The organism is Roseibium sp. AWQ4_290 (assembly GCF_056160985.1).
The window spans coordinates 1-54,534 of sequence record NZ_JBSWYG010000031.1 but is presented as its reverse complement, the minus strand read 5'-3'; the positions used below and the strand labels follow the sequence as shown (position 1 = coordinate 54,534).

48 protein-coding genes are annotated in these 54,534 nt (G+C 60.0%); 25 read left to right on the top strand and 23 right to left on the bottom strand.

What is annotated here, in order from left to right:
• The first annotated feature begins 949 nt into the window (after window positions 1-949).
• A complete protein-coding gene (locus tag ACXAH0_RS23615; RefSeq protein WP_475195526.1) occupies window positions 950-2,926 on the top strand; it encodes a M23 family metallopeptidase in 1,977 nt (658 codons plus the stop codon).
• Between the two features lie 241 nt (window positions 2,927-3,167).
• Here ACXAH0_RS23615 and clpB read toward each other — a convergent pair whose 3' ends face one another.
• The 6 genes from clpB to ACXAH0_RS23585 form a co-directional block, all read right to left on the bottom strand.
• Window positions 3,168-5,765 (bottom strand): ATP-dependent chaperone ClpB, encoded by a 2,598-nt coding sequence (clpB, locus tag ACXAH0_RS23610; RefSeq protein WP_475186046.1) that lies wholly within the window; start codon window positions 5,763-5,765, stop codon window positions 3,168-3,170.
• Between the two features lie 214 nt (window positions 5,766-5,979).
• Window positions 5,980-6,660 (bottom strand): DUF4167 domain-containing protein, encoded by a 681-nt coding sequence (locus tag ACXAH0_RS23605; protein ID WP_475195524.1) that lies wholly within the window; start codon window positions 6,658-6,660, stop codon window positions 5,980-5,982.
• Between the two features lie 391 nt (window positions 6,661-7,051).
• Entirely contained in the window at window positions 7,052-7,906 is an 855-nt protein-coding gene (gene prmC, locus ACXAH0_RS23600) for a peptide chain release factor N(5)-glutamine methyltransferase (protein ID WP_475195521.1), read from the bottom strand.
• 2 nt (window positions 7,907-7,908) lie between these two features.
• Window positions 7,909-8,982: a peptide chain release factor 1 gene (gene prfA / locus ACXAH0_RS23595; RefSeq protein WP_475186036.1), complete on the bottom strand. Its 1,074-nt coding sequence runs from the start codon at window positions 8,980-8,982 to the stop codon at window positions 7,909-7,911.
• Between the two features lie 112 nt (window positions 8,983-9,094).
• On the bottom strand, window positions 9,095-11,368 hold the full coding sequence (gene ptsP / locus ACXAH0_RS23590; protein WP_475186032.1) for a phosphoenolpyruvate--protein phosphotransferase: 2,274 nt from the start codon (window positions 11,366-11,368) through the stop codon (window positions 9,095-9,097).
• A 70-nt stretch (window positions 11,369-11,438) separates the two neighbouring features.
• Window positions 11,439-12,689, bottom strand: coding sequence for an aspartate kinase (locus ACXAH0_RS23585; RefSeq protein WP_475186031.1), 1,251 nt, complete (start codon window positions 12,687-12,689; stop codon window positions 11,439-11,441).
• A gap of 200 nt (window positions 12,690-12,889) precedes the next feature.
• On the opposite strand from ACXAH0_RS23585, the gene ubiG reads away from it, so the two are divergent.
• The 3 genes from ubiG to ACXAH0_RS23570 all read left to right on the top strand — a co-directional run bounded on the left by ubiG (window position 12,890) and on the right by ACXAH0_RS23570 (window position 15,074).
• Window positions 12,890-13,651, top strand: a complete 762-nt coding sequence (ubiG, locus tag ACXAH0_RS23580; RefSeq protein ID WP_475186028.1) for a bifunctional 2-polyprenyl-6-hydroxyphenol methylase/3-demethylubiquinol 3-O-methyltransferase UbiG — start codon at window positions 12,890-12,892, stop codon at window positions 13,649-13,651.
• Window positions 13,651-14,346: an alpha/beta fold hydrolase gene (locus tag ACXAH0_RS23575; protein WP_475195520.1), complete on the top strand. Its 696-nt coding sequence runs from the start codon at window positions 13,651-13,653 to the stop codon at window positions 14,344-14,346. The genes ubiG and ACXAH0_RS23575 overlap by 1 nt, the downstream gene beginning before the upstream one ends.
• A 218-nt stretch (window positions 14,347-14,564) precedes the next feature.
• Window positions 14,565-15,074, top strand: a complete 510-nt coding sequence (locus ACXAH0_RS23570; protein ID WP_475195517.1) for a hypothetical protein — start codon at window positions 14,565-14,567, stop codon at window positions 15,072-15,074.
• Window positions 15,075-15,149: 75 nt separating this feature from the next.
• Here ACXAH0_RS23570 and ACXAH0_RS23565 read toward each other — a convergent pair whose 3' ends face one another.
• The 4 genes from ACXAH0_RS23565 to ACXAH0_RS23550 all read right to left on the bottom strand — a co-directional run bounded on the left by ACXAH0_RS23565 (window position 15,150) and on the right by ACXAH0_RS23550 (window position 17,819).
• A complete protein-coding gene (locus ACXAH0_RS23565; protein ID WP_475195516.1) occupies window positions 15,150-15,680 on the bottom strand; it encodes a DUF1178 family protein in 531 nt (176 codons plus the stop codon).
• Window positions 15,677-16,537, bottom strand: a complete 861-nt coding sequence (locus ACXAH0_RS23560) for a carbon-nitrogen hydrolase family protein (RefSeq protein ID WP_475195514.1) — start codon at window positions 16,535-16,537, stop codon at window positions 15,677-15,679. The genes ACXAH0_RS23565 and ACXAH0_RS23560 overlap by 4 nt, the downstream gene beginning before the upstream one ends.
• Before the next feature lie 127 nt (window positions 16,538-16,664).
• A complete protein-coding gene (grxC, locus tag ACXAH0_RS23555; RefSeq protein ID WP_475186017.1) occupies window positions 16,665-16,922 on the bottom strand; it encodes a glutaredoxin 3 in 258 nt (85 codons plus the stop codon).
• 120 nt (window positions 16,923-17,042) lie between these two features.
• Window positions 17,043-17,819 carry a double zinc ribbon domain-containing protein gene (locus ACXAH0_RS23550; protein ID WP_475195512.1) on the bottom strand — a complete coding sequence of 259 codons (777 nt, stop codon included), beginning with the start codon at window positions 17,817-17,819 and terminating at the stop codon, window positions 17,043-17,045.
• Between the two features lie 212 nt (window positions 17,820-18,031).
• On the opposite strand from ACXAH0_RS23550, the gene ACXAH0_RS23545 reads away from it, so the two are divergent.
• The gene (locus ACXAH0_RS23545; protein WP_475186012.1) at window positions 18,032-18,919 is read left to right on the top strand and encodes a class I SAM-dependent methyltransferase; all 888 of its coding nucleotides are present in this window, start codon (window positions 18,032-18,034) and stop codon (window positions 18,917-18,919) included.
• 47 nt (window positions 18,920-18,966) lie between these two features.
• Here ACXAH0_RS23545 and ACXAH0_RS23540 read toward each other — a convergent pair whose 3' ends face one another.
• From ACXAH0_RS23540 to ACXAH0_RS23525, 4 genes are all read right to left on the bottom strand, one after another.
• The gene (locus tag ACXAH0_RS23540) at window positions 18,967-19,182 is read right to left on the bottom strand and encodes a Flp family type IVb pilin (RefSeq protein WP_475186011.1); all 216 of its coding nucleotides are present in this window, start codon (window positions 19,180-19,182) and stop codon (window positions 18,967-18,969) included.
• A 41-nt stretch (window positions 19,183-19,223) separates the two neighbouring features.
• Window positions 19,224-19,625 carry an 8-oxo-dGTP diphosphatase MutT gene (gene mutT, locus ACXAH0_RS23535; protein WP_475186008.1) on the bottom strand — a complete coding sequence of 134 codons (402 nt, stop codon included), beginning with the start codon at window positions 19,623-19,625 and terminating at the stop codon, window positions 19,224-19,226.
• Between the two features lie 84 nt (window positions 19,626-19,709).
• Window positions 19,710-20,951: a bifunctional glutamate N-acetyltransferase/amino-acid acetyltransferase ArgJ gene (gene argJ / locus ACXAH0_RS23530; protein ID WP_475186006.1), complete on the bottom strand. Its 1,242-nt coding sequence runs from the start codon at window positions 20,949-20,951 to the stop codon at window positions 19,710-19,712.
• Window positions 20,952-21,111: 160 nt separating this feature from the next.
• Window positions 21,112-21,987 (bottom strand): peptidylprolyl isomerase, encoded by an 876-nt coding sequence (locus tag ACXAH0_RS23525; protein WP_475186003.1) that lies wholly within the window; start codon window positions 21,985-21,987, stop codon window positions 21,112-21,114.
• Window positions 21,988-22,252: 265 nt separating this feature from the next.
• On the opposite strand from ACXAH0_RS23525, the gene secA reads away from it, so the two are divergent.
• From secA to ACXAH0_RS23485, 8 genes are all read left to right on the top strand, one after another.
• Window positions 22,253-25,027: a preprotein translocase subunit SecA gene (secA, locus tag ACXAH0_RS23520; protein ID WP_475186056.1), complete on the top strand. Its 2,775-nt coding sequence runs from the start codon at window positions 22,253-22,255 to the stop codon at window positions 25,025-25,027.
• A gap of 174 nt (window positions 25,028-25,201) precedes the next feature.
• The gene (locus ACXAH0_RS23515) at window positions 25,202-26,278 is read left to right on the top strand and encodes a glycosyltransferase family 2 protein (RefSeq protein WP_475185999.1); all 1,077 of its coding nucleotides are present in this window, start codon (window positions 25,202-25,204) and stop codon (window positions 26,276-26,278) included.
• 16 nt (window positions 26,279-26,294) lie between these two features.
• A complete protein-coding gene (locus tag ACXAH0_RS23510; protein WP_475186054.1) occupies window positions 26,295-26,729 on the top strand; it encodes a GtrA family protein in 435 nt (144 codons plus the stop codon).
• A gap of 2 nt (window positions 26,730-26,731) precedes the next feature.
• Window positions 26,732-28,246 carry a glycosyltransferase family 39 protein gene (locus ACXAH0_RS23505; protein WP_475195511.1) on the top strand — a complete coding sequence of 505 codons (1,515 nt, stop codon included), beginning with the start codon at window positions 26,732-26,734 and terminating at the stop codon, window positions 28,244-28,246.
• A gap of 223 nt (window positions 28,247-28,469) precedes the next feature.
• Complete coding sequence (gene ppk2, locus ACXAH0_RS23500; protein ID WP_475185992.1) at window positions 28,470-29,378, top strand: polyphosphate kinase 2; 909 nt, start codon at window positions 28,470-28,472, stop codon at window positions 29,376-29,378.
• Between the two features lie 127 nt (window positions 29,379-29,505).
• On the top strand, window positions 29,506-30,513 hold the full coding sequence (locus ACXAH0_RS23495; RefSeq protein ID WP_475195510.1) for a Gfo/Idh/MocA family protein: 1,008 nt from the start codon (window positions 29,506-29,508) through the stop codon (window positions 30,511-30,513).
• A 255-nt stretch (window positions 30,514-30,768) separates the two neighbouring features.
• Window positions 30,769-31,752 (top strand): DUF808 domain-containing protein, encoded by a 984-nt coding sequence (locus ACXAH0_RS23490; protein WP_475185986.1) that lies wholly within the window; start codon window positions 30,769-30,771, stop codon window positions 31,750-31,752.
• A gap of 243 nt (window positions 31,753-31,995) precedes the next feature.
• A complete protein-coding gene (locus tag ACXAH0_RS23485; protein ID WP_475185982.1) occupies window positions 31,996-32,517 on the top strand; it encodes a VPLPA-CTERM sorting domain-containing protein in 522 nt (173 codons plus the stop codon).
• Between the two features lie 200 nt (window positions 32,518-32,717).
• Here the strand turns inward: ACXAH0_RS23485 and infC are convergent, their stop codons facing one another.
• Window positions 32,718-33,257, bottom strand: coding sequence for a translation initiation factor IF-3 (gene infC / locus ACXAH0_RS23480; protein ID WP_475186051.1), 540 nt, complete (start codon window positions 33,255-33,257; stop codon window positions 32,718-32,720).
• A gap of 300 nt (window positions 33,258-33,557) precedes the next feature.
• Between infC and ACXAH0_RS23475 the strand changes: the two genes are divergently transcribed.
• Window positions 33,558-34,025: a translation initiation factor IF-3 gene (locus ACXAH0_RS23475; protein WP_475185977.1), complete on the top strand. Its 468-nt coding sequence runs from the start codon at window positions 33,558-33,560 to the stop codon at window positions 34,023-34,025.
• A 38-nt stretch (window positions 34,026-34,063) separates the two neighbouring features.
• Here the strand turns inward: ACXAH0_RS23475 and ACXAH0_RS23470 are convergent, their stop codons facing one another.
• Window positions 34,064-34,444, bottom strand: a complete 381-nt coding sequence (locus ACXAH0_RS23470; protein ID WP_475195508.1) for a YkvA family protein — start codon at window positions 34,442-34,444, stop codon at window positions 34,064-34,066.
• Window positions 34,445-34,674: 230 nt separating this feature from the next.
• A complete protein-coding gene (locus ACXAH0_RS23465) occupies window positions 34,675-36,363 on the bottom strand; it encodes an acyl-CoA dehydrogenase family protein (RefSeq protein ID WP_475195507.1) in 1,689 nt (562 codons plus the stop codon).
• Between the two features lie 165 nt (window positions 36,364-36,528).
• Between ACXAH0_RS23465 and ACXAH0_RS23460 the strand changes: the two genes are divergently transcribed.
• Window positions 36,529-37,428: a YihY/virulence factor BrkB family protein gene (locus ACXAH0_RS23460; protein WP_475185967.1), complete on the top strand. Its 900-nt coding sequence runs from the start codon at window positions 36,529-36,531 to the stop codon at window positions 37,426-37,428.
• On the opposite strand, the gene ACXAH0_RS23455 is transcribed toward ACXAH0_RS23460, so the two are convergent.
• Window positions 37,425-38,312 (bottom strand): DMT family transporter, encoded by an 888-nt coding sequence (locus tag ACXAH0_RS23455; protein WP_475185963.1) that lies wholly within the window; start codon window positions 38,310-38,312, stop codon window positions 37,425-37,427. The genes ACXAH0_RS23460 and ACXAH0_RS23455 overlap by 4 nt on opposite strands.
• A gap of 358 nt (window positions 38,313-38,670) precedes the next feature.
• Between ACXAH0_RS23455 and ACXAH0_RS23450 the strand changes: the two genes are divergently transcribed.
• A complete protein-coding gene (locus ACXAH0_RS23450; protein ID WP_475195505.1) occupies window positions 38,671-39,855 on the top strand; it encodes an NAD(P)/FAD-dependent oxidoreductase in 1,185 nt (394 codons plus the stop codon).
• A 65-nt stretch (window positions 39,856-39,920) separates the two neighbouring features.
• On the opposite strand, the gene ACXAH0_RS23445 is transcribed toward ACXAH0_RS23450, so the two are convergent.
• Together ACXAH0_RS23445 and ACXAH0_RS23440 are read right to left on the bottom strand one after the other, a co-directional pair.
• A complete protein-coding gene (locus ACXAH0_RS23445; RefSeq protein ID WP_475195504.1) occupies window positions 39,921-40,718 on the bottom strand; it encodes an alpha/beta fold hydrolase in 798 nt (265 codons plus the stop codon).
• An 83-nt stretch (window positions 40,719-40,801) separates the two neighbouring features.
• A complete protein-coding gene (locus tag ACXAH0_RS23440) occupies window positions 40,802-41,983 on the bottom strand; it encodes an adenylate/guanylate cyclase domain-containing protein (RefSeq protein WP_475195501.1) in 1,182 nt (393 codons plus the stop codon).
• A 165-nt stretch (window positions 41,984-42,148) separates the two neighbouring features.
• Here ACXAH0_RS23440 and ACXAH0_RS23435 point away from each other — a divergent pair, with 165 nt between their 5' ends.
• The 7 genes from ACXAH0_RS23435 (at window position 42,149) to ACXAH0_RS23405 (ending at window position 50,294) form a co-directional block, all read left to right on the top strand.
• Window positions 42,149-42,805, top strand: coding sequence for a TetR/AcrR family transcriptional regulator (locus ACXAH0_RS23435; protein ID WP_475195500.1), 657 nt, complete (start codon window positions 42,149-42,151; stop codon window positions 42,803-42,805).
• Window positions 42,802-44,409: a carboxyl transferase domain-containing protein gene (locus ACXAH0_RS23430; RefSeq protein ID WP_475195498.1), complete on the top strand. Its 1,608-nt coding sequence runs from the start codon at window positions 42,802-42,804 to the stop codon at window positions 44,407-44,409. The genes ACXAH0_RS23435 and ACXAH0_RS23430 overlap by 4 nt, the downstream gene beginning before the upstream one ends.
• 4 nt (window positions 44,410-44,413) lie before the next feature.
• A complete protein-coding gene (locus tag ACXAH0_RS23425; protein WP_475195495.1) occupies window positions 44,414-44,929 on the top strand; it encodes an O-acetyl-ADP-ribose deacetylase in 516 nt (171 codons plus the stop codon).
• On the top strand, window positions 44,929-46,923 hold the full coding sequence (locus ACXAH0_RS23420; protein ID WP_475195494.1) for an acetyl/propionyl/methylcrotonyl-CoA carboxylase subunit alpha: 1,995 nt from the start codon (window positions 44,929-44,931) through the stop codon (window positions 46,921-46,923). The genes ACXAH0_RS23425 and ACXAH0_RS23420 overlap by 1 nt, the downstream gene beginning before the upstream one ends.
• Window positions 46,910-48,541: an acyl-CoA synthetase gene (locus ACXAH0_RS23415; RefSeq protein WP_475195491.1), complete on the top strand. Its 1,632-nt coding sequence runs from the start codon at window positions 46,910-46,912 to the stop codon at window positions 48,539-48,541. The genes ACXAH0_RS23420 and ACXAH0_RS23415 overlap by 14 nt, the downstream gene beginning before the upstream one ends.
• 107 nt (window positions 48,542-48,648) lie before the next feature.
• Complete coding sequence (locus tag ACXAH0_RS23410) at window positions 48,649-49,509, top strand: hydroxymethylglutaryl-CoA lyase (protein ID WP_475195490.1); 861 nt, start codon at window positions 48,649-48,651, stop codon at window positions 49,507-49,509.
• Window positions 49,506-50,294 (top strand): crotonase/enoyl-CoA hydratase family protein, encoded by a 789-nt coding sequence (locus ACXAH0_RS23405; RefSeq protein ID WP_475195489.1) that lies wholly within the window; start codon window positions 49,506-49,508, stop codon window positions 50,292-50,294. The genes ACXAH0_RS23410 and ACXAH0_RS23405 overlap by 4 nt, the downstream gene beginning before the upstream one ends.
• 31 nt (window positions 50,295-50,325) lie before the next feature.
• Here ACXAH0_RS23405 and ACXAH0_RS23400 read toward each other — a convergent pair whose 3' ends face one another.
• Both ACXAH0_RS23400 and ACXAH0_RS23395 read right to left on the bottom strand, forming a co-directional pair.
• The gene (locus ACXAH0_RS23400) at window positions 50,326-51,060 is read right to left on the bottom strand and encodes a hypothetical protein (protein ID WP_475186776.1); all 735 of its coding nucleotides are present in this window, start codon (window positions 51,058-51,060) and stop codon (window positions 50,326-50,328) included.
• 346 nt (window positions 51,061-51,406) lie between these two features.
• Window positions 51,407-52,330: a hypothetical protein gene (locus ACXAH0_RS23395; RefSeq protein WP_475195488.1), complete on the bottom strand. Its 924-nt coding sequence runs from the start codon at window positions 52,328-52,330 to the stop codon at window positions 51,407-51,409.
• 283 nt (window positions 52,331-52,613) lie between these two features.
• On the opposite strand from ACXAH0_RS23395, the gene ACXAH0_RS23390 reads away from it, so the two are divergent.
• Complete coding sequence (locus tag ACXAH0_RS23390; protein WP_475195486.1) at window positions 52,614-52,922, top strand: class II aldolase/adducin family protein; 309 nt, start codon at window positions 52,614-52,616, stop codon at window positions 52,920-52,922.
• Window positions 52,915-53,178 (top strand): class II aldolase/adducin family protein, encoded by a 264-nt coding sequence (locus ACXAH0_RS23385; protein ID WP_475195485.1) that lies wholly within the window; start codon window positions 52,915-52,917, stop codon window positions 53,176-53,178. Before ACXAH0_RS23390 ends, ACXAH0_RS23385 begins: the two co-directional genes overlap by 8 nt.
• Before the next feature lie 151 nt (window positions 53,179-53,329).
• Here ACXAH0_RS23385 and ACXAH0_RS23380 read toward each other — a convergent pair whose 3' ends face one another.
• The gene (locus tag ACXAH0_RS23380; RefSeq protein ID WP_475195484.1) at window positions 53,330-54,010 is read right to left on the bottom strand and encodes a substrate-binding periplasmic protein; all 681 of its coding nucleotides are present in this window, start codon (window positions 54,008-54,010) and stop codon (window positions 53,330-53,332) included.
• Window positions 54,011-54,534 lie beyond the last annotated feature (524 nt).

Here is a 54,534-nt window from a genome sequence, read left to right as displayed (position 1 = left end):
TCGATCCTTGCTGAAAGATCAGCGTACCTGCGTAACTCCTTAAAACACCCAGCATCTCTACCAGATATCGCAAGACCAACGCCGCCTACGCTTCCCTTCCTTCATATCATACTGTCAAAGAACCATTCGCTTGCGCAAATGTCGCCATAAAAGGCTCACCCAAAGACGCCTCGCCTCATCCCTGTCGCCAGGTCTTTTCGGCTGTGTTGTCTGGTAGGACCGACAGTGAGTAGCACCGCGTGGCGGCGCCGCCGTCGATGGAGGGCGTTATACGCATGCCCCCAACATGAGTCAACAGACTTTGTCAAAAAAGATTCATAGAATGAAGTTACTTGTTTTTTCATTTGAAAATTCAATGGCTTGAATATGCTAAATTCCCCGTAAAGATCCGCCAACCATGGATTTGGCTGCTCTCGATTTTCCCTTTCAACAGGTCTTTGCCCGCCCCGGATTTCAAGGGCTTTCCACCTTCCGGCAATGCCGCAACGCAGCATTGCCGCCATTGTCCCACGGCCCATTATTCTTGAAGACATCTGGCCCCTGAAGCCTGGGTCCGACCGGCTGGTCCAAATGGCCCGGCCAGGACAGCCTCTTCAGATCCAGCCTTTGTCTGACAGCCGGTCCGGCCCTGTCGCTGCTCTTTCGCCTTGCTCGAGGGCCGCAGCTTTCTTCTTCTGCAAAAAGGCCGTCTTGCCGGATCGTCGGCAAACAGCCCTGCACAACCCTGCTTTGGAGACAGTGACCATCAAACCGTCAAATTCCAACTTTACGCACATTTTCTTGCACAAGCGGGGCAGAACTCTCTGGTGTGGAACCAATTGACGATTTAAATCAAACACTGCATGTAGCAGGATCGGGTATTAAAGGGTATCAGCCCTTCTGCCCTCTGTTTCAGCTCAGGCGGGTTCAAATCCGTTGAACGCTTATTAAAGGACCTGGACAGGTATCAATGCATTTTGGCCCGTTCCACAGCGCTCAGTCCCTGCGCATCGAGCTTGGCGATGAACCGCCCTTGCGGGGATACGAAGGCCGAAGCGGATTGTCGGACAAGCGGCAGGTCTCCTTGCGCTGGCTTGCCGGGAGCGTCCTGACAGGTGTCACGTCCCTGGTGCTGATGGGCGGCGCTCTTCTGGCAGCCCTTGACGGCCAATACAGTGTGGAAGCCGCCGCTCCGGTGAATGCGGATTTTGCCGGACTGTCCGACAGCAATGGCACCGGCACCAAAGGCGACCGGGTTCTGAAGACGGCAACCGAGTTTTCCAGCAAACACGAAATCGACGTGAATGTGGTCGCCCGTGTCGGCGACAAGGACCACATCCGGGTTCAGCCGCATATCTATGTTAGCGCGAGCCTTGCCACCCGCAAGGATCCGCAATATGCGGGCCGCATCCCGCCCTTCAATCCGATGAACATGTTCAAGGATCAGCCGGAGGATGGCGAGGACACGCTGATTGCCGACGCAGGGTCGGCCCAGATCGCGGACTCCCTTTACGGGGCAAAGCTGGAAAACGAAGTCAGCATTTCCCTTGCCCCCTTCCCGGTCTCAAGCCCCTATATCGACAAGGACGAGGGCCCCTCGGAAAGCGAGGTCGAGCTGAGCGTGCGTGCCTCCGCCCGCGACCTGACGCTCAATTCCGCGGAAACGGCCACCCGCAGCCTGGTCGATCCCGGCCGCTTTGATTTCAGCCTGGCCCTGAAACCGGATCTGGAACGCTATGCGGTCCGCATCACGCCGGAGAACGTCTCTTTCGTCTCCAAACAGGAAGAAGAGATCCCTTATACCGGCATGGAAGAAAGCATCGTTCCGATCACGGAAACGCAACCCCTCCAGCCGCTTCTGCGCGATCATGATGCCACAGAAGAAGAAGCGCGCAAGATTGCCAGCTCCTTCAAGATGCTGTTCGGCATTTCCGAACTGGAGGAAGGCCAGCGCCTGCGCATAGCCTATGCCCGCTCCCCAGACGATCCGGACCGGATGCGCCCGGAACGGATTTCACTCTATACCGCCACTGAGCATCAGGCGACGGTCGCCATTTCCGACAGCGGTGCCTATGTGCGCGCGAAGGAACCGAACACATTCCTCGCCGACGCCTTTGCCGAAGCGGACAGGGTCTCCTATGGCGGTCCGACACCAGCCATCTATGACAGTCTCTACCAGACCGCCCTGGAGCAGGACATCCCGCCGGATATCGTCGATGATCTGGTGCGCATGTTCTCCTTTGACGTGGATTTCAATGCCCGCGTTCAGCCGGGCGACGCGCTGGAACTGTTCTTTACACCGGGCGATGGCGACAGCGCGCCCAAGGTGCTCTACGCCTCTCTCAATACGGGCAACACAACCCGGGAATTCTACCGCTACCGGACGTCGGATGACGGGGTAACCGATTATTATGACGCCTCGGGCCAGAGCGCCAAGAAGTTCCTGGTCCGGAAGCCTTTGACCGGCGGCCGGTTCACCTCCGGCTTCGGCATGCGGCGCCACCCGATTTATAAATACGCCAAGATGCACCGGGGCGTGGACTGGGCAGCACCCCGTGGCACGCCGATTTTTGCGGCCGGCAACGGCCTTGTCATCAAGGCCGGCTGGACATCAGGCTATGGCCGCCGGGTCGAATTGCAGCACACCAACGGCTATGTCACCACCTACAACCACATGAGCGGGTTCGGCAAAGGCATCAAGAAGGGTGTGCGGGTCAAACAGGGCCAGATCGTCGGCTATCTGGGCTCGACCGGCCTGTCGACCGGGCCGCATCTCCATTACGAAGTGCTCGTCAACGGCCGCTATGTAGATCCGATGCGCATCAAACTGCCGAAAGGGCGCACCCTGGAAGGCCAGATGCGGGCAAACTTCGAAGCCGAACGCTTCCGGATCGACACCTTGCTGGACCGGGTGCGCAAGCCCTCCCGCATTGCTGCCTTGAACTAAAGCATCGTGCGATAAGTTTACCGGCGGTGCGACACCGGCCAGATCCCCAAAACTCATAGAAAATCCCGCGGTGCAGAATGCACCGCGGGATTGGTGTTTGAGCTGCTCTGTTGACCGCATGCCGTGGTTCTTCGGTTTCAAACCATCAATCTTTTCGGCTCTGAACCCCCTGGCTTCAGCCAGCGAAAGGCCAACCCGGTGAAACACGGCTTGCTCGAGCCGGTTGCCGCAAGCCTCAAAGTCAGGCTGCGGCGCTTTCCGGGCCTTCCACCTGGAAGATCAGACGGTCCGCTCCGGCCGAGACCTCCACGCCCTGACCGTCAAGAATGTCTCCAGCCAGCAATTTTTCCGCCAGCGGGTCTTGAACATCCTTCTGGATCACCCGCTTGAGCGGCCGGGCGCCATAGGCCGGATCATAGCCCTTCTGGGCCAGCCAGCCGATCGCCCCCTCGTCCAGGGTGAGCGTGATCTTGCGGTCCGCCAAGAGGGCGCGCAGGCGGGTCAGCTGGATCTTGACGATGTCCGACATCTGCGAGCGTTGCAGACGGTGGAAGAGCACGATTTCGTCGAGCCGGTTCAGGAACTCCGGACGGAAATGCCCGCGCACCGCGCCCATGACATCCCCGCGGACCGCATCGCTGTCCTCGCCCTCAGGCTGATTGACCAGATATTCCGCGCCCAGATTGGAGGTCATGATGATGAGCGTGTTGCGGAAGTCGACCGTCCGGCCCTGGCCGTCAGTCAAACGGCCATCGTCCAGCACCTGAAGCAGCACATTGAACACATCGGCATGGGCCTTTTCGATCTCGTCGAACAGGACCACCTGATAGGGCCGCCGGCGCACGGCTTCCGTCAACGCACCGCCTTCCTCGTAGCCCACATAGCCCGGAGGCGCCCCGATCAGCCGGGCAACGGAATGCTTCTCCATGAATTCGGACATATCGATCCGCACCATAGCGCTGTCATCGTCAAACAGAAAACTTGCCAGTGCCTTGGTCAGCTCGGTCTTGCCGACCCCGGTCGGGCCAAGGAACATGAAAGAGCCGATGGGCCGGTTGGGATCTTGAAGCCCGGCCCGGGCCCGCCGCACCGCCGTGGACACCGCATGGATGGCCTCGGCCTGACCGATCACCCGGTCTGCCAGAACATCTTCCATACGCAAGAGCTTTTCCCGCTCGCCTTCCAGCATCTTGTCGACGGGAATGCCGGTCCACTTGGAAACCACCTGGGCAATATGGGACGGGGTCACCGCCTCATCGACCATGGCATCAGCATCTTCTGACGCTTCGGCCTCAGCCAGCTTCCGCTCCAGATCCGGCACCACCCCATAGGCCAATTCCCCGGCCCTGGCCAGATTGCCCTGGCGCTGCGCGATTTCCAGATCGATCCGGGCCTGCTCAAGCTGCTCCTTGATCTTCTGTTCCAGATTGAGCTTTTCCTTTTCGCCAAGCCAGCGGCTGGTCAGCGCCTTGGACTGCTCTTCCAGATTGGTCAGCTCCTGCTCCAGTTTCTCCAGCCGGTCTCGGGCGGCGTCATCGCTTTCCGCCTTGAGCGCTTCCCGCTCGATCTTGAGCTGAATGATCCGCCGGTCCAGCTCATCGAGTTCTTCCGGCTTTGAATCCACCTGCATGCGCAACCGGCTCGCGGCCTCGTCCACCAGGTCGATGGCCTTGTCCGGCAGGAACCGGTCGGTGATGTAGCGGTTGGAAAGGTTCGCAGCCGACACAATCGCGGAATCGGTCACCCGCACCCCGTGATGCAGCTCGTATTTTTCCTTGATCCCACGCAGGATCGACACCGTGTCCTCAACGGTCGGCTCGCTCACAAAGACCGGCTGGAACCGGCGGGCAAGCGCAGCATCCTTTTCCACATGCTTGCGGTATTCATCCAGAGTGGTGGCGCCGACGCAATGCAGTTCCCCACGGGCAAGTGCCGGTTTCAAAAGATTGGACGCATCCATGGCGCCATCCGCCTTGCCCGCACCGACAAGCGTGTGCATTTCATCGATAAAGAGGATGATCCCGCCTGCAGCCGCCTCGACTTCGGATAGAACCGCCTTCAACCGTTCCTCGAATTCGCCCCGGTATTTCGCCCCCGCAATCAAAGCCCCCATATCCAGGGCAAGCAGCTGCTTGTCCTTCAGGGATTCGGGAACGTCCCCGTTGACGATACGCAGGGCCAAGCCCTCGGCAATCGCCGTCTTGCCGACACCCGGCTCCCCGATCAGCACCGGATTGTTCTTGGTCCGCCGGGAGAGAACCTGAATGGTGCGCCGGATTTCCTCATCCCGCCCGATCACAGGGTCAAGCTTGCCATCCCTGGCCACCTCAGTCAGATCCCGGGCGTATTTCTTCAAAGCTTCATACTGATTTTCCGCCGTGGCACTGTCGGCCGTCCGCCCCTGGCGCAACTGGTTGATCGCCTCGTTGAGGCCATTGGCCGTCACTCCGTGGCGCTTCATCAGCTTACCGGCCTCACTGCCCGCATCCATGGCAAGAGCCAGCAGCAGCCGTTCAACGGTGACGTAACTGTCGCCCGCCTTGTCGGCGATCTTCTCCGCCTGATCGAACAGGCGCGCGGTCGCCTGCGCCATATAGAGCTGACCGGACCCTCCGGAGACTTTCGGCATCTTTTCCAGAACGCCTTCCAGATCTCCTTTGAGAGCCTTGGCAGTGCCGCCGGACCGGTCGATCAGTCCACTGGCCATGCCTTCCGGATCATCGAGCAGAACTTTCAGCACATGTTCCGGGGTAAATTGCTGGTGGCCCTGCCCCAGCGCAAAAGTCTGCGCCGATTGAATGAACCCTCTGGCGCGCTCGGTGTATTTTTCAAAATTCATCATCTACCTCCTACCCGTTCACACCACCCGAAGCGTGGGGAACGTTGTTGGATACGGACCCCGTTTGCGGGCATCCGCGCAGCCTCCAGAAGCGCTGCCCTCTCTATATAGTGTTGCATTTTCATCACAAAAGACCTTGACCCAGCGCAAGGCACAATAAAAAACGGCGCCCTTCGGGACGCCGTTCCTCATCATCAGATCTGCGTGACATACCCTATTCGGATGCAGCTGCTTCCGCCGGAGCATCCTCGACCGGTTTGGCCCTGCGGGTACGCGGCGCCCGGCGCCGCGGCTTGGCGGCATCGTCTTCAGAGGGGTCGCCGGAGGCTTCAGCGGTCTCGCCAGCGCCTTCGGAGGGAGCTTCTGCGCCCTCATTGGCAGCGGTCCGGCGCGGGGTGCGGGCACGGGGCGTGCGCGCACGCCGTCTGGGCTTGTCCTCGCCTTCGCCCTCTTCGGCCTCTGCCTTCTGGGCTGCGCCGTTCACCTGGCCTTCCTGATTGATCACCGGCATGTCTTCGATGAAGGGCTGCGGGCTGTCTGCATCCACAAGGTCCCCGTCAGCGCTGCGCTCAGCTGCCGGGCGCTCAGCCCCGATGGCAGGCGCAGATCCGTTCACGGGTGCAGCCTCTGCACTGTCCTCGGCCTCACCGCGTGCAGACGGCTGCGCGGATGGCTGCTGCTGCGGCTGTGCGGCTGCGACAATGCGCAGATAGTGCTCTGCATGCTGGTTGTAGTTCTCGCTCATCACCCGATCACCGGATGCTTGAGCATCCCTGGCAAGCTGCTGATACTTTTCCGCAATATGCATCGCTGTGCCGCGGATTTTCACATCAGGACCGTTTGATTCGTAGGTCCGGGTTAACGGATTAGGGCCCTTGCGGCCCCGACCGCGCATACGCTTATTGCTTTGATTTCCTGGTCTCATCCTGCCGTTTTCTCTTGCGGAACGGCGGTCAGCAAAACGCTGACCCATCATCGGAATTGCCTAAAACCGACACGAAGTAATTGCCGACACCAACCATGCTGGTTCGCGGCTGTCATTGAAAACACACTCAGCGCGAAGCAGGCCACTGGCCAACGCTTTCGTTTTTGTCTTCGACAGTCCGAAACACCGGAAGCCCGTCTTGCAGATGAGGTCATCGCGCTGTAACTGCGCCTGCCCCCGTCCTGCCGGTTGCGTGTGCCCCGCTCAATGTTGATAACATTTCCGGTCTCGGCGAGATGAACCTAACCGTTTCCGGCGCGTTTTCCAAGTGCTTTTTCGCCTTTGGATCAAAACAGTAAAATTATATCTTCCCAGCCAGCACAACCCGGTCGTTACGAGCAAGATCCTTAATGATTTCAATCGCTCCAAAGCCATGAAGACGCAGCTGTTTTTTCACATCTTCGCCCTGATCCCAGCCGATTTCCAAGGCGATTCTGGTGCCCTGAGCGATCAGCCCCGCCGCCTCGGCCACAATCCGCAGATAGGCCTCCAGTCCCGAGTCGCCACCATCCAGGGCGAGAAACGGATCATGTTCGAGGACCTCCCGGTCGAGGTCCTGAAGCACAACGGACCGGATGTAAGGCGGATTGCTGACGATCCAGTCCGGCCCGGCCGTCCGGCAGGCTCCAAAAGCCGACAGATAATCCCCGCAAACAGGAATGAACCGGTCCGCGACCTCGTGCAGCTGGGCATTTTCCAGCGCACAGCCGAGAGCCTCTTCGGACAAATCAATGGCGACCACGCGGCTCTTTGGCCTCTCCGCCAGAAGCGTAACGGCGATTGCGCCCGTTCCCGTGCCAATATCGTAGATGAGCAGAGGCGCATCCGCAACACTGCGCGCAAGCACCGCATCCACCAGGGTCTCCGTGTCGGGGCGGGGCTCCAGCGTGGCGCGGTTCAGCTTGAAACTGCGGCCATAAAACTCCCGCGCGCCCAGAATACGGCCAACCGGCATACCACCAAGACGCAGTCTGACGGCCTCAAGAACCCGCGCTTCGTCACCGGTGCTGAGCTGCCTTGCCTCGTCCAGCACAAGGTCGGACACACTGACATTCAGCAGCGCAGTGATCAGCAGCTTTGCCTCCAGATCAGCTGCCGTGACCGCCGCGCCGCGAAACTGATCCCGCACCTGCCGGTAGAGCTGGCCGAGCTGCATGGTCACGCGTCTTCGGATGCAAGCAGATTGGCCTGATGGTCCACGATCAGGGCCTCGATCACTTCGCCCAGTCCCTCCCCGGCAACAATCTGGTCCAGCTTGTAAAGCGTCAGACCGATCCGGTGATCGGTCACCCGCCCTTGCGGGAAATTGTAGGTGCGGATGCGCTCCGAGCGGTCGCCGGAGCCGACCTGCAGGCGGCGGGCCTCCGTGCGTTCGCTGGCGGCCCGCTCCCGTTCTTCATCATATATGCGTGCGCGCAACAGCTGCATGGCCCGCGCCTTGTTCTTGTGCTGGGAGCGTTCATCCTGAACCGCCACAACAATGCCGGTTGGAAGATGGGTGATGCGCACGGCCGAGTCCGTCGTGTTCACATGCTGGCCACCCGCGCCGGACGCCCGGAAGGTGTCGATGCGCAGATCGCTGTCCTGCACATCCACATCAACATCTTCTGCCTGGGGAAGCACTGCAACCGTTGCCGCTGAAGTGTGGATACGGCCGCCGGACTCCGTCGCAGGAACCCGCTGCACCCGGTGTACGCCGGATTCGAACTTGAGCCGGGCAAAAACATTTTCTCCGGACACGGAAGCGATGATTTCCTTGAAACCGCCGACTTCGCCCTCGCTGGCTGACAGAACTTCCACCTTCCAGCCCTGCAGTTCCGCAAAGCGCTGATACATGCGAAACAGATCCCCGGCGAACAGCGCCGCTTCATCCCCCCCCGTCCCGGCGCGCACTTCCAGAATGGCGTCATTGGCGTCCGCCTCGTCCTTGGGCAAAAGGCCGATCCGCACATCCTGCGTCAAAGCCTCGACCTGACCGGAAAGCGCGTCACGCTCCAATTCGGCAAGCTCGCGCATCTCCGCATCGGAATCAGGATCCAGGATCAATGCCTCGGCACCGGCGAGGTCCTCTTCCGCCTTGATCAGGGCCCGGATCTTGGTGACCAGCGGCTCCAGCCCGGCATACTCGCGCGACAGTTTCACATAGGCCTGCGGATCCGGGCCCGACGACATCAGATGTTCGATCTCGGCAAACCGGTCCAGAAGGTTATCAAGTTTGTGACGCGCTAGCATACGCGCAGATACTCCAAAGTCAGATCAGGCCCTCTGGTCCCCTTGAAGGGTCAATGATGGCCGGTCAATCATGTGAACAGGAACAAAACAGGCTCAAGACGAACAGGCGCCGCTAAGGCTCAAGAGCCACATCCGTTTCGGCGGCAAAGCGTTTCAGCACGTCTCTGATATCAACGTTGTCGTGCCCCGGGTCAAGGCGTGGCAGCAGCCGGGCCGACAACCGGCCCGCATCCAGCGTGCGCAGCATGGCCTTGACCGGCCCGAGCGCGGCCGGAGACATGGACAGATCACGGAAGCCGAGCCCCATCAGGGCCATGGCTTCCAGCGGCCGTCCGGCCAGTTCCCCGCACAAGGTCACGGGCACATGAAACTTGTTGGCCGCATCTACAATCAGCTTCAAGGCCCGCAGGAAGGCGACATTGAGCGGATCGAACCGTTCAGCCACCCGTGTGTTGCCTCTGTCGACCGCACAAAAGAACTGAAACAGGTCGTTCGATCCGACAGACACAAAATCCACATGGGTCATCAGCTCATCCAGCTGGAAGAGCAGTGACGGCACTTCGATCATGACACCAAGGCGGATATTTTCCGGAGTGGTATGGCCATGGCGGCGCAGATGGCGGATTTCCTTGTCGACCAGCGCCTTGGCCCGCAAAAATTCATCCACTTCCGCGACCATCGGGAACATGAGCTTGAGATCCCGGCCCGCCGCCGCATGCAGCAGCGCCCGGATCTGGGTCCGCAGCAGGCCCGGCCGGTCGAGACCAAGACGCAGGGCCCTCCAGCCCATGGCCGGGTTTTCTTCCTGGATCGAGCGCAAATAGGGCAGCACCTTGTCGCCGCCGATATCCAGGGACCGGAACGTCACGGGCTTGCCGTCCACCGCATCCAGAACCTGGCTGTACTGGGCCTGCTGCTCGCGCATGCGCGGAAAGGAAGAGGCCACCATGAACTGCAGTTCGGTGCGGAACAGGCCAATACCGGCCGCCCCGGATTCTTCCAGATGAGGCAGGTCAATCAGCAGTCCCGCATTCATCTGCAGGGAAAATTCCACGCCATCCTTGGTCACCGACGGCTTGGTCCGCAACCGGCGGAACTGCGCTTGGCGCCGGGCCCTGAAGCGGACCTTTTCCGCATAGGCATTTTCCAGGTCGGCCGCCGGGCGCAAATGCACCTCGCCCGTGTCCCCGTCCACGATAATCGCATCATCCGCATCTGCGAGGCTGACGATATCGTCCACCAGACCGACTGTGGGAATGCCAAGGGCGCGGGCGACGATTGTCACATGGCTTGTGGGCCCGCCTTCTTCCAGAACAAGGCCCCGGATCCGGTCCCGCCCGTAATCCAGCAATTCGGCAGCGCCCATGTTGCGGCCGACAATGATGGCGTCCTGCGGCAGTTCGCCCAGCCCCGGCACCTGCGCGCGCCCCATCAGTTCGCGGATCAGGCGGTGGGCAAGATCGTCCAGATCATGCAGCCGCTCGCGCAGATAAGGATCGGTCTGGCGCAGCATCCGGGCCCTTGTGTCGCTCTGCACCTTTTCCACGGCCGCTTCCGCCGTGAGCCCGTTTTTGATCGCCTCTTCGATCTTGCGGATCCAGCCCCGGTCATAGGCAAACATCCGGTACGCTTCCAGCACCTCGCGGTGTTCGCCCGTGGCGGCGATTTCACCACTCGCCAAAAGATCATCAAGAGACAGACGCAACCGGTTGATCGCCCCTTCGAGCCGGGCTTTTTCCTGATCGGTGTCTTCCGCAATCAGATTGGTGACGACCACCCGTGGCTCGTGCAAGACAACATGGCCAAGGCCGACACCTTCCGCCAGCCCGGCGCCGGTTGCCGTGACAGGCCGGGACATGTCGAGACCGGTCGCCTTCTGGGAAATGGCTTCCAGCTCCCCGGCCGCAACCATCTCGGCAATCACCATGGCCGTGGTCTGAAGCGCCTCAACCTCATCTTCCATATAGGTTCGGTGAGACTGGTTCTGCACCACCAGAACCCCCAGGGTGCGCCCGGCCCGCAGGATCGGCACACCGAGGAAGGAATTATAGGCTTCTTCGCCGGTTTCCGGCAGGTAGGCAAAGCCCGGGTGGGCGCTGGCATTGGGAAGATTGAGGGGCCGCGCTTCGGCAGCGATCAGACCGACCAGACCCTGACCAACCCGCAGGGAGGCGTTGTGGACCGCTTCACGATTGAGGCCCTCGGTCGCATAAAGTTCAAGAACCCCATCGGCACGCAGGATATATACCGAACACACTTCCGCGACGACATTCGAGGCGATCAGCACAACGATCTTGTCGAGTCGCTCTTGCGCCGTAATCGGCTCCGCCATGACTTCGCGGAGCCTGCGGAGCAATAGGCGCGGTCCGGCTAGGTTGCTGCGCATGGCGCCCCCATCTCATTCCGCTTCAGGCAGCCCGGACCCCAATCGTGCCGGGGCCGCCCGCCGGTTAAACTTATCCGTCCAACCCGTATAGCGAATGGAGAGTCCGCACTGCAAGTTCCGCGTAAGCAGAATCGATCAGCACGGAGATTTTGATTTCGGACGTGGTGATGGCCCGGATATTGATGCCTTTGGAGGCAAGCCCCCGGAAACACTGGGCCGCAACCCCCGCATGAGAGCGCATGCCGATGCCGATGACGGACACCTTCACCACATCGCGGGCCCCTTCCAGATTCTGGAAGCCGATGTCTTCGCGGTTGTCATCGAGCACCTGTTTCGCCCGGTCGAAATCCCCTTCCGGAACGGTAAAGGTGATGTCTGTGGTTTTACCGTCCGGCGAAATGTTCTGAACGATCATATCCACATTGATGTGGGCATCGGCCAGCGGCCCGAACACGGATTCGGCAACGCCGGGCTTGTCAGCCACGTCCCGCAGCGAGATCTGGGCTTCATCCTTGGCATATGCAATGCCGGTGACTACCTGCTGTTCCACGAGTTCATCCTCGTCGCAAATTAAAGTACCAATCGGGAGGCCGTCTTCACCGACCTGGGGCGCGTCCGGATCATCGAAACTGGAGCGCACAAACGTCCGCACATTGTGCACCATGGCCATTTCGACCGAGCGGACCTGCAGAACCTTGGCCCCGAGGGACGCCATTTCAAGCATTTCCTCAAAGGACACCCGTTCCAGACGCTGCGCCCTGGGCACGATGCGCGGGTCTGTGGTATAGACCCCGTCCACATCCGTATAGATGTCGCAACGGTCGGCCTTGACGGCCGCGGCAATGGCAACTGCGCTCGTGTCCGAACCGCCGCGGCCGAGAGTCGCAATCCGGTTGTCCGGCGAAATGCCCTGGAAGCCTGCTAGAACCGCCACCTGCCCCTGCTCCAGCCGTTCGCTCAGGAACCCGGCATCAATCTCGCGGATCCGGGCCGCTCCGTGATTTTCATCTGTCTTGATCGGCACCTGCCAGCCCTGCCAGGAGCGGGCATTGACGCCCATGTCCTGCAGCACAATGGCCAGAAGGCCGGAGGTGACCTGTTCCCCGGAGGCAACCACCGCATCATATTCACGCGCATCGTGAAGCGGGGCCGCGTCGCGGCAGAACTCCACCAGCTTGTTGGTCTGGCCGGCCATGGCCGAAACCACCACCGCAACCTGATGCCCTGCGTCCACTTCCCGTTTCACATGGCGGGCCACATTGCGGATGCGATCAAGATCGGCAACCGATGTTCCCCCAAATTTTAAAACCAGTCGGGCCATACCACTCGTATTCTGTTCGTTGTGACAAAAGCGCCAAGCACTCCTGATGGATCGGCGGCCATGCATACAGCCTGCGCTGCCTTGCTGCAACTCTGCTTGGCCTGCGCTGACTTGACAAATGGTCAAAGACACTAAACGACAGCTAAACAATGCATCCCGCTTGACGGCATGAACGCATGACCTATGGAAAGGATCGTCCGATGACAGGCAAGGCTCAACAGGCAACGGGCACGATCGACAGCGATGAAATCGCTCGCTTCTCGGCAATGGCAGAAGACTGGTGGGACCCGACCGGAAAATTCAAGCCGCTGCACAAGTTCAATCCGGTGCGTCTCGCCTATATCAAGCAGGAAGTGTGCAAACGCTTTGACCGCGATCCGCGTGCGTCGGATGCGTTCAAGGGGCTTCGATTTCTGGACATTGGCTGCGGCGGAGGCCTGTTGAGCGAACCGATGGCCCGCCTGGGTGCTGAGGTTGTCGGTGCCGATGCATCGGAAACCAACATCCGGATTGCCAAATTGCATATGGAAAGCTCCGGGCTTGAGATCGACTACCGGGCCGAAACCGCCGAAGCGCTTGCCGCCGCCGGAGAAACCTTCGACGTGGTGTTGAATATGGAAGTGGTGGAACATGTGGCCGATGTGCCCTTGTTCCTGAAAGCCACCGGCAGCATGGTCCGGCCGGGGGGCCTGATGTTCGTTGCCACCATCAACCGCACGCTCAAGGCCTATGCGCTGGCAATTGTCGGTGCGGAATACGTGCTGCGCTGGCTGCCCAAAGGCACGCATTCCTATGAGAAGCTGGTCCGGCCGGACGAGATCGAAACCCCGCTGGCAGCGGAAGGGCTGTCGATCCTTGACCGGTCCGGTGTGACCTTCAATCCCCTGACCGACACCTGGTCCCGCTCCCGGGACATGGATGTCAACTACATGCTGCTGGCGGAGCGGCCGGACGCTTCCTGATGGGAGAACCGATCGTCTTCGTTCCGGGGCATTTGTGCACCCATGCGCTCTATGCGCCCCAAATCGCCGCCTTTGCCGACCGCCCCATTCTGGTGGCCAACAACCGTGACGATGACAGCATCGAGGCGATCGCCCTGAAGCTCCTGGCGGAAGGCCCGGAGCGCTTTTCCCTGATCGGCCTGTCAATGGGCGGTTATATCGCCCTAGAGGTGATGCGCCGCGCCCCGGAACGGGTGACGCGCCTTGCCCTTTTGAACACCTCTGCCCGGGCAGACACCGAAGAGCAGAAAAACAAGCGGCGCGCCCTGATCAAGGTGGCAAAGACGAAATCCTTCGCCAAGATTCCGGACCTGTTCTTTCCCGGCTTCGTACATGAAAAAAACGAGACCAATGCGGAGCTGAAAGCCGTTGTCCGTGAAATGGCCTTCGAGACCGGCGCGGAGGCTTTCATCCGGCAGGCCACCGCCAATGGCAACCGGATCGATTCCCGCCCCGCTCTACCGGACATTTCCTGTCCCGTGCTGGTCCTGTCCGGCGACGGCGACCGCCAGATCGCCCCGGAACTGTCGGTTGAAATCCACCAGCTCATCCCGCAAAGCGATCTGGTCCTGCTTGAAGCTTGCGGCCACCTGTCGACCCTTGAGGCACCGGATCAAGTGACCGGCGCATTAAAGCTTTTCCTCAACCGCCCCTAGGCTGCATTCCCGGAAAATCGACCGGATTCAAACACTCGGGAAAATTGATCCTTGTCAAAGATCCTGATTGCGGCGCGCGTAAAATTACGCAACGGTAAAAAAATTAAATCCGGCCGCGGCCGGACACCCCCGGAGTTTTGCATCTTTGGGGTTCCACCGGTGCCGGGAGGACCAGGCACCGGCCAACGCATGAAAGACAAACAAGCGGAGGATCTCTCATGCCAACAAAACGCAGTTCAGCAGGTGCATTCGACTTCAACCCCATGACCTTTGACTGGCCTATGCCGGCCTTTACAAACTGGGCCTTTGCAGAGCGTGAAGACCGGATCGAAGCCAAGACCGTCGCCAGCTTTCAGAAAATGGGCGAAGTGATGTGGTCCCAGGCCGAAAAGGCATTTGACGGCCAGATGGAATTTGTCAGCCACCGGCTTCATGAGGATTTTGAGTGCGCAAAATCGCTGAGCCAATGCAACGGGCCCGACGAAACCATGGCAACATTGCAGGCGTTCTATTCCAGAATGGCCAGCGAATATCAGAACCATTTCGAAAAACAGGCGGCGTTGTTCCGGGATAGTTTTTCAGAAAATGCAGCCGTGGTTGAAGAGCTGAACGAGACGGCGCTGGAAAGCGTCGGCGAATTGAGCAAGGCCGCAGAAGAAAGCCTGAAAGAGACCAAACCCGCCGCACGCAAACCGCGCGCCCGGTCCAGCACCCCCGCGAAGGCCTGACCTCCTCAGGATCTCAGCCTCGTCAAACGCGAGCACCGCTGCCCGTACCGGCGCAGCGATGCCGCCGTGCACAGATCAGTTCTTCTCTTCGGGAAGATCCGGCAAGGGCAAAACAGCAATCCCTTCCTCCACGAGGTCTGCCGCATCCTGAGGTGTCGTTTCCCCATAAATATTGCGGACGTCCGCTTCCCCATAATGGATCTTGCGGGCTTCAGAGGCGAAGTCTGCTCCGACATTTTCTGACGTTTCAACAATGTGGGCCCGCACTTGGCGCAATGCCTCAACAAGTTCCTTTTGGCGCAGGTCGCTGGGCAACAGAGCCGATGGCTGCAGCGCCCCGCCAGACGGGGCTTGCTCCGCAGCCCCTTGCTTTGCGCCGGATCCCGGCTCTGCACCCGGCTGACCGGGGGCAAGCACCGGGGGCCGTGCCGCCTTTTTCCGGGACGTTGCCACGGCCGGGGCCATCAGACGTTTTGACACGTTACATGATCCGCAAACGGGACAGGTCACCAGACTGCGGCTCTGCTGCGCTTCAAAATCGCCGGAATTCCGGAACCAGCCTTCAAACCCGTGTTCGGCTTCGCAAATGAGCGAATATTTGATCAAGCAGGCTCCTCCAATGTTGCCGCTGACGTAACGACGGCACAGGCAAAATCCCGTTCATTGGCAAGTGCCGGTATCCGGGCCCGTGCGGCGGCGGCGGCCTCCGTGTCGAGCTCCGCCAAAAGCACCCCGGGCTCATTGTGATCGAGCTCGGCAACCACCTTGCCCCAGGGATCAACAACGAGACTGTGGCCGTAGGTTTCCCGCCCGTCTTCGTGGCGCCCCCCCTGGGCAGCGGATAAGATATAGGCGCCATTTTCAATCGCCCGGGCGCGCTGGAGCACATGCCAGTGGGATTCACCGGTCTGGCGTGTGAAGGCGGCCGGTGCCGTTAGCAGCTCCGCCCCGGTCCGGACCTGGGCACGGAAAAGAGCCGGGAAACGGATGTCATAGCAGATCGCCAGTCCAAGCCGCGCAAAGGGCAGCTCGGCCACAACGGCCTGACCGCCGGGCTCATAGGTGGCCGACTCCCGCCAGCTCTCCCCATTGGGCAGATCCACATCGAACATATGGATCTTGTCATAGGCCGCAAGGATGCGGCCATCCGGTGCAATCAGGACCGCCCGGTTGGCGGCTTTGCCAGCATCGCTGACAACCGCAAGGGAGCCAATATGCAGGTAGATCTTGAGCTCCTGGGCAAGCCTGCGGGCCATTTTCAAGAAGGCATCGTCTTCAGGCGCTCCGATACGCTCCTGCAACTCCTCCCGCGTCCGCACCAGGATGTTCGACATTTCCGGTGTTTGCACATAGGTGGCCCCGTCCCGGGCCGCTGAGCGGATGAGGGCCTCGGCCGCATCGGCATTGTGCAACGGATCCTTGCCGCTTCGCAGCTGAATGCAGGCTGCAGTGACTTTGGTCATGGGCGTCCTTTCATACCAATCTCAGTTGATAGAAACCGAACGGATGGCTTGTTCCTGTTTGCAGTCAAGGCGCGTTGTTGAAGACGGCCTGGCCGGCCGTTCAAGCAGCGCAACGCCCGACAGAGGATCACGACCCGAGCAAGGCGTCCAGTTTGCCAGACCGGTCCAGATCATGCAGATCATCGCATCCGCCAATATGGGTTTCACCGGCAAAGATCTGCGGAAATGTGTTGCGCCCGTTGGCCCGCTGGACCATGATCTTGCGCAACTCTCCATCAAAGGTTGCATCATATTCCGTGTAGGTTACGCCTTTCTTGTCAAGCAGCCGTTTTGCCGCTGTACAAAAACCGCAGAGCTGCCGCGTGTAGATTTCCACTTCGGCCATTTCAACCGCCCTCTTTCACCTTAAGGAGTTGCCGGTCTTGTTTGCCGGCAAGTATTCAAACCCGGGCGATATATGCGCGCCGGGCGTACAAACACAAGGCCTGACACAACGCAAAGCCGCTCAAAAATGCTCCTGATGTCCTTGCCGGGACGGGTCGGCAAGAGCAAAAGTGAGCACATCGACAGACGCGGCGCCCGCCCCGAGCAGGGTCCGGGTGCAGGCTCTCAAGGTGGAACCCGTCGTAACCACATCATCGACAAGAACAACGTGGCGGCTGGTCAAAAGGGATGCCCTGTTCCGTCCAACCGCAAAGGCGGAGCGCACATTCTTGTGCCGCTCTCCTGCGGACAGGCCCACCTGCTGCCGGGTTCGTTTGATGCGCACCAGAGTGTCCGGTGCAAAGGGGGCGTCACAGGCCTCCGCAATCACCTTTGCGAGGGCGGCCGCCTGATTGAAGCGCCGGGACAAAAGACGCGACCAATGGAGCGGCACAGGCACAAGAAGACTGTCGGGCTGCAGGAAATCGCGGCCCGCCGCCCGCATCCAGAGGCCCATCGGCCGGGCCAGTTCCCGCCGTCCGCCAAATTTCAGCGCAAGCACCAGAGCCTGAGCGGTTCCCTGATAAAAGGCAACCGAGCGCGAGCGCTCAAATGGCGGCGGATCGGCAATCGCGCGCGGGCTCCAGGCCTCCTCTCCGATATCATAGGAAAAGGGCGTGCCGAGCCGGTAGCAGACCGGCTTTTCGATAAAGGACATGGCAGACCAGCAGGCGGGGCAAAGCCCTTCCCCGGTCCCGACCCGCTCATCGCAGCTCAGACACCTTAAGGGCAGCAGAAGATCCAAGGCTCCGCGCGCCAGAGTGCGGGGCAGCGCGGACAGGCAATTTGACATGACCATCGGCGATATACCGCCTTGCGAAAACACCGTTGCCGCCAGCTCCTGGACGGCAGACCAAGCTTTATGGATAGAACCCCATATGATGGCGCATTATCAAGTGAGTTTGGCACAAAGCCGCCCTGAAAGGGCATCTTGAGGGACACTCTCTTTGACGTGTTTGTGCCCATGCCCTATGTCAGCGGCGGATCTCATGCCAAGCGTCAGGATGTCTTGTGAGCGCACAACCGGATCTCTTCGACCGCCGCCTTTTCCGTCAAAGACGCTTGCGGGCTCTGCGGCAGGCAACTGCGGGCGCCGACTTCCTGCTGGCCGAGGTTGCCCGTGATCTGGAAGACCGGCTCCTGGCCGTCACCCGGCGCTTTCCAACCGCTCTGGATCTTGGCGGACACCGCGGCCTGATTTCAAAAGCGCTTGAGGCCTGCGGCAAGGTTGACCGGCTTGTCCGCGCAGATCTCTTTTTCAAAGACCCTGACCTGCCGCCCCCCGGTCTCGTGTGCGATGATGCCCTGCTGCCGTTCAAGGACAAGTCCCTTGACCTGATTGTATCGGCGCTCTCGCTTCACGCCGTCAACGACTTGCCGGGAAGCCTGATCCAGATCCGGCGCGCGCTGGCCCCGGACGGCCTGTTCCTGGCGACGCTGCCGGGTGCAGGAACCTTGAGCGAATTGCGGGACAGTCTGACACGCGCCGAACTGGAGATGACCGGCGGCGCGGCTGCCCGTGTGCTGCCGTTTGCCGATACGCGGGATCTGGGGGGACTGCTGCAACGCGCGGGATTTGCCCTGCCTGTCACCGATCTCGACAGCCTGACCGTGCGCTATGATACGATGTTCGCCTTGCTGCAGGATCTGAGAGCCATGGGCGCCACATCCATCCTGACGGAAAGGCCGGAGCAGCCCCTGTCCCGGGCAACCCTGCTGCGCGCCGCCGACCTTTATGCTCAAAACCATTGCGATGAAGACGGCCGCATCCGGGCGACCTTTGCTCTTGTCACCCTGTCGGGCTGGGCGCCCCATGACAGCCAGCAAAAGCCGCTGCGCCCCGGCTCGGCCCAGTCTCGGCTTGCCGATGTTCTGGGAACCCGGGAAGAAAAACTGTAAGCGAGGGTGTTGTCCGCTACCCGCCCCACCAATTTTGAAAGCGCGGGTTAGCTGCTCGACGTCGCGGCCGTCAACGCGCTCGACAGCACCCCAAAGACATTGTCCCTGAGGGACGTGCCCATGACAGCAAGCCCGGTAATAATTGCCAGACTGATCAAACCGGCGAGCAAGCCATATTCCACGGCCGTCGCTCCGGTCTCGTCTTTCCAGAAACGGGCTGCAACCTGTTTGGCTGCCCTGCAAGTCAATCGCGTCTTCATCATTGTCATCCCCCACCGGTCGGGACGTAAAATGGTTTTCGTCTTTAAACCGCATCAATCAGGTGAGGAATGAGCGGCTCGTCAGCCGCCGGCATGGGATACTCCCTCAATCTGACCGCGCGGACCCACTTCAGGGCCTGGTTCTCCCGTCCCTGGGGAACACCGGACCATTTGCGGCAGATGAACAATGGCATCAGCAAATGAAAATCTTGATAAGCGTGACTCGCAAAGGTCAGGGGGGCGAGACAGGCTTCGTTAACTTCAATGCCGAGTTCTTCCTGAAGCTCCCGGATCAATGTTTCCTCCGGCCTCTCCCCGGGCTCAACCTTTCCTCCGGGGAATTCCCACAGTCCCGCCATGGACTTACCTTCCGGCCGCTGCGCCAGGAGAATCCGGCCATCCGCATCCACAAGCGCACAAGCCGAAACAAGTACAATTTTGGTCATTTCACTCTGTGTCCAATTGTGAGACAGGAAGGAAGACTTTGGAAAGCCTGACGCGCCCATAACCGTCAAGACTGCCTAGCAGGGTCAGCTTCGGTAATCGCCATTAATCGCGACATATTCTTTTGTCAGATCACAGGTCCAGACCACCGACTGACCGCTGCCCAGCCCCAGATCGGCCCGGATGACAATGCCCTCTTCCCGCATCACGGCCGAGGCTGCCTCTTCGCTGTAGTCCGGGTCCCGTTCGCCATCGAGCGCCACCCGCACATCCCCGAACCAGATTGCCAGCCGGTCCCGGTCGGCAGGCTCCCCGGCCTTGCCAACGGCCATGACCACCCGGCCCCAGTTCGCATCCTCTCCGGCCACGGCGGTTTTCACGAGCGGGGAATTGGCAATGGCGAGCGCAATCGTTTTTGCCGACGCATCACTTGTGGCGCCGGTCACACGGACCTCGACAAATTTGCGCGCGCCCTCCCCGTCCCGCACAATCTGCTGGGCAAGGTCCTGCATGACATCCCGCAAGGCCGCCCGCAGGGTCTCAAGACGCGGATCGTCCAGAGAGGTGACCGGTGCGATACCACGCGCCTCTGCCTTGCCCGTGGCAAACAAGAGCACCGTGTCCGAGGTCGACGTATCACTGTCAACGGTCACCGCATTGAAACTGTCCCCGGTCTCGCCGCTCAGGAGAGCCTGCAGCACCGTCTGGGAGATCGGCGCGTCGGTGAAGAGGAAGGACAGCATGGTCGCCATGTCCGGCGCGATCATGCCCGCGCCCTTGGCAATCCCGTTGATCGTGACCACTTCACCATCCAGATCAATCCGGGCAGTGGCCACTTTCGGATAGGTATCGGTTGTCATAATGGCCTTGGCCGCGTCCATCCAGAGCGTGCCATCCTGCCCGCCGACAAGGTCCGTGACCACGCCGCCGAATTTCCCGGCAGGCAGTGGCTCTCCGATCACGCCCGTGGAGGCCAGGAAGATTTCGTCCTGGGAACAGTCCAGCGCTTCAGCCACGATCCGCGCAGACAGGTCAACTGCATCCGCGCCTTTCTTGCCGGTAAACGCATTGGCGTTGCCGGAATTCACCAGCAGAGCCCGCGCCGTTCCGCCCGGCAGTTTCGCCTTGCACCAATCGACGGGAGCAGACGGGCATTTCGACCTGGTGAACACTCCGGCCACCGCAGTACCTTTTGAAAGCATCGCCAGCAGCACATCCGTCCGCCCCTCATATTTCAGGCCGGCGGCAGCCGTTGCGAAGGTCACCCCTTCCAGCGGCGGCAGGTCCGGATAGGATTTGGGAGCAAGTGGAGAAACGGTCGTGGACATGGCTGAGGTCCCGGTAAACTGAAGAGTTCAGCAGTCCATAGAGAGCGCCTTGGGCAAGCGCAAGTCTTTTCAAGCGCAGCTCAGACAGCTCAGAGCCCGCAGCGGCCGCTAAGACCTGGCCCGGCGGTTCCCCGCCGGGCTGGCACCGGTTTGTTGACGCTTATTCGCTCTTTTCGCCGTCACTGTCGGCTTCGGCGGCCGGCTGGGCAAGCGCGGAATCGAGCACCTCAACCTTGATGGCATCTTTCAGCTCGGCCATCTTGGCTTCGTAGCGCTCGCGCACCAGCTGCTGCCGCAGCTCTTTGGACACGGCTTCAAGGGCCGGCTTTTCCTGACGGCGCTTGTCTTCCACCTTGATCACATGCCAGCCGAACTGGGTCTCAACCGGCTCCTTGGTGTAGTCGCCCGGCGCCAGTGCGAAAGCCGCCTCTTCAAACGGCTGGACCATCTGGCCTTTTGTGAAATAGCCAAGGTCACCACCATTGGGGCCGGACGGGCCCGTTGATTTTTCCTTGGCCAGCTCCGCAAAATCCGCGCCCCCGTCCAGCTCCTTGATCACGGCTTCGGCTTCCGCCTTGTCCTTGACCAGAATGTGCCGGGCCTGGATTTCTTCCGGACCTTCAAAATCGGCGAACTGCTTGTCATAGGCCGCCTTCAGATCGTCTTCGGAGATCCCGCCATCGACCTTCTGGGCCAGATAGGCGTTGCGCAGTGCCTGCATCTCCAGAAATTCCAGCTGCTTCTGGAAGTCCGGGTCCTTGTCGATGCCGTCCTTGCGGGCGGCTTGGGCAAGGAGCTCCATATCAACCACCACATCCAGCAGGATCTGACGCCATTGCGCCGGCGGGAAGCGCTGCAACTGCTGCCCCAGGTCCTTGGCAGCAAAAGCGATGTCGGCTTCGGTGATTTCCTGATCACCGACCTTGGCCACCACATCGTCCGGTTCGGCTGCCTTCAGCGAAACGGATCCGAGCGTCACGGCCAGAAGGGAAACGGCAACAGCCTGAACGGGCCTGCGCATCGAAATTCGGAACATAAGAAGTCCTTTACCTATGGGAACGGTCTCTTTATTGCCCTCAATCTTCAGGGCGGGGGTACTTTGCCTATTCCAGCAGCGTTGACAAGCTTAGAGCCCCCTCTTATCTGTCGGGCGGTCCTGCTCTTGAGCCGGATGGCATCTTTAAGGCCGCGTTTTCCGGCCGGGCGATCTGCCCGGCGGGACCGTGGACAGCAATTGAGACGATTTCATGGGCGCGCGCCAGATTGCCATTGAGCGCCGCCCGGTAAGGAAGGACCGCCACATGGCTGGCCTTGGCGCTTTAGCACGTAAGCTTTTCGGTTCGTCAAACGACCGCAGAATCAAGACATTCCGGGCAAAGGTCGAGGAGATCAACGCCCTGGAGGCAGAAACTCAGGCCCTTTCGGATGACGCCCTGAAAGCGCGCACCGCCGAATTCCGCAGCCAGCTCGAGAGCGGCGTAAGCCTTGACGACATTCTCGCCCCCGCATTTGCAACAGTCCGCGAAGCCGCCCGGCGCGCCCTGGGACAGCGCCACTATGATGTGCAGCTGATCGGTGGCATGGTGCTCAATTCGGGTCAGATCGCCGAAATGCGCACGGGGGAAGGCAAGACGCTTGTGGCCACCGCGCCGGTCTACCTGAACGCGCTGACAGGCAACGGTGTTCATGTGGTCACCGTGAACGACTATCTGGCCCAGCGTGACAGTGACTGGATGGGCCAGGTCTATCGCTTCCTCGGCCTGACCGTCGGCTGCATCACCCACGGCCTGTCCGACGAGGAGCGCCGCGCGGCCTATGCAGCCGATGTCACCTATGGCACCAACAATGAGTTCGGCTTCGACTACCTCCGGGACAATATGAAGCATGACCGGGCCTCGATGGTGCAGCGCAGCCATTCCTATGCGATCGTCGATGAGGTCGATTCGATCCTGGTGGACGAGGCCCGCACCCCGCTGATCATTTCCGGTCCTTTGGAAGACCGGTCCGAATTCTACAACACCGTTGATGCCTTCATCCCCCAACTGGCGGAAGAGGATTTCGAGCTCGACGAAAAACAGCGCTCGGCCACCTTCACCGAAGCAGGCAACGAGAAACTGGAAGCCCTGCTCAGCGACGCCGATCTTCTGAAGGGCGGCTCCCTTTATGATGTCGAGAACGTGTCGGTCGTTCACCACCTGCAGCAGGCCCTGAAGGCCCACAAGCTGTTCCAGCGTGACAAGGATTATATTGTCCGAAACGGCGAAGTCGTTATCATTGACGAATTCACAGGCCGCATGATGCCGGGCCGCCGGTTCTCCGAAGGCCTGCACCAGGCCCTGGAAGCGCGCGAGAAAGTGCGCATCCAGCCCGAGAACCAGACCCTGGCCTCCATCACCTTCCAGAACTATTTCCGCATGTATGACAAGCTCGCGGGCATGACTGGAACGGCGGCGACGGAAGCGGACGAATTCGCGGATATTTACAAGCTGGAAGTGGTCGAAATTCCGACCAATGTCACCGTCAAACGGATTGACGACGACGATGAGGTCTACCGCACGGTCCAGGAAAAATTCAACGCCATCGTCAAGCTGATCGATGATTGCAAGGAGCGGGGCCAGCCAATCCTGGTGGGCACGACCTCGATCGAGAAGTCCGAGCTTCTGGCCGAAATGCTGAAGAAACACGGCTACAAACAGATCGATCTCAGCGACCCGGCCGCCTTTGCCGCCGCTCAAAAGAAGGACGATGGCAAGTCCAAGATCTTTGCGGTCCTGAACGCCCGTTATCACGAACAGGAAGCCTTCATCGTTTCCCAGGCAGGCCTGCCCGGCGCCGTGACCATTGCCACCAACATGGCCGGCCGCGGCACCGACATCCAGCTCGGCGGCAATGCGGACATGCAGATCGCAATGGAGCTGGGGGACATGCCCGAAGGCGAAGAGCGCAGCACGAAAGAAGCCGCGATCCGCTCGGAAGTTGAGGCTCTGAAGGAAAAGGCGCTTCAGGCCGGCGGCCTCTATGTGATCGGCACCGAGCGCCATGAAAGCCGCCGCATCGACAACCAGCTGCGCGGCCGGTCCGGCCGCCAGGGGGACCCGGGCCATTCCAAGTTCTTCCTGTCGCTTCAGGACGATCTGATGCGCATTTTTGGCTCCGAGCGCATGGATTCCATGCTTCAGAAACTCGGGCTGGAAGAAGGCGAAGCCATTATCCATCCCTGGATCAACAAGGCGCTGGAAAAGGCCCAGCAGAAGGTTGAAGCCCGCAACTTCGACATCCGCAAGAACCTCCTGAAATTCGATGACGTGATGAACGACCAGCGCAAGGTGGTCTTTGAGCAGCGTATCGAGCTGATGGACAGCGAGGCCATCCAGGACGCGGTCACGGACATGCGCCACGATGTGATTGACGATCTGGTCGCCAACCACATTCCCGAACGCGCCTATCCCGAACAGTGGAACACTGAAGGTTTGCAAGAAGAGGTGGGCAAATACCTGAACCTGGATCTTCCGGTCAAAGACTGGGCAGCGGAAGAAGGCATTGCCGAAGAAGAGGTGAAAGAGCGCCTGCGCCGGACTGCCGACGAGGCCATGGCCCAGAAGGTGGCCAAATACAGCCCGGACATCATGCGCCAGGTCGAAAAGACGATCCTGCTGCAGACCCTCGACAATCTGTGGCGCGAGCATCTGGCCAATCTGGATCACCTGCGCTCGGTCATCGGGTTCCGGGGCTACGCCCAGCGTGACCCGCTTCAGGAATACAAGACCGAAGCTTTCACCCTGTTTGAATCCATGCTTGCGCAATTGCGCCAGATGACCACGGCCCAGCTGCTGCGGGTCGAGCTGGTGACAGAACAGCCGCCGCAAATGCCGGACGAACCGGAAATGCATGCCCACCACATCAACCCGCTGACCGGGGAAGACGAAATGGCTGCAGCTGACGCCCAGCTCCGGAATGTGCCGCCGGGCGAACGCGATCCGCAAGATCCGTCCACCTGGGGCAAAGTCGGCCGCAACGAGCCCTGCCCCTGTGGATCCGGCAAGAAATACAAGCACTGTCACGGGGCGCTCGTCTGAGCCTGCCCTTTGTCTGACACGCAAGAAGCGCCGGCGTATCCTTCAAAATGCGCCGGCTTTTTTGCGCCTTGCAAAGAACGTGTGCGCAAACCGTTCTCCGCAGGGCTGGTGTTTTGCCCGAATCTGCTGCAGTTTGCGCGAAATCCAATCGCTGACTGCACATCCGGCATCTTCATGAACCAGACGGCCGCTTCAAAACTTTATATCTCCCGCCGCGAAGGCATCCGCCCGGCGGCCCCGATGCTCAGCGTCATCGTCCCCGTTTTCAACGAAGAAGACGTGATCGGCCATTTTCTGGACGCCACCCTGCCGGTTCTAAAAACGTCCGGGCTGCCTTACGAATATGTCTTCATAGATGACGGCAGCCGGGACAAGACTGCAGATATCATCTCCGCCAAACTGTCCGGGGGCCTGCCCGGACGTCTTCTGGGCCTGTCCCGGAATTTCGGCAAGGAAGCCGCGCTCTCGGCCGGTTTGGAAGCGGTCAAGGGGGACATCGCGGTCATCATGGATGCGGATCTGCAGGACCCGCCCGAGCTGATCCTTGACATGCTCGACGGCTGGCGCTCCGGCTATGACGTCATTTATGGCCTGAGGGTCGACCGGTCATCCGACACGCTGATGAAACGGTCTACCGCGAACCTGTTCTACAAACTCTTCAACCGGCTCGCCAATATCGACATGCCGGCCAATGCCGGGGATTTCCGGCTGATCGACCGGGCTGTCATCGATGCCCTTTTGCGGCTGCCGGAGCGCAGCCGGTTTATGAAGGGCCTGTTTGCCTGGGTTGGCTTTCCCTCCATGGCACTTCCCTATGAGCGCCCGCCGCGCAAGGCCGGAAGCGGCAAGTTCAACTACTGGAAGCTGTGGAATTTTGCGCTGGACGGGCTGACCAGTTTCACCACCATGCCACTGCGGATCTGGTCCTATGGCGGCGCCCTGATTTCCTGCGGCGCTTTCGCCTATGCCCTGTTCCTGATCCTGCAAGTGAGCATTTTTGGCGTCGATGTGCCGGGCTATGCCTCGCTCATGGTAGCCGTGCTGTTTTTTTCCGGGGCCCAGCTTCTGTCCATCGGCATGATCGGCGAATATGTCGGCCGCCTCTTCAGCGAATCCAAACAGCGTCCAGTCTATATTCTGCAGGATGTCATCGAAGGCCAGCCCGGCACTCCGGCAAGCCAAAGTACCAACGAAGCGCAAACGGACGATCCGGCTGCCACTGCCTCCAGCAAGGACACACATGCTGGCTGATGCGAACCGGCAACGCCTGAAGACCGAAACCGCCGCCGCCGGAAAATTTGCCATTGTCGGCGTGGTGGCCACCCTCACCCATGCGGTGGTCGCCTCAGGACTCTTCAAGAGCGGGCTGCTGCCGGTGGTCCCATCCAACATTGGCGGGTTTCTGGCCGCCTTCACGGTCTCCTTCAGCGGCCACTATTTCTGGAGCTTCAGCCACCTGAAACGCGCCGGAACCTTTTTGAAAACCATTGTCCGCTTCCTGATCATCTCGGTGAGCGGTTTTGCCTTGAATTCCACAATTCTGGCGCTGTGGCTCACCTTTGCCCCCTGGCCGAAGATCTACGGCCTCTGGCTGGCCATTGCGGTTGTGCCCGCCTTTTCGTTTCTAGGCGCCCGGCTCTGGGCTTTTTCGCACCGGTCCGCAGATCCCGCCGCCGACCCTCTTGCCCCTGAAGATCCCTGACCATGACAAAGCTTTCCGGTGCGCAGGCGGCCTTGCTCTATGCTGTTTGCGTCTGTCTGCTCTATGGCCTTGTGCCCAGCCTGACCTTTCCCGGCCCGCCGCTGGATGTGGTGGAAGGCTTTGCCTGGGGGCGGGAACTTCAGCTCGGCTATACCAAACATCCCCCCATGCAGGCCTGGCTGCTGGAAGCAACCTACTTTCTGTCCGGCGGCCATTATTTCGGGGGCTACTGGCTAAGCGCCCTGTCCGCCGGTCTCGGTTATTTCTTCATCTGGCAGCTCGCCCGCCGTCTCGGCATGAACCAGCAACAAGCCTTCTGGGCGCTGGTGCTGACCAGCGTCACCTTCTACTTCACTCTGCCGATGCCGGAGTTCAATCCAAACATCCTGCAGATCCCGGTCTGGAGCGGCATGATCCTGCTGTTCTGGCGTGTTCTGGAGAAGGACCGGCTGAGCGACTGGCTGCTTCTGGGCATAGTGGCAGCCTTCGGACTGTATACGAAATATTTCGTGATGCTTCTGATCGGCACGATTGGGCTTTATATGCTGGTCTTCGCAGAGGCCAGACGGCTCCTCAGGCGGCCCGGCCCCTGGCTGTGTGCGCTGGTCTGCCTCATTCTGCTGGTGCCCCATTTCCTATGGCTTTTGAAAACCGGTTTCCTGACCCTCGACTATGCGGCCAGCCGCAGCAAACCCGCGTCTTCACTGATCGGTCACGTCTACAACCCGCTGAATTTCCTCGCAGCCCAAATCGGAAACCACGCAGGCCTCTTTCTTGTCGGTCTGACCGGATTCGGCTGGGCGGGCCTCAAACATTTCCGCTCCGACCGGCCCGCCCAGGCCGTGCCACTGGCCCCGCCCGGCGACCGGTTCCTGCTTTGGTTCGCCTTCCTGCCACTGGCCGTTGTTCTCTTGGCCTCCGCGCTGACCGGAAACGAGTTTGAGCACATGTGGGGCACGCCGATGTTTGTCCTGTCCGGGATCATTGCCGTAAGGTTCGCTGCCCTCCCGGGCCTGTGGGCCTTCCCCAGACGCGCCCTTGCCGCCGCCCTCGCCATTCAGGCGCTTTTCCTCGGCATCTTTGCCGGACAGGCCGTACTCGAACCCTATTGGAAGGAAAAACAGACCCGCATGCACTATCCGGCCCAGGCGGTTGCAGAAACGCTGGCGAAAGTCTGGCACACAGAGATGGGCACGGATCTGGCCTATGTGGCCGGTGACATGTGGTCCGCTGCAAATGTCACGCTCTATGCGCCCGGACGGCCCTCCATGTTCTATCTGCACAGCCGCCGTCTCAGCCCCTGGATTGCGTTTGAGGATGTGCAGACAAAAGGCCTGATGATCGTCTGGCGGGGCGACAGGGACCGGCCCCTCAACGAAGTGCTTGCCTATTATCCCAAGGCGGTCCGCCAGGGCAGCCAGACCTTCCGCTATCTCTCCGGGGCGGCCATCCCTCCCGTCCGGGTGAACTGGGTCATCATTCCTCCGGGCAAGGTGGCCAAAGCGCCGGTCCAATAGACAACGCCGGGCGCATCCTGTCTGATCTTTCTGCGATCCGGGTGCTCAGATCATAGCAAACTGGCAAAAGTGTCAAAAAACTTACATGGTTAAGCTGTTCACACTCTGGGAGAGATGACTCTCTGCCTGTTGACACAAGACTGACCGGCATGTGCCCGAAAGGCATCATTCTTGTTGCGGCAGACCGAGGTTCATGGATGTGAGTTTTGATAAGGACTGATGGATGACCGAGGACAGCGCAAAGAGCTGGGTTGAGGCCGAATGGGCCGATTCCCTTGATGAAGAACTGGAAATGGAAATTGACGACGGTCTCGTTGCCAGGGACCTGCAGTTCATTTCGGACAAGAAGCACAAGTCCCCTATCGACCGGAGCACCTATTTCCATGAATTGCTCCGCCTGCAGGCGGAACTGGTCAAGCTTCAGGACTGGGTGCAGCATACGGGGGAGAAGATCGTCATTGTCTTTGAAGGCCGGGATGCGGCCGGCAAGGGCGGCGTGATCAAACGGATCACCCAGCGTCTCAACCCCCGGGTCTGCCGGGTTGTTGCGCTGCCAGCTCCGACCGAGCGGGAAAAGAGCCAGTGGTATTTCCAGCGCTATGTGCCTCATCTGCCAGCGGCAGGGGAAATCGTCCTGTTTGACCGGTCCTGGTACAACCGTTCCGGGGTGGAGCGGGTGATGGGCTTTGCCAGCGAAGATCAGGTGGAGCAGTTCTTCAACGATGTCCCCGAATTCGAACGCATGATCGTGCGCTCCGGCGTCCGGCTGATCAAATACTGGTTCTCTATTACGGATGAAGAGCAGCAGCTGCGCTTCCTGATGCGCATCCATGATCCCTTGAAACAGTGGAAACTGTCGCCGATGGACCTGGAATCGCGCATCCGCTGGGAAGACTATACCAAGGCCAAGGAAGAGACGTTCGAGCGCACCAATATTCCTGAAGCCCCCTGGTTCATCGTGGAAGGCAATGACAAGAAACAGGCCCGGCTGAACTGTATCAGCCACCTTCTGTCACAAATGCCTTACGAAGAGGTGCCCCACGATCCGATTTCCCTGCCTGAGCGGCGTTTCAACCCGGACTATGAGCGCAAAGTGCTGCCCGAACACCTCTACGTTCCGCAGAAATTCTGACGCCTTTGACCCAACGACACAACCGTGATCTCCCGGCCCTTGCGGGCCGGGATTTTTCATGCGACCTCAAGACCAAGATATAAAGGATTTCAAGACCGGCGAGGTCCGGGGCACGGGAGGCAGTATCATGAACGGCAGCAAAGTCCGCTGGGGCATCATCTCAACTGCAAAAATCGGCCGGGAAAAGGTTGTTCCCGGCATCAAGGCATCCCGGACAGGGCAGGCGGCGGCGATTGCCTCGCGCGATCTCGGCCGTGGCCGCAAGGCCGCAGAGGCACTAGGGATCGGCAAGGCCTATGGCTCCTATGAAGAACTGTTCGCCGACCCTGATATTGACGCGGTCTATAACCCGCTGCCGAACCACATGCATGTGCCGGTAACCCTTCAGGCCGTGGCCGCCGGCAAACATGTTCTGTGCGAAAAACCTGTTGCCCTGAGCGCCCGTGAGGCCAAGGCGCTGCTGGAGCTTCCCAAGGACCGGCTGGTGGCCGAAGGCTTCATGGTGCGCGCCCATCCACAATGGATCCGCGCCCGCGAGATTGTCAGGTCGGGGGAACTGGGTGAGCTGAAATCCATCCAGGGCTTTTTCAGCTATTTCAACGCTGATCCGGACAATATCCGCAACCGGGCGGATATGGGCGGCGGCGCCCTGATGGATATCGGCTGCTACACCATGCTGGCAGGCCGGTATTTCTTTGACGCCGAACCGCAGCGGGCGGTCTCCCTGATGGACCGGGACCCGGCTTTTGGCACGGACCGCCTGACCAGCGCACTTCTGGATTTCGGCAGCGGGCGGCAGCTTGCCTTTACCGTCTCCACGCAGCTGACGCCGTATCAGCGACTCCAGCTTGTGGGCACGCGCAAGCGGCTGGAAATCCTCATCCCCTTCAACGCGCCGCAAGGCGAGGCCGTCAAGCTGCGCCTCGACAATGGCAGCGGCTTTGCCGACGCCAGCGCCGAGACAGAGACCATCGCGCCTTGCGACCAGTATGGCGAGCTGATCGACGTGTTCGGGCGGGCCGTGACCGGCAAGGCTCCCCTTCCCTACGGTGTGGAGGACGCAGTTCAGAACATGAAAATCCTGGATGCGGTCTTTGCCTCTGCGGAAAAAAGTTCCTGGGTGGAGATCCGTTAGTCACCTGAAACAGAAGTTCGTCACATATCCCGGCACGCTCCGAACGAACTTCAGACTAAACAAAGTGACTGACAAGAGATTGTTTATATTGTGGTTTTCGAATTTGAAATCCGCTCCGGCGGTTCCTGCTAAAATGAGGCCTATTTCAAATTCACCACACTGGACCCGCGCCCTTTTGAACGCCACGAAGACCCGCTAGGGTACGGCCCAACAAGAGAGGCCGACCTGAAGCCCTGATCAGAAACTGGAGTGCAGATGAGCGGATTGCTTGCCCTATTGGATGATGTTGCCGCGATTGCCAAAGTTGCGGCCGCGTCCATGGATGACGTTCTCAGCCAGGCCGCTAAAGCCGGTTCCAAGGCGGCCGGGGCGGTGATCGATGATGCGGCCGTCACACCAAAATATGTGACTGGTTTCAAGCCCGCACGGGAAATTCCGATCGTCTGGCGTATTGCCCGGGGCTCGCTCAAGAACAAGCTCCTGTTCCTGTTGCCCGCCGGGCTGCTGCTCAATGAATACCTGCCCTGGATGATCACGCCGCTATTGATGCTGGGCGGGTCTTATCTATGTTTTGAAGGCGCGGAAAAGATCCACCACCTGTTCGCGGCCAAACAGGACCACGGCCCGGCGGACAGGCCACTGGAAGAAGCAGTCGATGCGGTGCACCTGGAAGAGCAGCGTGTCTCCGGGGCCATCAAGACCGATTTCATTCTATCCGCCGAGATCATGACGATCGCCCTGTCGGAAATTCCCCAAAGCACGCTTTGGATGGAAGCGGCCACTCTGGCCGTTGTCGCTTTCGGCATCACTGTGATGGTCTATGGCTCGGTGGCCCTGATCGTGAAGGCCGACGATTTTGGCCTGATGCTGTCCACCCGCAGCCGTCTGGCCGCCCTGAGGGCCCTCGGCCGGGGGATCGTGACGGCCATGCCCGGATTTTTGAAGCTCCTCATGACCGTCGGAACCGCCGCCATGCTGTGGGTTGGTGGTGCCATTGTCATTCACGGGCTAAAGGCCCTTGGCGTGAAGCAACCTTATGGGCTGATCCATGACATCGCTCATGCGGCTGCGCACGCGATCGGCTATGCGGAAGGGTTCGTGACCTGGGCCGTTACCGCATCCCTCGACGGCTGCTTCGGGCTGCTGCTGGGCTTGATCCTGATCCCGGTTGTCAGCAAAGTCATCCAACCGGTCTGGTCACTCTTCCGCAAAAAACCGGCTGATGTCGGCGGACATTGAGGCCGATTTAGGCTGATCAAAGCGGCCATGGGGCGAAGCGAGCCGCTTCAGTACACGTCACAGGTGTGCTTAGGTTGTAATTTCTGTCGAGAGCCCCCTGAAAATCCGTTTATTTAATTAACAAATAAAAGTTTTTACATCAGATAACCTTAGGTTATTTTGAGGTTATCAGTCGTGAAGTGTTCAAAAGATTGGATGAAGAGCCTTTTGCCAACTATGGCTTTGGCGGTTGGTCTCACCCTCATGACCGCGCCAGGTCACGCAGCCCCGGCAAGTTGTGCCGTAACGGGCAAGGGAAAGTCCGGAGCAACGTTCACGCTGACCGACGCCACTCAGGCCTATTGCAGCACAAAAAATGACAAGATCAGCAACACTGACACCCTGTTCGGATTCACCGGCTGGTCTCTGGCGGGCAAGAATGATGACGCAACCGCAGGCACCGGAAAAATCACATTTACGACGGCACCGGCCAACGGGCTCAAAGAAGGCTTCTGGACGCTCGACACGCTGGCAGGTCTGAGCTCCATTGTGATCACCCTGAAAGCCGGGGATGGATTTGCCGCCTTTCTTCTGGATCTGACCGGAACAACCCCGCTCTCCGGAACCTGGGAGGCATCGAAAGACCTCTCCCATGCGTCCATCTATTATACGGGCAGCCCCCGCTCCGTGCCCCTGCCCGCAACGGCCCTGTTGCTGGTGTCCGGCGTGGCCGGGATTGGCCTTCTGGCCCGCCGCCGCAAGCAGACTTATCGCACGATGCTCTAGGCGGCGTCTGCATTTAAATGGTTTCAAACCGTTTTGTCTTTTGCGTTGAAATCTCTGATTTCAGGCAGCGAAAGGCAAACCCGATTAATCGTGACACGCTATAAGACCTCCCGCTCTGCTCCGGCGACCGAAAGGCGTTCATAAAAAAACCCCGCACCGAGCGGGGTTTTACTTACTTTAAACCATATGCGGCAAGCAGACTATTTCAGCGGCGCCAGCACCATGACCATCTGACGGCCTTCGAGCTTCGGTGCGGATTCGACCTTGGCGATTTCCGACGTCTCTTCGCGCACCTTGTTCAAAAGGTTCATGCCGAGATCCTGGTGCGCCATTTCACGGCCGCGGAACCGGAGGGTGACCTTCACCTTGTCGCCTTCGTTGAAAAAACGCAGCATACTCTTCATCTTCACGTCATAGTCATGCGTGTCGATATTCGGACGCATCTTGATCTCCTTGATCTCGACGGTCTTCTGTTTTTTGCGGGCTTCTGCTGCTTTCTTCTGGGCCTGGTATTTGTACCGGCCATAATCCAGGATCTTGCAGACCGGCGGATTGGCATTGGGCTGGATTTCAACCAGATCCAGGCCTGCATCCAACGCGATATTCATCGCTTCTTCGGTCGCCACAACGCCACGGTTAGCGCCTTCATGATCAATCAACTGGACTTCGCGAACGCGAATTTCTTGGTTAGTGCGCGGGCCTTCCTTCGTAGGGGGCGGGGCGCGGAACGGACGGCGAATGGTCGCAATCTCCTCTATCGTTTCAACAAGCACCAGAACGGGCTCTTTTCAAGATGCACAAAAGGCCTCGGAACGCATGTACCAAGGTCTCTGTTGCATCTGTCCTAGCGCATCCGTCAAATTCCCGCGAAACCGGCAAAAAGTCAACCGAAATCAGCGTTTTCGACAATGTACGCCATAAAGTGACGTAGCAGCCTCCTGCAAGCCCGGCCCGCCCGGATAAAGCCACCACCTGTTGTAATGTCCTGAAAAATATCACAAGTAAGAACAGAATAGATCATTTAGTGAAGGAAATGTCCGTTGGACGGCGGAAAATTCGTGTTTCAGCTGCTGAAGATCGTCTGCGGGTTTCTCGCAGCGCTCATTTCCTGCGGCCTCTTCCTCTCCTGGGGTTTTTTCAGGGCCACCGATCCGGGCAGCGACCCCATTGCCTTTGCCACCATGGTCGGCAGTGGGCTGATCGGGGCAAGTGTCGTCGGCGCAGCTGTTCTGGTCCCAGCCGGTGTCCTGATCACTATTGCAGAACTGGCCCGCCTGCGCAGCATCATATTCCACCTGGCTGCAAGCGGGGCCATAGCCTTTCTGATCTGGACCTTCGGCTCTGCGGCCGGCATTGGCGGCCTGCGGCCGGGAAGTGTCGTGGCACTGGCCGCCGGATTTTGTGCCGGTCTGGTCTATTGGATCATTGCAGGGCGCACGGCAGGGTGCTGGATGGCAAACAGGCCTGCGGACAATGCCCCAGGTAAGATCGACACCTCAGACGCCTGATATCAGTTGATATTGGCATAGGAGAATCCGGCCCCCCGCTAGAGAGTGTCCTCTTTCAGGGCCTCACGCGCCGCATGGTAATGGTCGTCGCGCATGTGCGAGCGGATCATCGCGATTGCAGCCATCAGCACCGTTGCATCATCGCCAAAGCCGACACCTATGATGAAATCCGGGATCGTGTCCAGAGGCAGGACAAAATAGGCAAGGGCCGCCAACACGGTTGCCCGCACCTTGGCCGGGGTCGCGGGATCAAGCGCGCAGTAATAGCCCGCCACCACATCTTCCATGAACGGAACCTGCCGGGCCGCCTTGCAGGCGGTGGCCAGCAGTTTCTGGCGCACGGTTGTCTTCTGCTCGTCTTCAGGCCCCAGATATTCCGGATCAAAGCCCAGTTCTTCAAATGACGAAGAAGACGCCATATGCACTCTCCCGTTTTCCAATAACCTAACTATGTGGGGGCGCAAGGGCAGAAATTCAAATCCGCCCCATGTGCAACGCACGGGAAAGGCTCTTCAAGCGTGTCATACCAACCTAGATAAATACGAGCCTGTTGGAGGGGGTTTTCAGGTTCGAGGGCAAGAGAAGGTGCGCAGATCAGCCTGGCTGGCCGGTCAAGCAGCGTGATACAGCCCCCGACAGCCCCCAGCTTTCAGGCATTCCCACGGGTTTCCAGAAGACGGCGGGCAATCACCTGGGCCTGAATCTCTGCCGCCCCTTCAAAGATGTTCAAGATGCGGGCGTCGCACAAAACCCGGGAAATCTCATATTCCAGGGCAAAGCCGTTGCCGCCGTGGATCTGCAATGCGTTGTCGGCTGCGGCCCAGGCCACCCGGGCCCCAAGCAGTTTGGCCATACCTGCCTCCAGATCGCAGCGCTTGCCGGAATCCTTCTGCCATGAGGAAAAATACGTGAGCTGGCGGGCAATCATCACCTCGGCGGCCATCATGGCCAGCTTGTCGGACACCCGTGGAAATTCGACAAGCGCCTTGCCGAACTGATTGCGCTCCTCCGCATAGCGCAGCCCCAGATCAAGCGCTGCCTGGGCCACACCGAGGGCGCGCGCAGCCGTTTGAATACGGGCGCCTTCAAAGGTCTGCATCAACTGCTTGAAGCCTTCGCCTTCGACCTGCCCCAGCAAGCCGTCCGCGCTGACCTCAAAGCCGTCAAAAGCAATTTCATACTCCTTCATGCCCCGATAGCCGAGCACCTCGATCTCGCCGCCGCTCATGCCCTCAGCCGGGAAAGGGGTCTCGTCCGTGCCGCGCGGCTTTTCCGCAAGGAACATGGACAGGCCCTTGTAGCCGGGCTGTTCCGGATCAGTGCGAGCCAGGAGGGTCATGACATCGGCCCGCACCGGATGGGTGATCCAGGTCTTGTTGCCGTAAATCTTCCAGCTGTCTCCCTCTTTCACCGCCCGTGTCTTTAACGACGCCAGATCGGACCCGGTATTGGGCTCGGTAAAGACGGCCGTTGGCAGGATCTCGCCCGACGCGATCTTCGGCAGCCACTTCTGTTTCTGCGCCTCTGTTCCCCCGCACAGAATCAATTCTGCGGCGATTTCGGACCGGGTGCCCAGGGAGCCGACCCCGATATAGGCCCTGGAGAGTTCTTCGGAGACCACACACATGGCTTCTTTGCCGAGCCCCAGACCACCATACGCCTCCGGAATGGTCAGGCCGAACACACCCAGTTCGGACATCTGGGAAATGACGTTCATCGGAATGTAGTCATTGCTCAGGTGCCACTGATGGGCGTGAGGCGTGACCATATCCTCCGCAAAGCGCCGCATTTCATTGCGGATCTGCTCCATGGTCTCATCCAGACCGGAATCGCCAAACGTGGACTGCCCGGCCTGATCCCGGATCAGAGTCGTGATCTGCGCCCTCAAAGCCGGAAGGGAGCCCGCCTCGATCAGGGCGTCAATTTCCGCGCTGCGCGCGCTCCTGGTCTCATCACCCGTGAGCCCCAGATCCGCAAGGCGTACTATCTCGCCCTGATTCATGGCGATGCCGCCAAAGATCTGCGCCAGATATTCGGCAAAGCCAAGCTGAACCAGCCGCTCCTCCAGCCCCCCGCAGCGCCCTTCGTCGTCCAGCCGCCTCGCATAGGCGTCCAGCTGGCGCAAGGATTCCACATAGGTCGCCATCCAGGCCAGACCGTGGGTGGCCCGCTGCTCCTGCTCCATCAGCCGGGAGGACAGGCGTCCGCCTTCCGTGACCTTCGCGCTCACGCGCTGCGCTGCAAGATCAAGCAGCCGATCCAGGGACCCGATGGCGGTGGCTCTATATTCGCTCAGGCTCTCCGGCGCATCTGCTGCCGTAAGGGCTGCAGGGGACATAGGCGATCTCCGTTTTCATTTGTTGCGTAAATTCGCTTTTTGTTGAAGCTATGTTGCGTCGCACACCCTGATTTGTCGAGCCGGAATTTGTTCTCCTTTTGGAGGGGGGCATTTTTGCCGCCTCCACTCTTGACGGCCCAAGGCCCCGGGGGCCACATCAGGGCCATGGGTGTTCGACAGACATTTGTTTCCGTTTATGCGGTCCTGAAGGACGCAATTGGCCATTTCGCCAGAGACGATGGCTTTGCCATGGCCAGCCATGTCGCTCTGTCCGGCCTCCTGGCGATCTTTCCGTTGCTGATCTTCATCGCCTCCCTGGCCGCCTTTCTGGGCATGACAGGTGCGGCAAACACGGTCTCGGAGCTTGTGTTTGAAGCCTGGCCGGAAACGGTGGCAGCCCCGGTGGTACGGGAAATCAACAATGTGCTCACGGTCCGGCGCGGAGACCTTCTGACTTTTGGTGCCGTGGCCGCCTTATGGTTCGCTTCAAACGGGGTGGAAGCCCTGCGCACGGCCCTCAACCGGGCCTACCGGCAACATGAGCACCGCTCGATCGTGCTGCTGCGGCTTCAGTCTCTCGGGCTGGTGCTCCTGGGGGCGGCCATTCTGCTGTCCTACACGTTTCTGGTGGTTCTCGCTCCGCTCGCGCTTGAAGCCCTGCAGGCCTATGTGCCGAAGGTGGAAGCGTTTCTGCTCTCGATCAATGTGGCCCGCTATTCGATTGCCGGGTCCCTGCTGATTGTCGGCCTGTTTGTCACTCACTGGCTGCTGCCGGCTGGAAAGCGCAGCTTTCAGGACCTGTGGCCCGGGGTGCTGGCAACCCTTGTCATGTGGATCATTGCCGGCAGTGCCTTTGGCGCCTATCTGGCCAGCTTTGCCAATTATGTGTCCACCTATGGGGGCCTCGCCGGGATCATGACCGCGCTGATCTTTCTTTATATCTGCGCGATGGTGTTCATTTTGGGCGGCGAGCTGAACGCATCAATCTCCCGCCAGCGCCGCATCGCGGACCGGCGGAAAACCCGCTCGAAAGCGTCCGCCGAAGCCCCCTCGGCGGGTACTTAGGCCCCGGCGTCCCGAGGCTGCGGGTTCCGGCGGATCACCAGAACCGCTCCAATGATCAGCGCCATGCCGGCGATCTGAACTAGAGACAGGGTTTCGCCGAAGAGCAAATAGCCTTCCACGGCGGTTGCCGCCGGAACCAGGTAAAACAGGCTTGCGACCTGGGAGACCGCGCCGTTGCGAATGAGCAGCATCAGCAACAGGATCGCACCGACAGACAGGACCAGAACCAGCCAGGCCATGGCGAAGATGAGCTCACCCGACCAGATGACCTGCCAGCTTTCGCCAAGCGCAAGCGGGGCCGTGATCGAAAGAGCGCCCACATATTGCCAGACGGTGGCGGCCAGAAGGTCCGTCTTGGGCACAAAACGTTTCTGATAGACCGTGCCGAGGCTGATCGCAGCCACCGACAGCACGACGGCCGACACGGTCGCAACGGTGATGCCGGTGCCGCCCAGATCAAATTTCGGCCCCAAAACCAATCCCAGACCGCAGGCGCCAATCGCCATGCTGAGCCAGTGCCGCTTGCTGACGGTCTCTGACAGAAGCCCCACGGCCATCAAGGCCGTCAGCACCGGCTGCAAACCCACAATGATGGCGGCCGCCCCGGCCGGAAGCCCGTGTTTGATCGCCCAGAAAACCCCGGCCAGGTAGATCCCGTGCACCAGCAGGCCGGTGACAACACAGTGCAGAACCGCCCGCCAGTTGGACGGCCAGGACTTGGACAGGACAAGCGCCAGCAGAAACAGCACAGGCAGGACCAGTGCGAACCGGAGGGTGAGAAACACCATTGGCTCCACATAGGGAGCCCCCAGTTTCGAGCCGATAAATCCGGTTGACCACAACAGGACAAACAGAACCGGAGCGGTTTTGGTCAGAGCGTTCAAAAGAGGCCTCTTGACTGTTCAAGCAGCTGACCAGGCAGGTCTGCCAGGCTCCCAAAGACCAAGACGGGACCGGGGATCCGGCACAAAACCTGAAGGGCAGATCCGGGACATCGGCTGGAAGGCGGGAAAGATCCACGCCGGTCATACGATGGTCGGCCGCCTGCTGCAATCCTCTCTTTGGAGAGGTCCGGCCTGCCCCGCCCGTTTTCCAGAAGAAAGCCGCTCCCCAGACGCGGCGTTTCGCCCTGCTGGCGGCGGGCGGTTCTTCATGCTAGGTGACGGTCTGAAAGCACAACACCCAAAGCCGGGCGCCCCTGTTTTTGAAGCGCCTGAAATCCTGGCAAAAAGGCGCTACGGAATGCAGGAACACATTGTCATCATCGGGGCCGGACAGGCTGGCGCGCAGCTGGCACACTCCCTTCGCCAGGGAGGCTTTGACGGGCCCCTGCGCCTGATTGGTGACGAGCCACATCCCCCGTATCAACGCCCGCCGCTCTCCAAGAAATACCTGTCCGGCGAAGTGGGAGCGGAAGGGCTCTGGCTCCGCCCGCCTGCGTTTTTTGACACCAACCGCATCGATCACATCCCCAGCACCATGGTGGTTGCCATTGACCGGGGCGCAAAACGGTTGACGCTGCAAAATGGCGATACACTCCCCTATGGCAAGCTGGTTCTGGCCACCGGCACCAAAGCCCGCAGCCTGCCATTGGCCGGCGCGGACAAAAAAGGCGTCTTGACCCTGCGCTCCATCGCCGATGTGGACGCCATCCGCGACGGCCTTCAGGACTGCAAACGTATCGCGATCATCGGGGCCGGGTATATCGGCCTGGAAGTGGCGGCCGTGGCCAGAGCGCTCGGCAAGGAAGTCAGCGTGATCGAGGCCCAGGACCGGCCCATGAAGCGGGTCGTTAGCGAGGCGGTCTCCAGCTATTTCACCAAGCTGCACCGGGACAATGGCGTTGACCTGCGCCTGGAAACCGGCATCGACGCGATTGAAGGCACGGACAAGGTCACCGGCGTCAAACTCTCCGACGGCACCATTCTGGACGCCGAACTGGTTCTGATCGCGGTGGGAGCCGAGCCCAACGACCAGCTGGCGGCCGAGGCGGGGCTTGAAGTGGACAATGGCGTTCTGGTGGATGGCTGTGGCCAGACCAGCGATCCGGATATCTATGCTGTGGGGGACTGCACCCGGTTTTATTCCAGCCGCTATCACCGCTCCGTGCGCATGGAAAGTGTTCAAAACGCCATTGACCAGGCTAAGGCCGCAGCCAAGGCCCTCATGGGTGAGGAGGTCGACTACGATCCCCTGCCCTGGTTCTGGTCCGACCAGTACAACATCAAGCTGCAGATCGCGGGCCTGTCGGAAGGCTATGATGAAACGGTCCTTGCCGGATCACCGGACGATCACAAGTTCTATGTCGCCTATCTGAAGGACGGCGCCCTAGTTGCGGTCGACAGCATCAATTCCCCGCGCTCGCATATGATGTCCCGCCGGGTGATCGGCGAGCCCTGGCGGACAGATCTGCTGCCGGAGGCCTAAGCTTCAGAGCCGCCCCGGCCTTGAGCCGGGGCCTGGAGCGGGGCCCAGCAGCCTCCCGGACAGACTTAGTTCACACCGGTATTTTGCAGGATCAGCCGGGTCACCTCCTTCGGGATTTCCAGATGGGGCATATGGCCGACGCGCTCGAAAATATGGGTTGCGACGGTTCCCGGCAGCTTGTGCGCCTGGCGGGTGGGCAGAACCCGGTCCTGGGTGCCCCAGATCACTTTCACCGGCATGGGCAGGTCCGCCAGCGCGTCCCGGGGCAAGGTCTTTTGCACGGTACCGTCGATGATCTCGTCCGCAATCGCCTCCAGCGTGGCGGCTGCCCCTGGCTTGGCGCGGCTCTCGGCTACGGATTTGGCCAGATGTTTCGGCAGCTTGAACTCCCAGCCGAAAAACTGCTCCAGCAGAATTTCAACGTCCGCCTGATCCGTAGCCGCTGCATAGCGGCGCAGCAGACGGTGATTGATCTCCGGGCCGAAGCCGCCGGGCGCCAGAAGCGTCAGGCTGGCGATCCGCTCCGGCGCACGCAGGGCAACCAGAACCGCCACCGCTCCGCCCATGGAGTGTCCGGTCAGGTGCACCCGGTCCAGCTCCAGCGCCTCCAGGGACTGGGCAACGGCTTTCGCCGCAATACCCGCATTGCCGACCTGGGGCCAGTCCAGCGCCTGGCCGTGTCCGGGCAGATCGAAGGCAAGAGAACGTTTTCTGGCCGCCAGCGCGGTCTGGATATTCACCCAGGTCTGCCGGTCTCCGCCAAAGCCGTGCAGAAGCACGACAGGGCACTCATCAGCCCCCCCGGCGGCAGGCTGGTCATGAAAAGGCAGATGGCGCGGGGGATTGGGACGCAAGTCAGTCATGGTCTTTGATCACTTTTGAAACGCAGAGACGCATCGGTGCGAAGAGGGACGAGGAATGAGAGAGAAGAAATACGGCAGCCACGTCATTTGAGCGCAAACAGGGGCTGCGGATCAGTAAAGCCGCTAAGCTCGAAAGAGCCGACCGGCTCGGCCCGGGCTGCGCAATACCGGACAATGTCCTCGGTCATCAGCACATCCGACCCGGTGGTCTTGGTCAGGCTTTCGATACGCGCGGCCGCATGGACCGACTGGCCAATCACCGAAAAGGTCAACCGGTGGGGTACCCCGATATTGCCGAACATGACCGACCCCACAGACAGGGCGACCCCGGCCTGCATGGGCATGGCGCTTGCCGGCTCGTCATTGACCGCCGCAAGCCTCAACCGCGTTTCATCGGCCGCCTGAACAGCCTGTTTGACCGCATTTTCAAGGCTTTGCTCTCCAATGGGGAAGACACCCAGAACCGCATCACCGATAAAGTCGAGCACCTCGCCACCGTTATCCAGAACCGATCCGGCCGTGGTTTCGAAATACCGGTTCAGCCAGGTCAGATAGGCATCTGGCCCGAGAGCTTCGGCAATGGCGGTGGACCGGCGCATGTCGCAATAATAGATCACCGCATCAATGGTCTCGCCGTCGCCGTGGCGGATCTGTCCGTTCAGCACCTTTTTGCCGGCCGTCTGCCCCAGATAGGTCTCGGCAACCGTTTTGGTGATCTGGCTGCCAATATTGGCCCGGGCGGCCAGCGCCAGACGCTTTTGGATATATTCAATGGCCTTCAGGGCGTCGTCAGAAAAGCCCTCACTGTCGCAAGTGGCCCAGCTGACAATAATACCGCTATTGGCATAATCCTCCGGATTGGTCGGCATGTCGAAATGCGTCGGCAGTACCAGATAGTCGGTATACCCGGCCTCGCTCAGGCGGGTTAGCAGCGGGAAATCCTGCGGCGCATTGGAGTTGGTCAACCGCCGGCGGAACCGCGGCTCTTGGTTGACCAGAACAGCCCGCACCGGGCTTTGCAGCCAGTCGTCGGTTTCTTCTTCCGAATGGGCGATCAGCTCGTGATGCAGCTCATTGCCGCTTTCCCAGATCACCAGTTCGGCTTCGATCAACGGGTGCAGCGTGGACCAGGCCATCATGCCCCGGTCGACCGGAACCTCGCAGGCGCGCAGCCGCTCACACATTTCGGCAAACATCTTGCCCAGATTGGGAGAGCCAAGAGCCTGGCTGATCATCCAGTCTTCGATCTCGTCTATTTTCGCCATACTGATCATGGCGTCACGTTAAAGTGCTTTTGCTGCGGTGACCAGACAGGGATCCCCATATCCGGACGCCAACAGTTGCGGCAGTTTTGACCTGTCACATCCGTTGTGTCTGCAAGGCTTGAAAATGAATGAACGTTCATTTATAGAAACTCACGGGAGGACGATGTGGCCGTGACAGAACCAAGACCAGCCGCCCGCGGTGCCAAAGGCCAGGAAACCGCCCGCCGTGTTCTGGATGCGGCGCTCAAGCGGTTTGCTGACGCAGGCTATGCAGCCGTTTCCATGCGCGAGATCGCGGCCGATGTCGGGGTTCGCCCCGGCGCGCTCTACAATCACTTCCCCACCAAGCAGGACATTTTAAAAGACCTGATGATTGCCCATATGCGCGCGCTTCTGACCGCCTGGGACATCACGCCATTTTCGGCCGCCATGGACCCGCTGGAGCGGTTTGTGCGCTTTCACATCCGCTACCATCTGCAGCGCGCCGATGAAGTCTTTATCTCCTATATGGAACTGCGCAATTTGGAGCCGGATAATTTCAAGCTGGTGGAAGCCGAACGCCGCCGCTACGAGGCCATCCTGACCGGCATTTTGGAAGATGGAACGGCGGCCGGACGCTACAGCACCGGCGATCCCAGGGTTACGACGCGGGCCATCATCGCCATGCTGACCGGCATCCCCACCTGGTACCGGGCGGGCGGCAGCCTCAGCGAGCGTGAGGTCGAAGACCTTTATCTCACCATGGTGCGCAAAGCGGTCGCGCCCCTTCCAGGCCAGGCCCTTTCCCAGACCACAGCCCCGAACGGAGACCGGATGACATGAGCATCCTGACATCAAGCCTCTCGCCGAAAAGCAGCGCCTTTTCCGCCAACAGGGCGGCCCATGAGGCGGCCATGGACGCGGTCAGGACCGCAGCGCAAAGGGCCCTGGATGGCGGTGGTGAATCCGCCCGCCAGCGCCACCTCGCCCGGGGCAAGATCCTGCCCCGCGAACGGGTCTCCCGCCTGCTTGATCCCGGATCGCCCTTTTTGGAAGTCGGCATGCTGGCCGCCCATGACCTTTATGACGGCGCCGCCCCGTCTGCCGGAATGATCGCCGGGATCGGCAGGGTGGAAGGCCAGGAGGTCATGGTGCTTGCCAATGATGCCACGGTGAAAGGCGGCACCTATTATCCCCTGTCGGTGAAAAAGCACCTGCGCGCCCAGGAAATTGCCGCCGAAAACAATCTGCCCTGCATCTATCTGGTGGATTCAGGCGGCGCCAATCTGCCGAACCAGGACGAGGTCTTTCCCGACCGGGATCATTTCGGGCGGATCTTCTACAATCAAGCCAATATGTCGGCCAGGGGCATTGCCCAGATTGCCGTGGTCATGGGCTCGTGCACCGCAGGCGGCGCCTATGTTCCCGCCATGTCGGACGAAACCATTATCGTGAAAAACCAGGGCACTATCTTTCTTGCCGGACCGCCCCTGGTGAAGGCGGCAACGGGAGAGGAAGTGACGGCGGAAGATCTGGGCGGCGGTGATGTGCATACGCGCCTGTCCGGGGTCGCCGATCATCTGGCCCGCGACGACGCCCATGCTCTGGCCCTGGCCCGGCGCGCCATTGCCAGCCTCAACCGCACCAAACGAACCGGAGCCGCCCTTCAGGCGCCGGAAGATCCGCTTTACGACCCGGAGGAAATCCTTGGAGTCGTGCCTGGGGACCTGAAAACGCCCTATGACATTCGCGAGGTGATTGCCCGCGTGGTCGACGGGTCCCGCTTTGACGAATTCAAGGCGCGCTACGGCACCACCCTTGTCTGCGGCTTTGCCCATATCCACGGCATGCCCGCCGGCATCATTGCCAATAACGGCGTGCTGTTCTCGGAGAGCGCGGTCAAGGGTGCCCATTTTGTCGAACTGTGTTCACAGCGCAAGGTGCCGCTGGTGTTCCTGCAGAACATCACCGGCTTCATGGTTGGGCAGAAATATGAAAGCGGTGGCATTGCAAAGGACGGCGCCAAGCTGGTGACGGCGGTTGCCACCACTTCCGTTCCCAAAATCACCATGCTGGTTGGCGGGTCCTTCGGTGCGGGCAATTACGGCATGTGCGGACGGGCCTATTCGCCGCGCTTCCTGTGGACCTGGCCCAATTCGCGCATCTCCGTTATGGGCGGCGAACAGGCTGCAGGCGTTCTGGCCACCGTCCGCCGGGACGGCATCGAGCGCAAGGGCGGCAGCTGGACGCAAGAAGAAGAACAGACGTTCAAGCAGCCGATCATCGACCAGTTCGAGGACCAGGGTCACCCGCTTTATGCCAGCGCCCGCCTGTGGGATGACGGCATTGTCGACCCGCGCAAGACCCGCGACATTTTAGGGCTGTCCCTGTCCGCCGCGCTGAACGCGCCGATCGACGATACCCGCTTCGGTCTCTTCAGGATGTGATGCCATGAGCCATATCGAAACGCATGTCGGTGACATCACCCGGCTGAAGGTCGACGCCATCGTCAATGCAGCCAATTCCTCGCTGCTCGGCGGCGGCGGAGTGGACGGCGCCATTCACCGGGCGGCCGGACCGGAACTTGTTCAGGAATGCCGCCTTTTGAACGGCTGCAAGACCGGCGACGCCAAGATCACCGCCGGATACAAATTACCGGCAAGGCACATCATCCACACGGTTGGCCCGGTCTGGCGCGGCGGCAACGAGGGCGAAGCCGGACTGCTTGCCAGTTGCTACGAAACCAGCCTCCGGCTTGCCGCGGCCAATGCCTGCCGCACCGTTGCCTTTCCTGCAATCTCGACAGGCATTTATGGCTATCCGGCGGAGCTGGCAGCTGAAACGGCAGTCAAAACCATTCAGAAGACGCTCTCTGAGCTGCCGGAAATCGAAACGGTTGCGCTGGTCGCGTTCGATGACGCGGCGCTTGCCCATTTGCTGAACGCGCTGAAGGGGAACGAAGACTGATGTTCAAGAAAATCCTCATAGCCAATCGCGGCGAAATCGCGTGCCGGGTCATCGGGACGGCGAAACGGCTCGGGATCCGCACGGTCGCGGTCTATTCGGACGCGGACGCAAACGCCAAACATGTCGCCATGGCGGACGAAGCCTTTCCGATTGGCCCGGCCCCGGTGGCCGAAAGCTACCTGAATATCGGCAAGATCCTGGAGGCCTGCGCCAGAAGCGGTGCGGAGGCGGTGCATCCGGGATACGGCTTCCTGTCCGAAAACCCCGACTTCGTCGATGCGCTCGACAAGGCCGGGATCACCTTTATCGGCCCGAGTGCAAAGGCCATACGGGCCATGGGGCTGAAAGACGCCGCCAAGGCGCTGATGGAAAAGGCCGGCGTACCGGTGGTGCCCGGCTATCACGGGGAGAGCCAGGACCCGGCATTTCTGAAAGCGGAAGCGCACCGGATCGGCTACCCGGTTCTAATCAAGGCTCGCGCGGGCGGCGGTGGCAAGGGCATGCGCCGGGTTGACGACCCGGCCGACTTTCTGGACGCGCTCTCCGGTGCCCAGCGTGAAGGCGAAGCCAGTTTCGGCGACGGACGGGTACTGATCGAAAAATACCTGACCAAGCCGCGCCATATCGAAATCCAGGTGTTCGGCGACAGCCATGGCCATGCGGTGCACCTGTTTGAACGGGATTGCTCCCTCCAGCGCCGTCACCAGAAGGTCATTGAAGAGGCCCCTGCCCCCGGCATGCCGGAGAAGATGCGCAAGGCCATGGGTGAGGCTGCCGTTACCGCCGCCAAGGCCATCGGCTATTGCGGCGCCGGGACCATCGAGTTCATCGCCGATGTTGCGGATGGACTGCAGTCCGACCGCTTCTATTTCATGGAAATGAACACCCGCCTGCAGGTGGAACATCCGGTGACCGAGCTGATTACCGGCGAGGATCTGGTGGACTGGCAGCTGCAGGTTGCCTCCGGCGCGCCCCTGCCCAAAACTCAGGAAGAGCTGAGCTTTTCCGGTTGGGCCTTTGAAGCCCGGCTCTATGCGGAAGATGCGCCCAAAGGCTTTCTGCCCGCCATCGGCACACTGGAGCATGTGCACCTGCCGGACCATCTTGCCCGTGTCGACAGCGGCGTGCGCGCAGGCGATGAGATCACGCCCTGGTACGATCCCATGATTGCCAAAGTGATCACCCATGGCGCATCCCGTGAGGAAGCCCTTGGCAAATTGCTGGCCGCCCTGGACGCTACACAGGTGGCCGGCTGCGTCACCAATGCGGGCTTTCTGGCAGCCCTCTGCCGCCATGAGGGCTTTGCCAAAGGCGATGTTGATACCGGCCTGATCGACCGGGATCTGGCGGTGCTGATCGGCGAGCCCGAATTGCCCGATGAAGCAATTGCCCTAGCCGCCCTATCGGCCCTTGGTCTTGCAAAACCCGCCTCCGGCTCTGACCCTTTCGAGACCCTGGCCGGCTGGCGCCTGTGGAGTGCGTCCCGTCAGTTCGCCCTTCTGGAAATCGACGGGGAGCGCCACGACATTGAAGTGCACGCCCTCGGCCAGCGGCGGTTTTCCGTTCATCTCCCAGGCGGGCCCCGTATGGTTGCGCTGATCGAGACGGACGGCACACACCTGACCTATGACTGCGACGGCCACAGGGCAAGGGCAACAGTGGTCCACGGTTCCAACGGCCTCACCGTGTTCCTGAACGGCCATGCCTTTTCCGTCGGCCTGCCCGACAGCCTGAGCAGCAATGACGATGTGGCCGCGTCCGGGGATCAGGTGACGGCGCCAATGCCGGGCCTTGTCAAGATGCTCTCCGCCACGGCCGGTGACACGATCACACGGGATCAGCCGCTGATCATTCTGGAAGCCATGAAGATGGAACACACGCTCAAGGCCCCGCGCGACGGGATTGTTGCTGAGGTCCTTGTGAGCGAAGGCGATCAGGTAACAGATGGCACCGTGCTGCTGACCCTTGAGGAGACCGCCGATGCTGCTGCCTGACGCTGACAGTTATGACAAGCTCTGCCGGGACTTTGCCTGGGCGGTTCCGGACCGTTTCAATATTGCCGTTGCCGCCTGCGACCAGTGGGCCGCCAAAGCCCCTGACCGGGAGGCCCTTGTCTATTGCGAGGAAAACGGACCGTCGCACAGCTATTCCTACGTCGATTTGAAACGGCTCTCAAACCAGCTCGCCAATCTGCTGAACAGCCGGGGCGTGGCGCCGGGCGACCGCATCGGGGTGCTTCTGCCGCAGCGCCCGGAAACTGCCTATGCCCATCTGGCCGCCCTGAAGCTGGGCGCGATCACGATCCCCCTTTTCACCCTGTTCGGCGAAGAGGCCTTAGCCTACCGGCTGAAAGACTCCGGCGCTAAAGCCATAATCACCGACCAGAGCGGGGCTGCCAAACTTGCGCTTCTTCGGGACCAGCTGCCGGATCTGACCACGGTGTTCTGCGTGGACGGGGACAGGGATGGTGCGGACGATCTTGCCCACGCCATGGACGGGCACACCCCTGAGTTCACACCGGTTGACACGGCCGCCGATGACCCCGCCCTGATCATCTACACCTCCGGCACGACCGGCCAGCCCAAGGGCGCCTTACATGCCCACCGGGTGCTGCTGGGTCATTTGCCAGGCGTGGAAATGAGCCACGATTTTCTGGGCCAGCCGGGCGACCGAATCTGGACCCCCGCAGACTGGGCCTGGATCGGCGGCCTTCTGGACGTGCTTCTGCCGGCCCTTTACCTGGGAGTGCCCGTAGTGGCCTGCCGCTTCCGCAAATTCACCGCAGAAGCCGCCTTCCAGCTTTTGGAAGACCAGGCAATCCGCAATACGTTTCTGCCTCCTACCGCCCTGAAGCTGATGCGCCAGGTGCCGGATGCTGCAACAAGCTGGCAGTTCAGTCTGCGGTCCGTTGCCTCAGGCGGGGAAACCCTCGGCGCCGAGCTGATCGAATGGGGACGGCGGACCTTCGGCCTGACCATCAACGAGTTTTACGGCCAGACCGAATGCAACATGATCGTCTCCAGCTGTGCCCGCCTGATGGACGCCCGGCCCGGCATCATGGGCCGGCCGGTTCCGGGCCATGAGGTCGCGGTGGTGGGCCCCGAAGGCCAGAAGCTGCCGCCGGACACACACGGGACCGTTGCCGTGCGCAGGCCGGACCCTGTGATGTTTCTCGGCTACTGGAACAATCCTGAGGCCACAGCCGCCAAATTCGCCGGCGACTGGCTGCTGACCGGGGATACCGGCGTCATGGACAAACATGGCTGGATCCGCTTCGTCGGGCGCGATGACGACGTGATCACCTCGTCCGGCTACCGCATCGGCCCCGGGGAAATCGAGGACTGCCTGATCCGCCACCCGGCAGTCGCCATGGCCGGTGTGGTTGGCAAACCCGACCCGCAGCGCACCGAAATCGTCAAGGCCTATATCGTGCTGAAAGCAGGCGTGGAGCCGGACGATACCCTGGCCAAAGACATCGCCGAGTTCGTCAAGATCCGCCTTGCGGCCCATGAATATCCGCGGGAAGTCGCCTTTGTCGACGCCCTGCCGATGACCACCACCGGCAAGGTGATCCGCCGCGACCTGCGCATCCGGGCGGAACAGGATACATGACCGGCGGCCAGCATCCAGCGCCTTTCGGCGCACAGCCCTTTCTAAGCCCGTTCTGAAATTTCCGGGCCCCTTTTGACCCTGTGCTGAAAGTTCTTATGAGTTCTGACATGTCCGATTTTGTCACCCTTTTTGAAATGAGCCCCCGTGACGGCCTTCAAAATGAAAGCCGCTTTGTTCCGACCGGCCAGAAAATCGAGCTGGTGGACCGGCTGTCAGAGTGCGGTTTCCGTAAGATTGAAGTGACGAGTTTTGTCAGTCCCAAATGGGTGCCCCAGCTGGCCGATGCCCAGGAGGTCATGGACGGCATCTACCGACATCCGGCGGTTGTCTATTCCGTACTGACCCCCAATGTGAAAGGCTATACTGCAGCAAAGCGGGCCTCCGCCGATGAGGTGGCAATTTTCGGCTCAGCGTCAGAAGGTTTTTCGAAAAAGAACATCAATTGTTCGGTCGCAGAAAGCATCGAGCGCTTCAAGCCGCTTCTGGATAAGGCCGCGCAGGACGGCATGCCCGTCCGTGGCTATGTCTCCTGCGTCACCGATTGCCCCTATGATGGGCCGGTCGCGCCGGAGCAGGTCGCCGCTGTAGCCAGGGAACTTTATGCGCTTGGCTGCTATGAAATCTCCCTTGGGGATACGATCGGCGCCGGGATGCCGGAGACGATTTCAAACATGCTGGACGCCGTGCTTGCCCATGTGCCAGCCGACAAGCTGGCCGGGCATTTTCACGACACCAAGGGCAGAGCCCTTGAGAATATCGAGGTGAGTCTGGAAAAAGGCCTGCGCACCTTTGACTGCGCCATCGGCGGCCTCGGCGGCTGCCCCTATGCTCCGGGCGCAAAGGGCAATGTCGCCACAGAAGCCGTTGCGGCCCTTTTGGCCCGAAAAGGCTTCACCTGCGGAATAAAGACAGAAAAGCTGGACGAAATTGCCGCCTTCGCCCGGAGCCTGAGGGAGACGCCCGCATGAGTTACGAAACACTGACCCTTGCCACGGATGACCGGGGTGTTGCCACGGTGACGCTGAACCGCCCGGACAAACACAATGCCCTTTCGGCAACGATGATTGCCGAGCTGACCAAGACTGCGTCAATGCTCGGTGCGGATGACAGCGTGCGGGTTGTGATCCTGACAGGGGCCGGAGACAGCTTTTGCGCAGGCGGCGACCTTGGCTGGATGAGAGAACAGTTTGATGCGGACCGGCAGACCCGGATCGCTGAAGCGCGTAAATTGGCCGCCATGCTGAAAGCCCTCAACGAGCTGCCAAAGCCCCTGATCGGCCGCATTCAGGGCCAGGCCTTTGGCGGCGGCATCGGCATGATGAGCGTGTGCGACACGGTGATTGCGGCCGACAGCGCGAAATTCGGCCTGACCGAAACCCGCCTGGGCCTGATCCCCGCCACCATAAGCCCCTATGTGCTGGCCCGTATGGGTGAGGGCAAGGCCCGGCGCGTCTTCATGTCCGCGCGCCTCTTCAGCGCGCAAGAGGCTCGGGATCTGAATCTCGCTGCACAGGTGGTGCCCGTAGAGGAACTCGATTCGGCCGTGGACGCTGAAGTCAAACCCTATCTTGCCGCCGCTCCGGCGGCGGTCGCCGCTTCCAAGGCCCTGGCAAGGGTGCTCGGCCCCAGAATTGACGAAGCCGCAATCGAAGACACAATCCACCGCCTTGCAGACACATGGGAAACACCGGAAGCCCGGGAAGGCATTTCAGCCTTTTTCGACAAGCGAAAGCCGGATTGGGCGGTGCGCTGACCACTCCACACTCGGCTTTCCGCCTTTGATCTCACCCCGTCTGCCGCCGGGCATGTTCGATCAAGGCAGCGATACGGGCCACACCTGCCTCTTCCGACTTGGGCAGCTCGGGCTCCGGCCCGCCATACATGCGCTCCCGGCGCTGACGGATTTTCTTGCGCTGGCCTTCGCTGATCCCGTCCGGCAGATCCACCCCCGCCCGGTCCATACCGATCAGGATGCGCTGCAGATCGGGAATGAGTTCGGAGGAAATCGTGAAGGTGCCGCTGACCGGATGTTTAAAGACAAGCGTGTTGGTGCTTTCTTCCCCATTCAACAGCACCGCCTTCTTGTGGCCGATGGACCCGATGGTGGCCTGGAAACGGGCGACCCAGCCGGAGGCCTCCCACAGGCGGATCTCCATCTTTTTCAGCTCTTCATAAGGCACGCGTGCGCGCTGGCCGAACTGGGTGAATTCAAAGCCATTGCCGAAAAACCGGACCCAGGAGGTTTTCTGACGCACGGCGGCGGCGAAAAAGATGAAAGACACACAGGCCGGGGCAAGCGCCAGAAGCGACACCAGAGCCAGACCGCCGGTTGTCAGCCCGAGGCCGACAAAACTGAGGGAAAAGAACACGATGCCGAGGCCGAACCCGGCCGCGTCAAACACCACCGGCGACGGTTTCGACACCGGCCGGACAGCCCCCGAGGGGACAACCGGATGCGGCATCGCCGCATATATTCCGGCCGCCGCCGCAATACACATCAGGCTCATCAGAACCGACATGAAAAACACCCCGCCCACTATGGCCAGGACGCAGAGGCTCAAAGGTAAAACGCGACGGATAAACTCGATTTTAGCTGTTTTGCCCAAACCGCTCTCCATGCATTCAAACAGCGAAACCGCAAAAACTGGGAAGTCTTACTGATTCTGTCATTGAATCAACTGCACCCTTCCAAATCAACAGCCAGTTGGATCTATCCAGAAACAATGTAACCGACAGGCAGAAAGTGCCCGTGCAAATTTGACTCAATTCTGACAAATCCGCGCCAAATCGATCTCTGCCGGCCTGAACCAGACCACAAAGGCAAGCTAAAATATGCCTGCCAATATATAGCGGAACTACGCTGTATTATCCGCTATGATCACCGTCTTCAGGAATATGGGTTGCCGGATCGAACCAGAGAGCCGGATCGTTCAGAGGAGGATCCTGGCTGAGATTTGGGTTTTCGATAGTAAAGATCTTGCGGTGCTTCAAACGTGCCCGGTCGATATCCGATTGATGATACTCAAGAAAGTGAGCATCGAACGATCCATCCGCAAGCATTTCTTCCAGTCCCTGCCGCACCCGGCTGGCGAGTTCCGGCCGCGCTGGACTGACAAAAAAATAGGTTGGCAGAGGCACAAACAGGACCAGCGTCTGCTCAATAGCCAGATCCGGATTGTCGGGGCCGAAACGCTCCAGCTCACCGAAGATCTCGTTCATGCCGCGGCCAAAGGTGACAAATCGGCGGACCTTGAGCATATCGAACAGCCGGGCGTGGGTTTCTCCAGGGACAACATTAAATCCGGCCTTACGCAGGATCAGGTAAGTCGACCATTGCACCCCTGTGCCCGTCGGGATGGCTTTCAGTTCTTCCAGAGACCTCACCTGAGACAGGCGTTCCTGGTCCTGGCGGTTGATCAGGAAAAGCCGGTAACCCTGAATTCCCTTCCGCAAGGGAATGCGAATGGGAATGAGCTTCTCCTCCCAGCCCGGTTTGGGCACTTCAGCAACAATCTGGATATTGTCGCCAACAATGAGCTCTTCCAGCAGTCGGGCCCGGGAAAAGAACTCCGCGGAGCGTCCGACTTCCGACGCCCCGCCGAAAGGAGATGTCCGCAGCAACACTTTTTCCAGCAGCGTCTCGACATACTCAACCTCATCCAAGCGAAGATTATAAACGAGTCGATCCGAAGACCAAGCAGAAGTTGCATTGGCTTGTGTAAAAATGACAAGAATAAAAAGCCCCAACATCAACTTGGACATCGTCAGTTCCCAGAAACTTCGAAGCATCTTCATATCTTATGACACAATAAATTGCGAATTGGTATTTTTTTATACTTAAGTAGAAAAAGACCACGATCACCTTTAACTTTGCAGTCGTCATCGGAAACGAGCCCCCCCCTTCTTCCAAAAAGCGCAGCCTTGTCTGGCAACCGTCGGGCATGGTCGGCAGAAAGGGCAGAATTCAAGGAAAGGGCGGGCAATGGTGCAGTATGCTGAAAACACCAACCTGACCCATTGGCGGGACCGTGTGGGTCTGGCTGCCGCCATCCGCTGAACAGCCCGTCTGAGCATGCATGAGGTTGTCGCAAGTCATTTCAGCTTTGCGGTCAATGCGGACGGCACCCAATTCCTCACGCCCCCCCAACCCCGGCATTTTGCCAGGAACAAGGCCTCCGACCTGCTACTGGACGCCAATGATCCGGCCACCATGGACACGGCCGACGCACCGGACCTCACTGCCGGAGGTCTGCACCGCTCCATCCACGGTCGATGCCCCCATGCCCGCGGCGTGATGCATGTGCATTCGATCCATGCGACCATTCCGGCCTGGCTGGAGGACTGCACGCTGCCGCCTTTAGCGGGCGCATGTGGTGTATGAAGAGTTTGGCGGCCTCGCCCTCGAAGAGGAAGGCAAACGCTGCGCCGGCATGCTGGGCGTCCCCAAGACCAAAACCATGATCATGGGCAATCACGGGGTCCTGGGAAGAGGCGAGACCGTCGCCGACACATTCAACCGGCTCTACTATTTCGAACGTACTGCACAAACCTATGTCCGCGCTCTCCAGACCGCCTCCTTGCGGGCCTTTTCCGTGAGGTCGCCGAAAAACCGCCTGGGAGCTGGAAGACTATCCTGATCTTCTAGGCCGGCATTTGAACGAGCTGAAAGCCATTCTGAACAGCGAACAGTCCGACTACGCCAGTCAGGCATATCCGGTGAAACGCGGCGGGTTCAACTCAGGTGATGGACCCCGGCTCTGATCAGGCCTGGCAGCCTCATGACGTCTGCTACATTTCGCCGGACGCGGCCATGCTTTCCAGAATGGATGTAATCGCCGGGACCAACTGCGCGTTCCTCTCATGGAGATAATGATACAGTTTGACCGTCCGGATAGGCTTTCCGGCCATTTCCAGACACCCGGCCTCATGTGTCAGACCGTACTTGTCGAGCGCGATCTGGCCTCCCAGCACCACATCAAGCCGGCCAAGTTTGAGCATCCCGAAAAGCTCGTCATACGTGTCCGCCACCCAGACCTCGTCAAAGGTTTTGGTATAGTTTTCAAAAACGACCGCCCCACGGATATAGCCGACTTTTTTCTCGTGAATCTTGTCCAGAATTGTCTCGTCCGAATGCCGGGTGCAGATAATCGTCCCGACCTTGACCTGCATCAACGGAACACTGACCCGGATCAGAGTGGGAAATTTCTTTTCAATGGACGGCGTTCCCGCAAGCTCCCCATCCACCAGCCCCTTGCCTGCCGTAACCAGAGACCGGGAGCGCGACATGCGCTGGAACTCGATCTGAATACCCAATTCCGAATAGGCATGGCGCAGAATGTCAGCCAGCTGCTCAAACTGGGGCAGATTTTCGGAGAGGGTGAATTTCAGCACAGCCTGTGCGGAGGCTGGCTGCGGGACCAACCACAGCAGCGCAAGGATTAACTTCAGCTGAATTAAATAAAACCGCATCTGGTTTCCTGATAAACAGCCAAATCCAAAAATGATAACAACTAAGTATCTAGTGCAAAAAAATAAAAATCAACACGTCATAAAATTTTAACGCATAAACAAAAACTCACAGGACCTGGAGCCACGGCCAAACAAACCAATATTTAAGAAAAATTACTCAAAATGGCAAACAAAAATCCAAAAAACGCATCCAAACCAACCAGAATAAGGCCCTGAAATAAACTTGAGATTGAATGAAACGCTGCGGATATGTATCGAACTGCACGTCAAATGACGCATAACGCACCCGCGCCGCCCGCAATATTTGCATCTGGGCAAGGCCCGGCCGGACACCGTCTCGAGCTCAAGCAGGACAGAAGGAAATTGGCGCCCCCCTTGCCAACCTGTGATCGGGGTCAATCGGGCTCTGCGAATAATACATAGCGTAATTCCGGCGGCCACTCTCCTGAGCCTATGATGCGGGGTCGTAGCACACGCCCCAAGAGGCATAAAAGGAGAGTGACCATGTCAGAGTATGTTGGATT

What these genes read in the sequence shown, in the direction of transcription:
- ACXAH0_RS23615 (WP_475195526.1), top strand. Translation starts at nt 950, where the DNA reads ATGCATTTTGGCCCGTTCCACAGCGCTCAGTCCCTGCGCATCGAGCTT.
- clpB (WP_475186046.1), bottom strand. Translation starts at nt 5,765, where the DNA reads ATGAATTTTGAAAAATACACCGAGCGCGCCAGAGGGTTCATTCAATCG.
- ACXAH0_RS23605 (WP_475195524.1), bottom strand. Translation starts at nt 6,660, where the DNA reads ATGCGCGGTCGGGGCCGCAAGGGCCCTAATCCGTTAACCCGGACCTAC.
- prmC (WP_475195521.1), bottom strand. Translation starts at nt 7,906, where the DNA reads ATGCAGCTCGGCCAGCTCTACCGGCAGGTGCGGGATCAGTTTCGCGGC.
- prfA (WP_475186036.1), bottom strand. Translation starts at nt 8,982, where the DNA reads ATGCTAGCGCGTCACAAACTTGATAACCTTCTGGACCGGTTTGCCGAG.
- ptsP (WP_475186032.1), bottom strand. Translation starts at nt 11,368, where the DNA reads ATGCGCAGCAACCTAGCCGGACCGCGCCTATTGCTCCGCAGGCTCCGC.
- ACXAH0_RS23585 (WP_475186031.1), bottom strand. Translation starts at nt 12,689, where the DNA reads ATGGCCCGACTGGTTTTAAAATTTGGGGGAACATCGGTTGCCGATCTT.
- ubiG (WP_475186028.1), top strand. Translation starts at nt 12,890, where the DNA reads ATGACAGGCAAGGCTCAACAGGCAACGGGCACGATCGACAGCGATGAA.
- ACXAH0_RS23575 (WP_475195520.1), top strand. Translation starts at nt 13,651, where the DNA reads ATGGGAGAACCGATCGTCTTCGTTCCGGGGCATTTGTGCACCCATGCG.
- ACXAH0_RS23570 (WP_475195517.1), top strand. Translation starts at nt 14,565, where the DNA reads ATGCCAACAAAACGCAGTTCAGCAGGTGCATTCGACTTCAACCCCATG.
- ACXAH0_RS23560 (WP_475195514.1), bottom strand. Translation starts at nt 16,537, where the DNA reads ATGACCAAAGTCACTGCAGCCTGCATTCAGCTGCGAAGCGGCAAGGAT.
- grxC (WP_475186017.1), bottom strand. Translation starts at nt 16,922, where the DNA reads ATGGCCGAAGTGGAAATCTACACGCGGCAGCTCTGCGGTTTTTGTACA.
- ACXAH0_RS23550 (WP_475195512.1), bottom strand. Translation starts at nt 17,819, where the DNA reads ATGGTCATGTCAAATTGCCTGTCCGCGCTGCCCCGCACTCTGGCGCGC.
- ACXAH0_RS23540 (WP_475186011.1), bottom strand. Translation starts at nt 19,182, where the DNA reads ATGATGAAGACGCGATTGACTTGCAGGGCAGCCAAACAGGTTGCAGCC.
- mutT (WP_475186008.1), bottom strand. Translation starts at nt 19,625, where the DNA reads ATGACCAAAATTGTACTTGTTTCGGCTTGTGCGCTTGTGGATGCGGAT.
- argJ (WP_475186006.1), bottom strand. Translation starts at nt 20,951, where the DNA reads ATGTCCACGACCGTTTCTCCACTTGCTCCCAAATCCTATCCGGACCTG.
- ACXAH0_RS23525 (WP_475186003.1), bottom strand. Translation starts at nt 21,987, where the DNA reads ATGTTCCGAATTTCGATGCGCAGGCCCGTTCAGGCTGTTGCCGTTTCC.
- secA (WP_475186056.1), top strand. Translation starts at nt 22,253, where the DNA reads ATGGCTGGCCTTGGCGCTTTAGCACGTAAGCTTTTCGGTTCGTCAAAC.
- ACXAH0_RS23515 (WP_475185999.1), top strand. Translation starts at nt 25,202, where the DNA reads ATGAACCAGACGGCCGCTTCAAAACTTTATATCTCCCGCCGCGAAGGC.
- ACXAH0_RS23505 (WP_475195511.1), top strand. Translation starts at nt 26,732, where the DNA reads ATGACAAAGCTTTCCGGTGCGCAGGCGGCCTTGCTCTATGCTGTTTGC.
- ppk2 (WP_475185992.1), top strand. Translation starts at nt 28,470, where the DNA reads ATGACCGAGGACAGCGCAAAGAGCTGGGTTGAGGCCGAATGGGCCGAT.
- ACXAH0_RS23495 (WP_475195510.1), top strand. Translation starts at nt 29,506, where the DNA reads ATGAACGGCAGCAAAGTCCGCTGGGGCATCATCTCAACTGCAAAAATC.
- ACXAH0_RS23490 (WP_475185986.1), top strand. Translation starts at nt 30,769, where the DNA reads ATGAGCGGATTGCTTGCCCTATTGGATGATGTTGCCGCGATTGCCAAA.
- ACXAH0_RS23485 (WP_475185982.1), top strand. Translation starts at nt 31,996, where the DNA reads ATGACCGCGCCAGGTCACGCAGCCCCGGCAAGTTGTGCCGTAACGGGC.
- ACXAH0_RS23470 (WP_475195508.1), bottom strand. Translation starts at nt 34,444, where the DNA reads ATGGCGTCTTCTTCGTCATTTGAAGAACTGGGCTTTGATCCGGAATAT.
- ACXAH0_RS23465 (WP_475195507.1), bottom strand. Translation starts at nt 36,363, where the DNA reads ATGTCCCCTGCAGCCCTTACGGCAGCAGATGCGCCGGAGAGCCTGAGC.
- ACXAH0_RS23460 (WP_475185967.1), top strand. Translation starts at nt 36,529, where the DNA reads ATGGGTGTTCGACAGACATTTGTTTCCGTTTATGCGGTCCTGAAGGAC.
- ACXAH0_RS23450 (WP_475195505.1), top strand. Translation starts at nt 38,671, where the DNA reads ATGCAGGAACACATTGTCATCATCGGGGCCGGACAGGCTGGCGCGCAG.
- ACXAH0_RS23445 (WP_475195504.1), bottom strand. Translation starts at nt 40,718, where the DNA reads ATGACTGACTTGCGTCCCAATCCCCCGCGCCATCTGCCTTTTCATGAC.
- ACXAH0_RS23440 (WP_475195501.1), bottom strand. Translation starts at nt 41,983, where the DNA reads ATGGCGAAAATAGACGAGATCGAAGACTGGATGATCAGCCAGGCTCTT.
- ACXAH0_RS23430 (WP_475195498.1), top strand. Translation starts at nt 42,802, where the DNA reads ATGAGCATCCTGACATCAAGCCTCTCGCCGAAAAGCAGCGCCTTTTCC.
- ACXAH0_RS23425 (WP_475195495.1), top strand. Translation starts at nt 44,414, where the DNA reads ATGAGCCATATCGAAACGCATGTCGGTGACATCACCCGGCTGAAGGTC.
- ACXAH0_RS23420 (WP_475195494.1), top strand. Translation starts at nt 44,929, where the DNA reads ATGTTCAAGAAAATCCTCATAGCCAATCGCGGCGAAATCGCGTGCCGG.
- ACXAH0_RS23415 (WP_475195491.1), top strand. Translation starts at nt 46,910, where the DNA reads ATGCTGCTGCCTGACGCTGACAGTTATGACAAGCTCTGCCGGGACTTT.
- ACXAH0_RS23410 (WP_475195490.1), top strand. Translation starts at nt 48,649, where the DNA reads ATGTCCGATTTTGTCACCCTTTTTGAAATGAGCCCCCGTGACGGCCTT.
- ACXAH0_RS23405 (WP_475195489.1), top strand. Translation starts at nt 49,506, where the DNA reads ATGAGTTACGAAACACTGACCCTTGCCACGGATGACCGGGGTGTTGCC.
- ACXAH0_RS23400 (WP_475186776.1), bottom strand. Translation starts at nt 51,060, where the DNA reads ATGTCGGTTCTGATGAGCCTGATGTGTATTGCGGCGGCGGCCGGAATA.
- ACXAH0_RS23395 (WP_475195488.1), bottom strand. Translation starts at nt 52,330, where the DNA reads ATGCTTCGAAGTTTCTGGGAACTGACGATGTCCAAGTTGATGTTGGGG.
- ACXAH0_RS23390 (WP_475195486.1), top strand. Translation starts at nt 52,614, where the DNA reads ATGCATGAGGTTGTCGCAAGTCATTTCAGCTTTGCGGTCAATGCGGAC.
- ACXAH0_RS23380 (WP_475195484.1), bottom strand. Translation starts at nt 54,010, where the DNA reads ATGCGGTTTTATTTAATTCAGCTGAAGTTAATCCTTGCGCTGCTGTGG.